Here is a 55,419-nt window from a genome sequence, read left to right as displayed (position 1 = left end):
ACAGGGAGAAAGATTGTTTACTGGGGGTTGTGGCGGGGGACGCTAAAGGGCACGGAACTTGCTGCATTTGCGCAGCCATCCATTCAGCGAGGGAAGACCATGGCGCCGCAGTCGATCACGCCTATTCGCCTGCCCGGGAGGAGGGGATGACGGGGTTCCCGCAACCGCCGTCGCCCGAGCTGCTGGCCGGCCTCACCGACCGCGAGCGGCAGACCCTCGGGCTGATCGCCGAAGGGCTGAGCAACAAGCTGATCGCCCGCCACATGGGCATCAGCGACGGCACCGTGAAGGTCCACGTGCGCCATTTGCTGTGCAAGCTCGGCCTGCACTCGCGGCTGGAGCTGGCCGCCTGGGCGCACCGCGCCGGCGAGCAGGCGGGCCTGCCGCTGCCGGCCGCCCGCCTCCTACCGGTCAGCCCGCTGGATCTCGGCAACCTGCTCGACGACCTGCCGCTGATGATCTACCGATGCCGCAACGACCCGCACTGGAGCATGGCCTACGTCAGCGCCGGCTGTCAGGCGCTGACCGGCTACAGCCCGGCACAACTGGTCGGCAGCCGGCGGCTCAGCTACAGCAGCCTGATCCACCCCGCCGACCGCGACCGCGTGTGGCTGGGCGTGCAGCGTGGCCTGCAGGACGGCCGGCCGTTCAACCTGGCCTACCGCCTGCTGTGCGCCGACGGCAGCGAAAGGGTGGTGCAGGAACGCGGCTGCGGCATCTATTCCGACAGCGGCGAGGTGCTGGAGCTGGAAGGGGTGGTGATGGCGCGTTAGCCCGGTGCCGTCGGCTGGCGCATGAGAAGGGCGAACACTCCCCCTGCGGCGGCGCGCGTCGGCGTGGGGCCCGGTGCCGCGGCAACCTGCAGCGCCTTCATCGAGGTGCCACCCGCTACCTTGGTACTGGCTTTTTCCAGTGCTTTTGTAGTGCGACAAAAAATACGCTACAAATCTGTTGACGAGGGCCCATCCCGCAATGCAGGATGAAGCCACTCCCAGATGCGGGGGCCCTGGCAAGGGGTTCCAGCGTCTCTCCGGCCCACCAGCCGGACTCCCGTGTTTGTACTGCCCACAAGGCAGACTGATGAAGTTGACTGGCAGGCTCGTCCCCCGGATGGAATGTGCTGGTGAAACGTCCTCATGATGCTGGCTGTGGCCGTACGCTGTTCGGTTAGGCCCTCCGCTTCGCATCCTGCAGGCCTCACCGCCACCTTCCGCCCCCGATGAACCGGCCGCAGGCTTCAACGCTCTGCCGCCTGTAGTTCGCTTGGATCAGCGCTACACCAGGCTCAGGTTGAGATTCGACCCCGCGTGCACACGTCGGCCTACCGTCGACGGTATCCGGGTCCACCCAAATTCAGACCGACGTTTTCGATCAACAATTTAAGGGGCTCATACCATGAATCTGAACAACCAACCCACTCCCGAGCAATTGGCCAAGCTGTTCGCCACCCGCAAGGACACCCACGGCAGCCACATCCTGTGGATCAGCGAGTGCGGCGAGGTGCATCTGGACAACCTGGCGCCGGAACTGGGCGAGAAAGAATTCGAGAAGCGCACCCCGAGCATGCGCGCCCGCCTGCGCACCTACCACCGTGGCAAGGGCTACGTGGGCAAGAAAGCCGCCGCCGACAAGGACTTCATCGGCCGCGTCTACCAGACCCTGCAACAGGAATGGCCGGCAGTTCGCAGCAATCCCGAGGTCGCCTACATCGACCGCTACTGCTGATCCCGGCTTAAACGAGCAACAAACCCTCAGTTTCGCCTGACCCTCGCGGGTCAGGCTTTTTTTTGCCTGCACTTTTTTCCGCGGCGGGTGGGCAGGGGCGGACGTGGCGCGTGGAAGGCTTACTATGGATAGCGGATGAGCGCATCGCGCCAGCCCCCTTCCCGCGACGGAGCGTTGCATGTTCACAGTGATTCACGACCACCCCATGATCTTCGCCGTCGGCCTCCTGCTGGCCGACCTCGCCTGCTGGCGGCTGCTGCCGGTGGAGCAAAAGGTCGGGCGGGTGCTCCTGCGGCTGGTGTTCTTCACCGCCTACAGCGTGCTGATCTTCAGGGCCGGCATGAGTCCGATGCAGCCCTCGCCCTGGCCGGACGCCGCCCTGAACATGATGGGGACCGCCCTGGAGATCGCCTGGTGGCTGCTGGGGGCGCGCACCCTCACCGTGGTGCTCGGCCTGCTGTTGATACCGCGCAGCGGGCACGCCGGCCGCCTGCTCAAGGACGTTCTCGGCGCGGCGATCTTCCTGGCCGCCATCGTCGCCGCGGCGGCCTACGTCATGCAGCTGCCGGTCAAGGGCCTGCTCGCGACCTCCGGGGTGGTCGCCATCGTCGTCGGCCTCGCCCTGCAGAACACCCTGAGCGACGTGTTCTCCGGCATCGTGCTGAACACCACCAAGCCGTATCGGCTGGACGACTGGATCGCCATCGACGGCACCGAGGGCAAGGTGGTCGAGATCGACTGGCGCGCCACCCATCTGCTGACCGCCCAGGGCGGCACGCTGGTGATTCCCAACTCGGTCGCGGCCAAGGCCAAGATTCTCAACCTCAACCGCTCGGCCGACGTCCATGCGATCGCCATCAGCGTGACCGTCTCCGCCCAGGTGCGGCCACGCCTGGTGCTCGATGCGCTGCACAAGACCCTGCGGGGCGTCAGTGTCCTGCTGCCGACGCCCAAGGCCAAGGTGGTCATCAAAAGCTCCGACCTCGCCTCGGTGGAGTACGAGGCCAGCGGCTTCGTCGGCGCCGGGACCGACCGGGTCGAAGCACGCAACCTGATGTTCGACCTGGCCTACCGCCATCTGCGCGCGGCCGGCATCGCGACCGGCGAAAACCCCCGCGAAGTACCGGCAAGCCAGGCCCGCCGCCTGCTGGATGACGTGAAGATCTTTCGCTCGCTGGACGCCGAGGAGAAGGACCGTCTCAGCCAGCAGCTGGTCGCGCAGCCGTTTGCCGCCGGCCAGGTGGTGCTGGAGTTCGGTGCGGCCAGCGAGCAACTGTGGGTGATCGGCACGGGTGTGGTCTCCGCGTCGATCCCCGACGGCGAGGGTTTCGTCGAGGCCGGGCGGATGGGGCCGGGGGAAGTCATGGGGGAGGAGGGCGTCACGCTCGGCGCGCCCTCCCAGGCGCGTTTCACCGCGCTGACTTCCAGCGTGATCTATCGCATCGACAAGGACATGCTGCAGGCCTGCCTCGAAGAGCGCACCGAGGTCGGCAGCGCACTGTCGAAACTGCAGGAGTTCCGCCAGCAGGCCAGCGCCTCGCTGCTGGTGCACAAGCCGGTCGCCATCAAGAAAGGCGGCTTCCTCAGCTGGTTGCGGCATTCCTGAGGGCGGTTGCCCCCCGCGCCGGCGCCGGGGGCAAGCGGCTACGCGATCAGCTATCGAGTCCGGTGTGGATGCGAATCTCGCCGCTCAGCAACTTGTGCATCGGGCAGGCGTTGGCGACCTTCAGCAGTTGCTCGCGCTGCTCGTCGCTCAGCTCGCCCTGCACCGTGATCTGGCGAACGATGTCGTTGCCGGATTCGGGCTTGCCGTTGGGGTTGAGCTGCAACTCGACCTCCACGCCGGTCAGCGGCAACTGGCGGCGGGCGGCGACCATCTTCAGGGTGATCGCGGTGCAGGCGCCGAGGCTGGCGAGGATGAGGCGTTCCGGCGTCGGCGCCGTGTTGCCGCCGCCCACCTCGGTGGGTTCGTCGGCGCTCCAGGCGTGGCCGAGATCGTCGGTGAAGGACACCCGATAGAGCGTGTCTTCGAGAACGGCTTTGACAGTCGGGATAGCGGACATGGCGACTCCTGCGGGTGGGATGGTTGGAGCCTACCCTCAGGCGGTGATCCGGGCCAGCTCGCCATGGGCGGTGCCCGTCTTCCTTGTCCGGCCCTCGGCAGGGGCGAGCCCGACGGCGGCGCTGGTGATCGAGGCGCGGCCCTGTCCGCCGCCGCGCGCGCAGCCGGGGCCGGAGCCGGAGCCGGAGCCGGAGCCGGGATGGTGGATCGTCGGGAAGGAAAGAGTGAAATGAAGAGAAGGGCGGTCGTCCCTGACCGCGCGGGCCGTCGCGCTCAGTGCGCGGCGCCCTTGACCTCGCCCTGCTGGCGCCATTGCCGCGGGCTGACGCCGAACCAGCGGCGGAAGGCGCGCGAGAAGGCGCTGGTTTCCGAGTAGCCGAGCAGCGGCGCCAGCTCGGAGATCGGCAGCTGCTGCTGGCGCAGGTAGTGGGTGGCCATCTCGCAGCGCACCTTGTCGACCAGCTGGCTGAAGGTCAGGCCCTGCTCGCGCAGGCGGCGCTGCAGCGACCAGCTGGCCAGGCCCATCTGCTCGGCGATGTCCTCCAAAGTCGGTTCGCCGGCGAGCAGCTGCTGGCGCACCTGGGCGCGGGTGTCGTCGACGATGTTGGGCGCCTCGCGGCCGGCCAGGCTGAGCTGGCGCAGCGAGTCCTGCATCACCAGCAGCAGGGTCGGATTGCTCTCGGGCATCGCGCGGCCGAGGTCGCGCTTGGGGATCAGCAGCGAATTGCACGGCTGCTCGAAGTACACCGGGGCGTCGAACACCTTGCAGTGCTCGTGCCAGTGCTCCGGGCGCGGGTGCTCGAAGTGCACGGCGCGCGGCGCCCACTGGCTGCCCAGGACGTGGCGGATCAGGTTGAGGGCCATGCCCAGGGTCAGCTCGGCGTCCTGGCGGCGGACCAGGATGGCGCCGTGGCGCACCTGGTAGTCGAAACGGTAGTGATCGCCGCCATCGACCAGGCGGATCAGGCTGTTGCGCTGGTGCAGCGGGAAGGCGCGGGCGAAGTTGATCAGCGCCTGCTCGAGGGTCGCCGAGCACAGGCCGATGTAGCCGAGCAGGCCGAGCGCCTGCGGCTTGAACTGCTGGCCGTAGTAGAGGCCGAAGTTGTCGCAGCCGGATTGCCGCGCCGCCTCCTCCAGCACCTGGCAGTAGTTGGGCAGCGCCAGGCTCAGGGTCGGGTGCTGCAGCTGCTCGGGATCGATGCCGGAGACGCCGAGGATGCGGTCGGGGTCGCCGCCCTGCCTCTCGATGAAGGTGCACAGGCCGCTGGCGGCCGCCGCCAGCACGCCGGTGTGGCGTTGGCTGGCCGACAGGTCCGGCACACCGGGCAGGCCGGCAGGGGAGACGGGAAACGGGGGCATGGAAGACATCTCCAGGAAACAACCGGTAATACAAAGCAATTTTCGCGCCTGGCCCGCTGACGCCGGTCGGCAGGCCGCCAGCCCGCCGCTGGCGCGGCTCTCCCGACGCCGCCCGCGCCGCGCCGCACCACGCTGGTGCAGCAAACGGGTGGTTTGGAAACACGCGAACCGCGCCGGTGCCCGCGAGTTGACCGCAGGTGACAGCTCGCCCCACGAGCGGAAAAGTTGACTTCAGACGACAGCGCCTGGTCCTCCCGGTCAAGTCGGGGAGGCGGCTGCGGTGCATGATCGATCCCAGGCCGCAGCGAAACGCGACGGGCGAGGGAAAGTCCCGCGAGCCGTTCGCGCACCGCCACAACTACAAGAATCGTTTCGGAGAACCAGCATGATCTACGCACAACCGGGTACTGCCGGCGCCATCGTTTCCTTCAAGCCGCGCTACGGCAACTACATCGGCGGCGAGTTCGTCGCGCCGGTCAAGGGCCAGTACTTCACCAACACCACGCCGGTCACCGGCGAGGTGATCGCCGAATTCCCCCGCTCCACCGCCGAAGACATCGAGCTGGCGCTGGACGCCGCCCACGCCGCCGCCGACGGCTGGGCCCGCACCTCCGTGCAGGACCGTGCGCTGATCCTCTTGAAGATCGCCGACCGCATCGAGCAGAACCTGGAAGTGCTCGCCGTCGCCGAGACCTGGGACAACGGCAAGGCCGTGCGCGAGACCCTCAACGCCGACGTACCGCTGGCCGCCGACCACTTCCGCTACTTCGCCGGCTGCATCCGCGCCCAGGAAGGCAGCGCCGCCGAGATTAACGACACCACCGCCGCCTACCACTTCCACGAGCCGCTGGGCGTGGTCGGCCAGATCATCCCGTGGAACTTCCCGCTGCTGATGGCCGCCTGGAAGCTGGCCCCGGCGCTGGCCGCCGGCAACTGCATCGTGCTCAAGCCCGCCGAGCAGACCCCGCTGTCGATCATGGTGCTGATCGAGCTGATCGGCGACCTGCTGCCGGCCGGCGTGCTCAACATCGTCCAGGGCTTCGGCCGCGAAGCCGGCCAGGCGCTGGCCACCAGCACCCGCATCGCCAAGATCGCCTTCACCGGCTCCACCCCGGTCGGCTCGCACATCATGCGTTGCGCCGCCGAGAACATCATTCCGAGCACCGTCGAGCTGGGCGGCAAGAGCCCGAACATCTTCTTCGAAGACATCATGCGCGCGGAGCCCGAGTTCATCGAGAAGGCCGCCGAAGGCCTGGTGCTGGCCTTCTTCAACCAGGGCGAGGTGTGCACCTGCCCGTCGCGCGCGCTGATCCAGGAGTCGATCTACGAAGACTTCATGGCCGTGGTGATGAAGAAGATCGGCCAGATCAAGCGCGGCAACCCGCTGGACACCACCACCATGGTGGGCGCCCAGGCCTCCGACCAGCAGTTCGAGAAGATCCTCTCCTACTTCGAGGTGGCCCGCACCGAGGGTGCGCAGATCCTCACCGGCGGCGCCGCCGAGAAGCTCGAGGGCAGCCTGGCCAGCGGCTACTACATCCAGCCGACCCTGATCAAGGGCACCAACGACATGCGCGTGTTCCAGGAGGAGATCTTCGGCCCGGTGGTCGGCGTGACCACCTTCAAGGACGAGGCCGAGGCGCTGGCGATCGCCAACGACACCGAGTTCGGCCTGGGCGCCGGCGTGTGGACCCGCGACATCAACCGTGCCTACCGCATGGGTCGCGGCATCAAGGCCGGTCGCGTGTGGACCAACTGCTACCACCTGTACCCGGCGCACGCCGCGTTCGGTGGCTACAAGAAATCCGGCGTGGGCCGCGAGACCCACAAGATGATGCTCGACCACTACCAGCAGACCAAGAACCTGCTGGTCAGCTATGACATCAAGCCTTTGGGTTTCTTCTGATCGCCTGTCCACGATCAGCTGCGCGTCGGTCATGCTGCGTTGAAATCGGTTTCGGAATGCTCATTTGCAGCGAGCAAACTCCGCTTCCTCAACCGATTTCGCCTTGCCTGACCCTAGCTCGCAAGACCGTGAACAGGCGATGGATATCCCCCGGCGCGCGGCCCAGGTCGCGCGCCGGCGGGCGCCTGCCATCTGCGCCCGTGACAGTGCCGCCAAACCGGAAAGAAAGACAACTACACGGGAACTGTCCATCATGCCGGGAATATCCCGGCACATGACTGCATCGATGGGAGATCAGCATGACCGCTAACCAACTCAAACCCACCCTGGGCACCCTGCATCTGTGGGGCATCGCCGTCGGCCTGGTGATTTCCGGCGAGTACTTCGGCTGGAGCTACGGCTGGGGCACCGCCGGCACCCTGGGCTTTCTGGTCACCGCCCTGCTGGTGGCGACCATGTATACCTGCTTCATCTTCAGCTTCACCGAGCTGACCACCGCTATCCCCCACGCCGGCGGCCCGTTCGCCTACAGCCGGCGCGCCTTCGGCGAGAAGGGCGGACTGATCGCCGGGATCGCCACGCTGATCGAGTTCGTCTTCGCCCCGCCGGCCATCGCCATGGCCATCGGCGCCTACCTCAACGTGCAGTACCCGGATCTCGATCCCAAGCACGCCGCGGTTGGGGCCTACTTCGTGTTCATGGGCCTGAACATCGTCGGCGTCAGTATCGCCGCCGCCTTCGAGCTGGTGGTCACCGTGCTGGCGGTGGCCGAGCTGCTGGTGTTCATGGGCGTGGTGGCGCCGGGCTTCAGCTTCAGCAACTTCGTGCTCAACGGCTGGGCCGGCTCCAACGAGTTCGGCGGCCAGGCCATCTCCGGCATCTTCGCCGCCATTCCCTTCGCCATCTGGTTCTTCCTCGCCATCGAGGGCGCGGCCATGGCCGCCGAGGAGGCCAAGGACCCGAAACGCACCATTCCGCGCGCCTACATCGCCGGCATCCTCACCCTGGTGTTCCTCGCCATCGGCGTGATGATCATGGCCGGCGGCGTCGGCGACTGGCGCCAGCTGTCCAACATCAACGACCCGCTGCCGCAGGCGATGAAGGCGGTGGTCGGCAACGACTCGACCTGGATGCACATGCTGGTGTGGATCGGCCTGTTCGGCCTGGTGGCCAGCTTCCACGGCATCATTCTCGGCTACTCGCGGCAGTTCTTCGCCCTGGCCCGCGCCGGCTACCTGCCGCGCGGCCTGGCCAAGCTGTCGCGCTTCCAGACCCCGCACCGGGCGATCCTCGCCGGCGGCGTGGTCGGCATCGCGGCGATCTACAGCGACGGCCTGGTCAGCCTGCAGGGCATGAGCCTGACCGCGGCGATGATCACCATGTCGGTGTTCGGGGCTATCGTCATGTACATCATCAGCATGCTCAGCCTGTTCAAGCTGCGCCGCACCGAACCGCACCTGGAGCGCAGCTTCCGCGCCCCGGGCTATCCGGTGGTGCCGGCGATCGCCCTGGTCCTGGCGGTGGTCTGCCTGCTGGCGATGGTCTGGTTCAACACCCTGATCAGCCTGGTGTTCCTGGGCTTCATGGTGGCCGGCTTCGTCTGGTTCCAGTTCACCGCCCACCACCGCGCCAGCGCGCCGGTCGATGCGCTGCTGAACCGCGCCTGAGCGCCGCCGGGCCCGCCGCGGGCGGGTCCGGCGCACGGAATCGGTCGACGCGCCCACGGCGGCGTCGACCCCGCGAACGGAGACTGAGATGGCAAGCTTTTCCCACACCGTCGGCGGCCAGACCTGGCGCTTCGACAGCCTGCGCGAGCTGATGGCCAAGGCCACCCCGGCGCGCTCCGGCGACTACCTGGCCGGCGTCGCCGCCGCCAGCGCCGCCGAGCGGGTTGCCGCGCAGATGGCGCTGGCCGAGGTGCCGCTCAAGCACTTTTTGATCGAGGCGGTGATCCCCTACGAGGTGGACGAGGTCACCCGGCTGATCATCGACACCCATGACGCCCTGGCCTTCGCGCCGGTCAGCCACCTCACCGTCGGCGGCCTGCGCGACTGGCTGCTGGGCGATGCGGCCAACGAGGCCGCGCTGGCCGCCCTGGCGCCGGGCCTGACCCCGGAGATGGCCGCCGCGGTATCGAAGATCATGCGCGTGCAGGACCTGATCCTGGTGGCGCAGAAGATCCGCGTGGTCACCCGTTTCCGCAACACCCAGGGCCTGCGCGGGCGGATGTCCACCCGTCTGCAGCCCAACCATCCGACCGACGATCCGGCCGGCATCGCCGCCAGCACCCTCGACGGCCTGCTCTACGGCAACGGCGACGCGATGATCGGCATCAACCCGGCCACCGACAGCATGGGCTCGATCTGCACCTTGCTGGAGATGCTCGACGCGGTGATCCAGCGCTACGAGATCCCCACCCAGTCCTGCGTGCTGACCCACGTCACCAGCTCGATCGCCGCCATCGAGCGCGGCGCGCCGCTCGACCTGGTGTTCCAGTCGATCGCCGGCACCCAGGCGGCCAACGCCAGCTTCGGCATCGATCTGAAGGTGCTGCAGGAAGGCTACGAGGCCGGCCTGTCCCTCAAGCGCGGCACCGTCGGCAACAACCTGATGTACTTCGAGACCGGCCAGGGCAGCGCGCTGTCGGCCAACGCCCACCACGGCTGCGACCAGCAGACCTGCGAGACCCGCGCCTACGCGGTGGCCCGCCACTTCAAGCCGTTCCTGGTCAACACCGTGGTCGGCTTCATCGGCCCGGAGTATTTGTACAACGGCAAGCAGATCATCCGCGCCGGCCTCGAGGACCACTTCTGCGCCAAGCTGCTCGGCGTGCCGATGGGCTGCGACATCTGCTACACCAACCATGCCGAGGCCGACCAGGACGACATGGACATGCTGCTGACCCTGCTCGGCGCGGCGGGGATCAACTTCATCATGGGCATCCCCGGCTCCGACGACGTGATGCTCAACTACCAGACCACCTCGTTCCACGACGCGCTGTACGCCCGCCAGGTGCTCGGCCTGCGCGCCGCGCCGGAGTTCGAGGCCTGGCTGGCGCGCATGGGCATCCTGCACCAGCAGGGCGGCCGCGTGCGCCTGGGTGACGAGCTGCCGCCGGCGTTCCGCCAGGCGCTGGCGCAGCTCGGTCCATGACATTCGCCGTGCGCGGCCCACGCCTGTAGGGGCGAATTCATTCGCCCCTACACGCAAAGCTCAGTCGCAGCCTGGGGCGCTGGCGGTCATCCGCCTTGTGTAACGCCAAGATCCGATGAGGTACCCGATGTCCGACAAGTCCCCCGCCACCGAGAACCCCTGGCAGCAGCTGCGCAACCTGACGCCGGCACGCATCGCCCTCGGTCGCGCCGGCACCAGCCTGCCGAGCCGCGCGCAGCTCGACTTCCAGTTCGCCCACGCGCAGGCGCGCGACGCCGTGCATACCCCGCTCGACCTCGCGGCGCTGGGTGAATCGCTCGGTTCGCTCGGTCTCGACTGCCTGCGCCTGCACAGCGCGGCGAAGGACCGCGACACCTACCTGCAGCGTCCCGACCTCGGCCGCCGCCTGCACGCCGACTCCGCGCAGCTCCTGCGCGAGCACGCCGCGACGCAGGGCGGCGGCTGCGACCTGGCCATCGTCGTCGCCGACGGCCTGTCGGCGCTGGCGGTGCAGCGCCACAGCCTGCCATTCCTCGACCGTCTGCTCGAACAGGTGCGCGCCGAAGGCTGGTCGCTGGCGCCGGTGAGCCTGGTCGAGCAGGGCCGGGTGGCGGTGGCCGACGAGGTCGGCGAGCTGCTCGGCGCGAAGATGACGGTGATCCTGATCGGCGAGCGCCCTGGCCTCAGCTCGCCGGACAGCCTGGGCCTGTACTTCACCTACGGGCCCAAGGTCGGCCTCACCGATGCCTATCGCAACTGCATCTCCAACGTGCGCCTGGAAGGCCTCAGCTACGGCATGGCCGCATTCCGCCTGATGTACCTGATGCGCGAGGCCTGCCGCCGCCAGCTGTCGGGGGTCGATCTCAAGGACGAGGCCGAGGTGCCGAGCCTGGCCGGCAGCGGCCAGGGCAATTTCCTGCTGGAAGGGCGCTGAACGCGGGGTGCGGCGCCCGGTCGCAGGCGCGGGCGCCGGCCAGCCCGGATAATCGCGCGCCGCTTCGTCGTGCCCGCCGGATCATCCCGCACTCCATGAGCTTCTCGTCGACCGACCGCATGCTGACCGCCTGGGTGCTGTACTGCAGCCTCCTGCTGGCGCTGTTCGCCTGCAGCCTGGGTCACGGGCAGATGGCCGGTCTGCAGCTCAATGGTGTCGGCGGCGCCTTCTGCTCCCTGCAGGACAACCCCGGTCCGGTGCTGGACAGCGGCTTCGACGAACCCGCCCCCGGCGACGCGCTCGACCTGTTCGGCTGCTCCTGCTGCAGCTCCTTCGTGCTCCTCGCGCTGCCCCTGCTGCTGGCCCTCGGCCCGTGGCTGCGCCCGCAACGGCGCTGGCGCAGCACCGCGCTGCAGCGCGGCGGCACGCCGCCGCGCCACGCCTGGCCGCCGGCCAATCCCCGCGCCCCCTGATCTCCCCGCGCCGCCGTGACCGTGGCGGGTCGGCTTCCGGCTGATCCGTTGCGGCCGTCTGCGCGCGTGCCCCTGTCCCCCGACCGTCTTGCCTGCCCGCCATGCCCCGCGGCTGTTGCCGGTGCGCGCCCGCTCCGCCGCCGCCTCCCGTGGCATCGCCGGCAGGTCCATGGAAGCGAACAAAGCATCTGGAGATCACCATGCGTCACCTGCCCATTCCGAGCCTGCTCGCCCTCGCCATCGCGCTGGCCTCGACCGCCCACGCCGAGGAGGCCCGGCCCGAAGTCGTCGAGCTGCAGCCCATCGTCGTCAGCAAGGGCCAGCCGAGCGACCCGACCGCGCCGACGCTGGCCGAGAAGCGCGCCGAGTTCGCGCAGATTCCCGGCGCCGCCGCCGTGGTCGACGCCGAGACCTACAAGAGCGGGCGCAGCAGCACCCTGCAGGACGCCTTGGGCCTCGCGCCCGGGGTGTTCGTCCAGCCGCGCTTCGGCGCCGAGGAGGCGCGCCTGTCGATCCGCGGTTCCGGCCTGCAGCGCACCTTCCACGGCCGCGGCCTGCTGCTGATGCAGGACGGCGCGCCGCTCAACCTGGCCGACGGCAGCTTCGACTTCCAGGCCGTCGAGCCGCTGGCGGTCGATCACATCGAGGTGCTGCGCGGCGCCAACGCCTGGCGCTACGGCGCGGCCAACCTGGGCGGGGCGATCAACTTCGTCGCCCCCACCGGCCGCACGGCGGCGCCGGTCGACCTGCGCGTCGAGGCCGGCAGCTTTGCCTACCAGCGGCTGTACGGCGCGGTGGCCGAGGAGTTTGGCGACTGGGATGGCTACCTGAGCTTCTCCGACTCGTCCCAGGACGGCTTCCGCGACCACGCCCGCCAGGACAACCAGCGCTACTTCGCCAATCTGGGCGGCACGCTCAACGAGGATCTGGCCACCCGCTTCTACCTGACTCACGTGGAAACCGACTCCGAACTGCCCGGCAACCTGACCAAGGCCCAGCTGCGCAATAACCCGGAGCAGGCCGCGGCGGGCAATATCAGCGGCGACCAGCGCCGCGACTTCACCCTCGACCGCATCGGCAACCTCACCCACCTGCAGCTGGGCGGCGGCCACCGTCTGGAGCTGGCCAGCTACTACAGCGAGAAGTCGCTGCTGCACCCGATCTACCAGGTGCTCGACGTCAACAGCGAGGACTACGGCCTGCGCCTCTCCCACAAGTGGGACAGCGGCGACGGCTGGCGCTGGAGCGGCGGCGTCGAGACCAGCCACGGGCGCAACCGGGACTCGCGCTATCGCAACGTCGGCGGCCACAAGGGCGCCAAGCTCAACGAACTGCAGCAGACCGCGCGCAACCTGAACGCCTTCGCCGAGCTGGAGGTGCCGCTGGCCGAGCGCTGGGCGCTGGTCGCCGGCGCCGCCTGGCTGCACCAGCAGCGCGAGGTCGACGACCGCCTGGTCAGCGGCCGCGACGAGTCGTTCGACGCCACCTACAGCGGGCGCATCGGCCGCCTCGGCCTGCGCCACGACCTGGCCGCGGACGTCCAGCTGTTCGCCAACTTCAGCCAGAGCATGGAACCGCCGACCTTCAGCGAGCTGACCGGCGGCCAGGTGATCACCCAGAACGACGAACAGCGCGCCAACACCTGGGAGGCCGGCCTGCGCTGGGCGCGCGGCGATCTCGACCTGGACCTGGCGGTGTACCGCAGCGCGATCCGCGACGAGTTGCTGGCGCTCAACGACGCCAACGGCGATCCGCTGGGCACGGTCAACGCCGAGCGCACCGTCCACCAGGGCGTCGAGCTGGGCGGCGCCTGGACCCTCGGCCGGCTGGTGCTGCGCGGCCAGTACCTGTTCAACGACTTCCGCTTCGACGACGACGCGGTGTACGGCGACAACCGCCTGGGCGGCGTGCCGCGCCAGTTCGTCAAGGGCGAGGCGCTGTGGCAGCAGGACGGCTGGTACGCCGGGCCGACCTTCGAGTGGGTGCCCAGCCACTACGCGGTCGACCACGCGCAGAGCCTGTACGCCGACGGCTACGCGATCTGGGGCCTGAAGGGCGGCTACCGGCCGGGCGAGGGCTGGGGCTTCTTCGTCGAGGGGCGCAACCTGGCCGACCGCAACTATGTCGCCACCACCGGGGTGATCGCCGACGCCAAGGGCCTGGACAGCGCCCAGTTCCTCCCCGGCGACGGGCGCAGCCTGTACCTCGGCCTGGAGTGGCGGATGTAACAGCCTTGCCGGCGCTGGCGGGGGGAAACCCTCGCCAGCGCCGGCGCGGTCAGATTTCCACCTGGGTGCCCAGCTCGATCACCCGGTTCACCGGCAGCTTGAAGTAACGCATGCTGCTGTTGGAGTTGCGCTGCTGGAAGGCGAACAGCTTCTCGCGCCAGTTGGCCATGCCGATGCGCTTGCTGGGGATCACGGTTTCCCGGCTGAGGAAGTAGGTGGTGCGCATCGGGGTGAAGTCCAGGCCGTCGTGGCGCAGCTGGCGCAGCGTGGCCGGCACGTCGGGTTCTTCCATGAAGCCGAAGTGCAGGATGATGCGGAAGAAGCCCTCGCCGTAGCTGTCCACCTCGAAGCGGCGGTTGTCGGGCAGGCGCGGGCTGTCCTCGGTCACCACGGTGAGCAGCACCACCTGATTGTGCAGCACCTGGTTGTGCAGCAGGTTGTGCAGCAGGGCGTGCGGCACGGCGTCCGGCCTGGCGGTGAGGAACACCGCGGTGCCGTCGACGCGGTGCGGCGGCTGCAGGCAGATACTGTCGATGAACACCGGCAGCGGCAGCGCGGTTTCGTCCAGGCGCGCGAACAGCAACTGCTTGCCGCTCTTCCAGGTGGTCATCAGGGTGAACAGGACGATACCGGCCACCACCGGGAAGGCGCCGCCCTGGAAGATCTTCGGCACGTTGGCGGCGAAGAACAGGCTGTCGACGAACAGGAAGCACAGCAGCAAGGGGATCGCCAGGATGCGCGGGAATTTCCACATCATCAGCATCACCGAGGCCACCAGCAGGGTGTCGATCAGCATGGTGGTGGTCACCGCCACGCCGTAGGCCGCGGCCAGCGCGCCGGACGAGCCGAAGCCGAGCACCAGCAGCAACACGCCGGCCATCAGCGCCCAGTTGATCACGCCGATGTAGATCTGCCCCTGCTCGGCGCTGGAGGTGTGCTGGATCTGCATGCGCGGCACGTAGCCGAGCTGGATCGCCTGCTGGGTCAGCGAGAAGGCGCCGGAAATCACCGCCTGCGAGGCGATGATGGTGGCCAGCGAGGCCAGCACCACCATCGGCAGCAGCGCCCACTCCGGCGCCAGCAGGTAGAAGGGGTTGCGCGCCGCCTCGGCGTCTTCCAGCAGCAGGGCGCCCTGGCCGAAGTAGTTGAGCACCAGCCCCGGCAGCACCAGCGAGAACCAGGCGCGGGCGATCGGCTTGCGGCCGAAGTGGCCCATGTCGGCGTACAGCGCCTCGGCGCCGGTCAGCGCCAGCACCACGGCGCCGAGGATGGCCACGCCCAGGCCCGGATGGGCGACGAAGAAGTTCAGCGCCCACCACGGATTGAGCGCCAGCAGCACCTCGGGGTTGTGGCGGATGCCGTACACGCCGAGGGCGCCGAGCACCACGAACCAGGTCACCATGATCGGCCCGAACAGGATGCCGATGCGCGCGGTGCCGTGCTTCTGGATCAGGAACAGGCCGATCAGCAATATCACGGTGACCGGCAGCACCCAGTGGGACAGCCCCGGCAGCGCCACGTCCAGGCCCTCGACCGCTGACAGCACCGAGATCGCCGGGGTGATCATGCTGTCGCCGTAGAACAGCGCGGCGCCGAGCAGGCCGAGCAGCACCAGCACCGACGCCAGGCGCGGATGGCCCGCCGCGGCGCGGCGGGCGAGGGCGGTCAGCGCCATCACCCCGCCTTCGCCCTCGTTGTCGGCGCGCAGGATGAACAGCACGTACTTGAGCGAGACGATCCAGATCAGCGACCAGAAGATCAGCGAGAGGATGCCGAGCACGCCGTCGTGGTTGACCTGCACCCCGTACTGCCCGGAGAACACCTCCTTGAGGGTGTACAGCGGGCTGGTGCCGATGTCGCCGTAGACCACGCCGGTGGCGGCGACCAGCAGGCTCAGCGCCGAGGAGGGTGGATGCGGTTGCTCGTGGTTGGCGGGCAGCGCGGTGTCAGTCATGGCCTTGCTCCTGAGATTGTTCGCGCAACCGGTAGCCGATGCCGGCCTCGGTCGCGATGTACTGCGGCTCGGCGGGGTCGTCGCCGAGCTTCTGGCGCAGGTGGCCGACCACCACGCGCAGGTAGTGACTGTCTTCCACGTGGGTCGGCCCCCAGATGTCCTTGAGCAGCTGCTGCTGGGTGACCACCCGTCCCGGCTGGCGGGCCAGGGCGGCCAGCACGGCGTACTCCTTGGGGGTCAGGGCGATGTCGCCGTTGTTCAGGCTGACCCGCCGGGCGGCGAGGTCGACCTGCAGCGCGCCACAGCGCACCGGGCCGTCCACCTGGCCGGCGGCCAGCGGCGCGCGCAGCAGCACGCGCACCCGGGCGAGGAACTCGGGGATGCTGAACGGCTTGGTCACGTAGTCGTTGGCGCCGCCGTCCAGGCACAGCACCTTCTCGGTGTCGCCGGCGCGTACCGAGAGCACCAGCACCGGCATCGGCGACCAGCGGCGCAGCTCGTCCAGCACGTCCTTGCCGTCCATGTCCGGCAGGCCGAGGTCGAGCACCAGGAGGTCGGGGCGCGCCTGGGCGGCCAGCGCCAGGCCCTCGCGGCCGCTGCCGGCCTCCAGCACCCGGTAGCCGTGGGCGGTGAGGCTGATGCGCAGGATCATGCGGATCTGCGCCTCGTCGTCGATGACCAGCACGCTCTGGGGTCTGTCGCTCATGCTTCGCGCTCCGCCTCGCCGAGCTGGGGCTGGGTCTGCAGCGGCAGGTGCAGGCACAGGGTCGCGCCGCGCCCGCCCAGGCCGTCGTCCACCGTCACCGCGCCGCCGTGGGCGCCGAGGATGCCCTGGCAGATCGCCAGGCCCAGCCCGGTGCCCTTGCCGCCGCGGTCGCCGCGCGCCGCGGTGTAGAACATGTCGAAGATCTTCTCGCGCTCGGCCGGCGGGATACCCGGCCCCTCGTCGCCGACCGCGATGCGCAGCTCGTCCGCGTCGGCCTCCACCGCGACGCGCAGGCGGCCGCCCGGCGGCGAGAAGCGCACGGCGTTCTCCACCACGTTGACCAGCGCCTGCTCGATCAGCGCGGCGTGCACGTAGAGCAGCGGCAGTTCGTCGGCGAGCGCGGTCTCCAGGCGCAGCGGCGTCAGCACCGGGTGCAGGCGCTGCAGCGCGCTGGCGACGATATCCGCCGGCGCCACCCAGTCGCGCTCCAGCTTGAGGCCGCCGTGGCCCAGGCGGGTCATGTCGAGCAGGTTCTGGATGTAGCGATCGAGCCGCTCGGCCTCGTTGCGGGTGCTTTCCAAGAGTTCGTGGCGGTCGGCGGGGCCGATCCGCTCGCCCAGGGTCAGCAGGCTGTCGATGGCGCCGTGCATCACCGTCAGCGGGGTGCGCAGGTCGTGGGACACCGAGGCGAGCAGGGCGCTGCGCAGCTGCTCGGTTTCCGTCTGCAGGCGCGCGCCCTCCAGTTCCCGGGCCAGCTGCGCGCGGGCCAGCGCCTGCGCCAGCGGCTGGCCGAGCGCGGCGAGCAGGCGGCGGCGCGCGGCCGACAGCGTGCCGCCGGCCTTGCGGTGCACGCCGAGCAGGGCCAGCGGGGCTTCGCCGCCGGCCAGCGGCAGCCACCACCAGCGGCCGTCGGCCAGGGTCTGGGTGCCGCGGCCGCTGGGCTGGCCGTGTTGCCAGGCCCATTCGGCGGCGGCGCGCTCGCCCTCGTCGTCGAGCACGGCCGTCGCGCCGGCCTCGACCTGCAGCGCGCCACCGTTGCGGCCCAGCAGGCAGAAGTCGAGGTCGCGCCAGGCGGCGAGCTGCTGCAGGGCGGCGTCGAGCACCGCCTGGCGGTCGGTGGCGGCGCCGAGCTTGCGCGACAGCTCGAACAGCGTGGCGGTTTCCGCCTGGGCGTCGCGCAGGGCGTCCATCTGCCGGCGCTGGCGGGCGGCCAGGTTGCCGGTGAACACCGCCATCGCCAGGAAGAACAGCAGGGTGAGGATGTCCTCCTGGTGGTGCACGTCCAGCGAGAAGGTCGGCGAGACGAACAGCAGGTCGTAGGCGAGGAACGACAGCGCCGCGCACAGCAGCGCCGGCCCGAGGCTGCTGCGCACGCCGACCAGCAGCACGGCGAGGAGGAACACCAGGGAGATGTTGGGCAGCTCCAGGAAGTGCGAGATGCTCCAGGCCGCCGCCGTGGCCAGCAGGGTGGCCAGCACCGCCAGCAGGTAGTCGGCCAGGCGCCCGGTGCGCGGCGCGGCGGCGCTCGGCGACGGCTCGCCCGGCGTATTGAGGACGCTGATCTCCAGGCCCTGGCCGTGGCGCAGCAGGCGACCGACCACGCCGCGGGCGAGGCCGGGGCGCAGCAGCCAGGGGCGGCTGGGGCCGATCAGCAGGACGTTGGCGCGGCGCTCGGCGGCGTGCTGCAGCAGGGTGGTGACGACGTCGCCGGCGCGCAGGTTGACCACCTCACCGCCGAGCTGCTCGGCCAGCCGCTGGGCGGCCTGCAGCTGGCGGCGCGCCGCCTCGTCGAGCACCGCGCCGGTGTCCACGTGGACCAGGCTCCAGGGCAACTGGCGGCGCTGCGCCAGGCGGCTGGCGTGACGCACCAGCTGCTCGGCCTGGGCGTTGCCGTCAACGGCGACCAGGAGGCGCCCGAGCACCGCCGGGGCGTCCGCGCCGTGCTGGCGGTAGCAGCGCTGCAGGTCGGCGTCGACGCGCGCCGCGGCGAACTGCAGGGCCATCTCGCGCAGCGCGGTCAGCCGCTCCAGGCTGGCCAGCGCCTCCGGCAGGCGGGCCTCGCCGCTGTGGTGGCGCGCCAGCAGCTCGCGCGGCGGACGGTCGACCAGCAGCAGCTCGTCGGCCTCCAGCAGCAGCCAGTCGGGCACCGTCTCGTGCACGCGCTGGCCGGTCAGCTCGCGCACCTGGTCGTTGAGGCTTTCCAGGTGCTGCACGTCGAGGCTGGCGTAGACGTCGATGCCGGCGGCGAGCAGTTCCTGCACGTCCTGCCAGCGCCGGGCATGGCGGCTGCCGGCGGGATTGTCGTGGGCCAGGTCGGCGATCAGGGTCAGCGCCGGCGGGTCGGCGAGCAGGCCGTCGAGATCCAGCTCGGCGCGCTGGGCGGCGTCGCGGCGCGGCGCCTGTTGCGGCAGGCCGGCGAGCAGCGCCGCGCTCTCGGCGTCGCGCGCCTCGACCAGGCCGACGCGCAGGGCGACGCCGGCGTTCGCCTGGCCCTGCGCGGCGCGCAGCATGGCCAGGATCTTGCCCGCCCCGGGGGCGGCGCCGAGAAACACCGTGAGCTGGCCGCGCCGGCGTCGTTCGCGGCTGGTCTCCGCGTCGCGCACGCTGCTCATCATCGCCACGCCTTGGTTGGGAGTCATGGATAAGTCCGCTACTGGCACAAGCATGAAGTATGCAGGGCGAATTCTCCTCCGCCGCGGGATCGGTCGGGCGTAAAGAATCAGTAAAAACGCAACCGGGCGCGTGGGTGGGGGCGTCGCCCTGGCCGGGGCGGTGGGCCGATCGACTCAAGTGTGGCCGACCGCGCTGGCACGGCAAGGCGCCGCGCCGAGTCACGGCACGGTGCGCAACGGCAAGGCCGCAGCGCGTCTGGCCGGCGAGCGCGGACCCGGCAGAGCCGCCGCCGACTCAGCCGCCCAGCACCTGGCGCAGGGTGAGCAGGTCGCGGCGCACCCAGTCGCAATCGGCGGCGAAACTCTCGGCGTCCATGTCCGGCCGGTGGAACAGGGTCAGCGCCACCGTGCTGCCGTCGCCGTTGGCCACCACGCGCAGTGGCACGTAGATGACCCGGCCATCCTCCAGCTCGACCCAGTGATCGGCCACGCCGTAGGGGTTGGCCGGGCTGAAGCGGATGCGCAGGCAGCCGTGGGGCGTGCTGGCCAGCCACTCGCTGCCGGCCTGCGGGAGCAGGGAGCTGTCCGCCGCGGGTTCCAGGCCGTCGGCCAGGCCGCTGGCCCAGCTCGGGAAATTGCGCGGCTCGGCGAGGAAGGCCGCCACCTCCGACAGCGGCCGGTCGATGCCGATGGTCAGGATTCGTGCCGACTGGAGCATGGTGACGACCTCGGGGGGCGGAAGGCTCCCCATCCAGTCTTGCAGAGCCCCCGCTCCGGCGCCAACGGCGCAACGGCATGGCCCGCACCGCCGGTCGCCCGGCCGGCTACGCTGATGCCAAGCAGGGCCACCGTGCCTGTCATGCTGGGAGGTCCGGGCCATGGCCGCATCCCCATCGCTGCCGCGCATCCCGCGTACCGTCTGGGCGCTGGGCTTGGTCAGCCTGCTCATGGATGCCTCGTCCGAGCTGGTGTACAGCCTGCTGCCGCTGTACCTGGTCGGCACCCTGGGCGTCGGCGTGCTCACCGTCGGTCTGATCGAGGGGGTGGCCGAGGCCACCGCGCTGATCGTCAAGGTGTTCTCCGGCGCGCTCAGCGACTACCTCGGCAAGCGCAAGGGCCTGCTGCTGCTCGGCTATGGCCTGGCCGCGCTGAGCAAGCCGCTGTTCCCGCTGGCGCAGTCGGCCGGCGTGGTGTTCGGCGCGCGCGTGCTCGACCGCATCGGCAAGGGCATTCGCGGGGCGCCGCGCGATGCGCTGATCGCCGACGTGGCGCCGGAAGAGATTCGCGGCGCCTGCTTCGGCCTGCGCCAGTCGATGGATACCGCCGGCGCCTTCGTCGGCCCGCTGCTGGCCATCGGGCTGATGCTCTGGCTGGACGACGACATCGCCCTGGTGCTGTGGTTCGCCGTGCTGCCGGCGCTGCTGTGCGTCGTCCTGCTGGCCGTGGGCGTCGAGGAGCCGGCGCCCGCGGGCGGCGCGCGGCGCTTCCGCTCGCCGATCCGGCGCGACGCCCTGCGCCAGTTTTCCTCGGCCTACTGGCGGGTGGTGGCGATCGGCGCGGTGTTCACCCTGGCGCGCTTCAGCGAGGCCTTCCTGGTGCTGCGCGCCCAGCAGCTCGGCTTCGCGGCCAGCTGGGTGCCGCTGGTGATGGTGGTGATGGCGGCCTTCTATATGCTGTCGGCCTACCCGGCGGGCAAGCTGTCGGATCGCATCGGCCGCCAGCGCCTGCTCGGTGGCGGGCTGATCCTGCTGGTGCTCGCCGACCTGGTGCTGGCGCAGGCCGGCTCGGTCGTCCCGGTGCTGCTCGGCGTCGCCCTGTGGGGCCTGCACATGGGCTGCAGCCAGGGCATCCTCGCCAGCCTGGTGGCCGACACCACTCCGGCCGAACTCAAGGGCACCGCCTTCGGCCTGTTCAACCTGGTCAGCGGCGTCGCCCTGCTGCTGGCCAGTGGCATCGCCGGCTGGCTGTGGCAGACGTATGATGCCGCCACGACCTTTTTTGCCGGCGCGCTGTTCGCGGCGCTGGCGCTGATATTGCTGCTGTGGCGGCGAGCGGGGTGACGATGGAGCTGAACGCGGATTTCGCCAGGCGCGTGGTGATCGACACCCGCGCGCAAGCCTGGCAGGACTCGCCGCAGGCAGGCGTGCAGCGCATCCCGCTGGATCGCCAGGGCGAGGAGGTGGCGCGTGCCACCAGCCTGGTGCGCTTCGCGCCCGGCAGCCATTTCCCCGCCCACGATCACGGCGGCGGCGAGGAGATCTTCGTGCTGGACGGCGTGTTCAGCGACGAGAGCGGCGACTACCCGGCCGGCAGTTACCTGCGCAACCCGCCGGGCAGCCGGCACACCCCGGCATCGCTACCCGGCTGCACCCTGCTGGTCAAACTCTGGCAGTTCGCCCCCGACGACCACGCCCAGCTGCGCCTGAACAGCCGCGCGCTGCCCTGGCAGGCGGACGAGGCCCAGGGCGTCGCCGTGCTGCCGCTGCACGAACATGGCGGGGTGCGCACGCGGCTGCTGCGTCTGGCGCCCGGCAGCGCGCTGCCGGCGCAGTGCTGGCCGGGTGGCGAGGAACTGCTGGTGCTGGAGGGCGCGCTGGCCGACGAGACCGCCGACTATCCCGCCGGCAGCTGGCTGCGCAATCCGCCGGACAGCGTCTGGCCCCGTCATTCGTCGACGGGCGCGGTGCTCTTCGTGAAGACCGGGCACATAGGCGCGCCCACCTGCTGGGACGCGCGCTGAGGCTCAGGCCAGCGCCGCCAGCAGGCGCGCCCAGAGGAGCAGGAGGACGACGTTGCTGGCCGCGAACAGCAGGAAGCGGTGCACGATGGCGTTGTAGGTGAGATGCACCAGGCTGTGCAGCACGCGCAGGGCGACGTAGCCCCAGGCCAGGGCGAGCGCCGTGGCGTCGATCTGCGCGCTCAGGTAGCCGACCAGGCAGACCACGTAGAACAGCAGCGGCACTTCCAGGAGGTTCTGGAAGTTGCGATTGGGCAGGCGCACCTCCGGCGGCACCTGCTCCGACTCGCCGAGCCGGAAGTCGTGGCTGGTCACCCGTCCGGCGAAGACCGCCTTGAAGCGCTGGTAGGGAATGAGCAGCAGCACGCACAGCGTCCAGCCGACCAGGGCCATCAGCGGCCGGAAGATCTCTGTCTGTTCCAAGGCGGTTCCTTCCTGTGTATGTATCCGTGTTCAGAACACCATGACGTGGTCGACCAGGTAGCGGCCATCCTGCTCGACCAGCAGCAGCTCGGCCACGTACTCGCCGGGCTCGCGGGTGAACCATTGCTTCCAGACCACCACCACCGAGTCGGGGCGGCGAAAGATCGCCACCGGCTTGCGGCGGGCGAAGAAGCCCTTCTCGGCCTGGTAGCGCTCGCAGACCTGGCGCAGGTGTTCGGGGGTGACTTGCGCCCTGGCCCGCTCGGTGAAGTCGCGGACGTGGCGCGCGTGGTCGATGGCGGTCGAGGCCGCCATCAGATTGTCCATGATGGGGTCGGCGACGGCGAGGATTTCCTCGTCGCTCAACAGGGCGAGTTCCATGCTCTTCTTTCTCCTATGCGGCGGCGGGCAGGCGCACTCAGTGTAGTGGCCCTCCACCTGCACGCCCGCCGGCCGCCACGATTGCTGGCGCCGAACAGCATAAAGCCCGCGCGTGGCGGGCTTCATGCTTCGTGCTTGCTAGGGGTGCTGATCCATCAGCAAGGTCATAGTGCCGCAACGAATGTCAACAAAGTGTGAAGGGGAATGGTGCCGTCCATCGGGAACGCGGCGCCGGCTCGACTATTCTCGAAACAGGACAACGGGCAGAGCCGGAGCCGAGGAGCACCATCGTGACCTTGCAACCCCTGGAAACCCTGCTGGTGGCGGCGCTGGCGCTGCTCCTCGGCCGTCTGGTCAATCGTCTGGTCCCGCTGCTCTCGCACTACAACATTCCCGACCCGGTCACCGGTGGCCTGCTGTTCGCCGTCGGCCTGACCCTGCTCGGCCGTTTCGCCGACTTCCAGCTGGGCTTCGACACGGTGATGAAGCCCGGCCTGCTGCTGGCCTTCTTCGCCGCCGTGGGTCTGTCGGCCAACCTCGGCATGCTCAAGCAGGGCGGCCGGCGTCTGGTGCTGTTCGTCCTCGCCATGATTCCCTTCCTGTTCCTGCAGAACATCCTCGGCATCCTGGTCGCCTGGGGCCTGGACATGCACCCGCTGATGGGCCTGGTCGGCGGCACCATCACCCTGGTCGGCGGCCACGGCACCGGCGCGGCCTACGCCGAGCGCTTCGCCGAGGTGGTCAACCTGCAGTCGATCATGGAGCTGTCGATGACCTCGGCGACCCTCGGCCTGGTGCTGGGCGGCATCATCGGCGGACCGCTGGCGCAGTGGCTGATCCGTCGCCACCGGCTGTCCGCGGACGCCGGGCAGGCGGATGCGGACGAGACGGCCGCCGCCACCGGCGAGGCGCCGGTGAATTTCGCCAACTTCCTCATGGTGCTGGCCGCCGCGCTGGTCGCCCTGGTGGCCGGCCAGCAGCTGACCGCGCATCTGGACACCGGGCCGGTGACCCTGCCGAGCTTCATCTGGTGCCTGCTGCTGGGCGTGGCGATCCGCAACAGCCTGCCGCTGGTGGGCATCCGTCTCAACGACGGGGCGATCGAGCTGCTGGCGTCGCTGACCCTGTCGCTGTTCCTGGTGATGACCATGATGGCCCTGGATCTCGCCCAGGTGGCCGGCCTGGCCGGCCCGCTGCTGCTGATGCTGGTCGCCCAGGCCGCGCTGGCCATGCTCTACGGCGCCTGGGTGGTGTATCGCTTCACCGGCCGCGACTACGAGAGCGCGGTGCTCTCGGCGGCGTTCTGCGGTTTCGGCATCGGCTCCACCGCCACCGCGATGGCCAACATGCAGGCCATCACCCGCAAGTACGGGCCGGCGCCGCAGGCCATGGTGGTCGCCCCGCTGGTCGGCGCCTTCCTCATCGACCTGCTCAACGCCCTGGCGCTGACCCTGTTCCTGCTGCTGCCCTGGATGGGAGGCTGATCATGTTGCGTGCCCTTGTCTTCGGCGTGCTGGCCCTGCTGCTGGGCGCCTGTTCGCGCGGTCCCGACCAGGCCACCCTGCAGGCCGACCTGCAGCAGCGCCTGGACCAGACCTTCGGCAGCCAGGTGCTGCACGTCGCCGCGCTGCAGCGACGCGGTTCGGCCAGCGATGCCAAGGCGCCGGCCGGGGAGAAGCGGGTGGTGGTGTATTTCGACAGCGAGCTGGAGATGCTGCGCGACCAGGACTTCGGCGCCTGGGACTCGCCCGGCGTGGCCAGCCTGGTCAGCGCGCTCGGCGCCGGGCCGCGCGGGCTGAGCGGTGTGCAGAACGGCGGCAACCGCCAGGGCGACCGGCTCGAGGCGCACGGCAGCCTGATCTACCGGCAGGTCGCGGACGGCTGGCAGGCGGTGGTGCCGCAGGGCTTCAGCGCGCCGCGCGCGCCCAAACCCGGCGAAGGCGGCGCCGGCTCGCCCGACGAGATCCTCATCGCCGCGGTCGGCACCGCGCTGAAGCTCACGCCCGGCGGCACGGGCGAGCCGGAGCGGGCGATCATCAGCGACGAGCTGCAGCGCTCGCTGGTCAATATCCAGGGGCGGCTGGGCCGTCTGCATCAGGGCTATCCGCTGGCCGGCGGCGCCGCCGGCGGGCAGTACGCGCGTTTTGCCGTGGCGCTGGCCAGCCTGCTCAAGGACAAGGGCATTCAGCTGCTCCCGCTGACCACCGCGGGCGGGGTGGTCAACCTGCAGATGCTGCGCCGCGGCGATGCGGTGCTGGCGTTGTCGCAGAGCGATGCCGCGTACCTGGCCAGCACCGGCGGCGGTCCCTTCGCGGCGCAGGGGCCCTATCCGCAACTGCGCGCGCTGGCCAGCCTGTATCCAGAGCCGGTGCACGTGCTGGTCCGCGGCGCCGCGCCGATCCGCGCGGTCGCCGACCTGCGCGGCCAGCGCGTCAACCTCGGCCAGCCGGGCTCCGCCTCGCGGGACACCGCGCTGGCGGTGCTGGCAGCCCACGGCCTGCAGCCGGCGGATCTCGGCGAGGCGGCCAGCCTCGACCTCGCGCAGGCGCTGGCGGCGATGCGCGACGGCCGACTGGATGCACTGATGCAGGTGATCGGCGCGCCGGCCGACCAGATCCGCGCCGCCAGCGAGACGCTCGACCTGCGCCTGCTGCCCCTCGACGAGCAGGCCGTGCGCCAGCTGGTGGCCAGCCGGCCGGGCACCTTCGCCATGCCGCTGGCCGCCGGCAGCTATCCGCGCCAGGAGGCCGCGGTCGCCACCCTGGCGGTGAGCAGCCTGCTGCTTTGCGAGCAGCAGTTCAGCGCCGCCGAGGCCGAGCAGCTGGTGCAGCGGCTGTTCGCCCCCGGCAATCGCTGGCTGGAGGCCGGCAGCATTCAGGGCGAGCAGTTGTCGCCGGCCAATGCGCGGCGCGGCCTCACCGTACCGCTGCACGAGGGCGCGCTGCGCGCGCTGGACGCCGCGGCGAACGGGGAAGGCGGGAAAGGCTAGGCGGGACGTGGGATGGGGCGCGAAAAGGCGCCGACCAGACAGCAAAAAGCCCGCACAGGGGCGGGCTTCTTACCTAGGGGGCTGGTCCATCAGCAAGGTCGATGGTGCCGGGACGGGCGTGAAGAAAGCGTGAAGAATCGCCCCGACCCGGGCACACCGACGAACGGCATCCTCACAGCACGCCGAACACCTTCTTGGCCAGGCTGGTGGCGGCGCCGGCTGGGTTCTCGCGGATGCTCGCTTCCTGGGTGGCGATCACCTCGAACAGGCCGTTGAGCGCCTGCTCGGTCACGTAGCCCTCCAGATTGGCGCTCTTGGCGTCGACCACGCCGAAGTTGGCCGCGGTGCCGGCGAAGGCGTTGTACTGCTGGGCCAGGCCGACCTTGTCGGTGGCCTGTTTGACGATCGGCAGGAACTTGGCGCGGATCTGCTCGCGGCTGCTGCGGTTGAGGTACTGGGTGGCGGCGTCCTGCGGACCGCTGAGGATGCTCTTGGCGTCGCTGATGGTCATCTTCTTCACCGCGTCCAGTAGCAGCGCCTGGGCCTGCGGCACTGCCGCCTCGGCGGCCTTGTTCATGGTCAGCTCGAGCTGCTCGACCTGGGCGCCCATGCCCATCATCTTCATGGTGCTGGCGACCTTGCCGAGGTTGCCGGGCAGGCCGATGCGCACCTCGGGATCGTTGCTGAAGCCGCCGGGCTTGCCGAGCTGCTGCACGGCGATCTGCGCGCCCTGGCTGAGGGCGTCCTTGAGACCGCCGCTGGCGTCCTGCTGGCTGAGATCGGCGAGCGAGAAGGCGAGGGCGTGGGCGCTGAGGGCTAGGCCGGCGAACAGGGTGGCGAGACGGCGCATGGGGCGATCCTTGTCTGTAGAAGGTCTGGAGGGAAAGCGCCCATCTTAGCAGTGCGCCGGCCGCCGGGCTGCGACGACCGGCGCTCCGCTCGTTAGGTTCCGTTCGTCACAGCGCCGGCGGCCGGAAGCGCTTGAGGCGCAGGGCGTTGCCGAGCACGAACACGCTGGACAAGGCCATGGCGCCGGCGGCGAAGATCGGCGACAGCAGCATGCCGTTGAACGGATAGAGCGCCCCGGCGGCCAGCGGGATCAGCGCGGTGTTGTAGGCGAAGGCCCAGAACAGGTTCTGGCGGATGTTGCCGAGCGTCGCCCGCGACAGCGCGATGGCGCTCGGCACGCCGCGCAGGTCGCCGGACATCAGCACCACGTCGGCGGCCTCGATGGCCACGTCGGTGCCGCTGCCGATCGCCAGGCCGACGTCGGCGGCGGCCAGCGCCGGGGCGTCGTTGATGCCGTCACCGACGTAGGCCAGACGGCCGTGGGCGGCCTTGAGGCGCTCGACCGCGGCGACCTTGCCGTCCGGCAGCACCTCGGCGACCACCTCGTCGATGCCCAGCTGACGGGCGATGGCCTCGGCGGTGCGGCGGTTGTCGCCGGTGATCATCGCCACCTTGAGGCCCAGCTCGTGCAGGGCGCGGATCGCCTCGGGGGTGCCGTCCTTGATCGGGTCGGCCACCGCCAGCATGGCCGCCAGGCGGCCGTCGAGGGCGGCGTACAGCGGCGTCTTGGCCTCGTCGCCCAGGCGCTGGGCCTCAGCGGCGAACACCCCGACGTCGAGGCCGAGCTGGGCCATGAAGCGGTCGGCGCCGATCTCCACACGCACGCCGTCCACGGTGGCGCGCACGCCGTAGCCGGTGACCGACTCGAAGCTGTCCACGCGGCCGAGGGCGAGGTTTTCCGCCTGCGCCGCGGCGACGATGGCGCGGGCGATGGGGTGCTCGGACTTGTCCTCGACGGCGGCGACCTTGTCCAGCACGGCCGCGCGGTCGAAGCCCTCGGCGAGCACCAGGTCGGTCAGCGCCGGCTTGCCGCGGGTCAGCGTGCCGGTCTTGTCCAGCGCGACCACGCGGGCGCCCTTCAGCGACTGCAGGGCCAGGCCCTGGCGGAACAGCACGCCCAGCTCGGCGGCGCGGCCGGTGCCGACCATGATCGAGGTCGGCGTGGCCAGGCCCATGGCGCACGGGCAGGCGATGATCAGCACGGCCACCGCGTTGACCAGGGCGAAGGTCAGCGCAGGCTGAGGGCCGAAGAGCATCCAGGCGGCGAAGGTGAGCAGCGCGGCGAGCATCACCGCCGGCACGAACCACAGGGTGACGCGGTCGACCAGCGCCTGGATCGGCAGCTTGGCGCCCTGGGCCTGTTCGACCAGGCGGATGATCTGCGCCAGCACGGTATCGCCACCGATGCGGCTGACGCGCAGACTCAGTGCGCCGTTCTGGTTGACCGTGCCGCCGACCAGCGCGGCGCCGGGCGCCTTGGCCACCGGCAGCGGCTCGCCGGTGATCATCGACTCGTCGACGAAGCTGTCGCCCTCGACCACCTCGCCGTCCACCGGCACCCGCTCGCCGGGACGCACTTCCACCAGGTCGCCGACGCGCACCGCGTCGATGGGCACCTCGACCAGCTGGCCGTCGCGGCGCACCCGGGCGGTGCGCGCCTGCAGGCCGACCAGCCGGCGGATCGCGGCCGAGGTGCGGCCCTTGGCGCGCGCCTCGAGGAAGCGGCCGAGCAGGATCAGCGCGACGATCACCGCTGCCGCCTCGTAGTAGACGTGCACGGTGCCGGCCGGCAGCAGGCCGGGGGCGAGGGTGGCGACCAGCGAGAACAGCCAGGCGGCGCTGGTGCCGACCGCCACCAGCGAGTTCATGTCCGGTGCGCCGCGTACGAGCGCCGGCACGCCGAGGCGGAAGAAGCGCAGGCCGGGGCCGAACAGCACGGCGGTGGTCAGCACGCCCTGGACGATCCAGTTGGTCTGCTGGCCGAGGGTGGCGAGGATCCAGTGGTGCAGGGCGGGGATCAGGTGCGCGCCCATCTCCAGCGCGAATACCGGCAGGGCGAGCAGCGCGGCCCACAGCAGCGAGCGCCGCAGTTCGGCCAGCTCGGCCGCGCGGCGCGCCTCCTCGGCATCGGCCTGGGCGCCGGCGGCGGCCAGTGGTTCGGCGCCGTAGCCGGCGCGTTCGACGGCGGCGATCAGGCTGCTCGTCGGTACGCCGCGCAGCACGCGGACCTGGGCGCGCTCGCTGGCCAGGTTGACGTGCGCCGCGCTGACCCCGGGCACCTTGCCCAGCACGCGCTCGACCCGCGCCACGCAGGAGGCGCAGGTCATGCCGGTCACGCTCAGCTCGACGGTTTCCTCGCCGACCTGGTAGCCGGCCTGCTCGACGGCGGCGATGGCGGCGGCGACGTCGGGGCTGCCGGCGAAGCTGACCTCGGCGCGCGAGGCGGCGAGATTGACGCTGGCGGCGGTGACGCCGGGCACCTTGCGCAGCGCGCGCTCGACGCGGCCAACGCAGGAGGCGCAGCTCATGCCGTCGATGCTCAGGTGCAGAGGCGGGCTGGCGGCCGACTGGGGAGTGGCGGTGCTGTTCATGGCTGTTCCTTGTCCGTTACAGGCATGTCCCACCTTAGAGCTTCCAACGGTGGCAAGGTCAAGCGGCAAGCGCTTGGCCGTGCGGCGGTCGCGGATGGCGGTCAGTCAGGAAGCAGGCGGAGCTGGATGCCTGGGCTTTTTACATCAATAAAAATGAACTGGTGCTTCATTATTATTAGTTTGAGTCGTTGGAGCGGGGACGACAGACTGTTGGCCGATCTTGCCGGTCGAGCCATGTCGGCGCGAGCACTCCCCATTCAAGAGGGAGGCCGTGGCGGCGGGTGAGGCGGGGTCGACGAGCGTGTTTTCCTGTCCCTTTGCGGAACTGCCCATGATTCCTGTCTATCGCCTGGACACCCGCGTGTCCCGTCCCGGCGTCGGCGTGCGCCGACGCGTCCCCATTCCCATCCTCCGTTGCGCGCCGGGCCCTTGGCGCCGGCCGGCCTCCGCCGGCCCGCTAGTTGGGCCCGGACCTCGTCCCGCCGCTGGCGACGAGCGCTGCGGAGGTGGCCATGCGGGGATCCGGTGACGGCCTGGCGAGCCTGCTCGGGCGCGTGCTGCCGCCCGCCCTGCATACCCGGCCCGGCGAGTGGGCGCGCGCTGCCCTGGGTGCCGCCCTCGGCGTGGTCGCCTCGCTGTGGCTGTGCGGCGGGCTGTTCGGCGAGGAGGTAGCGCGCGCCCTGCTCAATCCGCTCGGCGCTTCGGCGGTGTTGCTGTTCGCGGTGGCCTCGGGCGCGCTGTCGCAGCCCTGGTCGATCCTGGGCAGCTACCTGTGCGCCGCCCTGGTGGCCACCGCCGTGGGCCTTTTGCATCTGCCGCTGCTGGCCACCCTGGCGCTGGCGCTGGGCGGCGCGCTGCTGGCGATGTGCGCGCTGCGCTGTCTGCATCCGCCCGCCGCGGCGGTGGCGCTGGGCCTGGCGCAGGGGCATCCGGCGCTGACCGCGATGGGCTTCGCCGTGCTGGCGCCGGTGCTGCTGTGCGCCGGCGGGCTGCTCGGCAGCGCGCTGCTGTTCAACAACCTGACCGGCGTGCGCTATCCGAAGGCGCCGCTGGCCGAGCCGCCGCAGCCGGCGCGCCCCGACGTGTGGGTCGGCATCACCGCGGCCGACCTGCAGCAGGCCCTGGAGGAATTCGGCGAGTTCGTCGACGTGACGCCCGAGGACCTCGAGGAGATCGTCCTGCGCAGCGAGCGGCTGGCCCTGCAGCGCAGCCTCGGCGAGGTGTTCGCGGCCGAGGCGCCGGCGGGCGACGCCCAGCTTGTGCAGTCCCAGGTAAGTTAGTGGCCTGTCTGGTTGGTTGTGTCGGTCGATCTCGGCGCCCATGGCCCCGATACGGCGTTGCCACTCCTCGCCATAGCCCTGCTATGACGCGTCGCAGCGCCTTGTCTCGGAACCATTAGTTGGTTGAGTAAAGGGTCATCCGCACTCGAGTTAACAAACCAACCGCACAGGCCACTAGATGAGGGGGTCCCAGCGCTGCGACCAGTCGTGGTCGCGGCGGATCACCTCGCGCAGCACGGCGAAGGCCTGCTGCAGGTCCGCGCTGTCGCGCTCGCGGGAATACACCAGGTAGGTGGGATAGCTGAACTCGGGCACCCTGGGCACCCGTTCGAGGATGCCGAGTTCCAGGTAGCGCTGCACCACCCGGCTGCGGAAGTAGCCGGCGCCCCCGCTGTCGAGGATGTACTGCAGGGCCAGCGGGCCGAGGTTGAAGCTCAGGCCGGCGCGCGCCCGTTCCGGCAGGGCGGCGTCGTGCTGGCGGCGGAACGCCTCGCCCCAGTCGATGTACACGTAGGGCTCGGGGTTGGCGACCGAGCGGATCATCACCAGCTTCTCTTCCAGCAGCTCCTCGACCTGCAGGCCGGCCTGGTAGGCCGGAAGGTAGACCAGCGCGGCGTCCAGCACCCCCAGTTCGACCTGCTCGACCAGTTGGCGGGCGTCGCCGACCTGGGCGCGGATGGCGTGGTCGGGCAACTCTGCGCGCAGCTGGCGAACCCAACTGAGCATCAGCGGGTTGCACAGGCTGACCTCGCCGCCCAGATGCAGCACGTGATGCAGGCCCTGCGGCAGCGGCAGGTCGCGGCGCGCCGCCTCCCAGGTCTGCACCAGCTGGGTGGCATAGCTGACGAAGGCCTCGCCGTTGGCGGTGAGCCGGGCACCGGCGCGGTTGCGCACGAACAGCCGGCAGTCGAGCTGGCTCTCGAGGTTCTGCACGCGGGCGGTGATGGCGGTCTGGGTGACGTGCAGGCGCTCGGCGGCGGCGATGAAGCTGCCGCTGCGGGCGATTTCCAGGAAGGTGCGGGCGAGCTCGATGTCCATGGGGCTGGGCGTTCCGGTCCAGGCTGATCGGCAGGCATTGTCCCGCTGCGGGCCGAGGAGAGCCAGTGCTGCGGAGCCGTCCCCTGCGGGGGCTCTTCTCCGTGCCCTTGGCCCTGATACCATCGGACTGCACGGCGTGCAGCTGCTCGCCGTGTACCTGATCCGCGGCCTGGCGTTCTTCTTCACCCCGGATGCGAGCAGCCGAGCGCGGGCACAAAAAAACCGGCTGCAAGGGCCGGTTTCTCTGGGTTTCATCGCCACGCCGCGGCGTAGGGAAACAATTGTCTGGAGCGGGCGATGGGAATCGAACCCACGGCTCTAGCTTGGGAAGCTAGGGTATTACCATTATACGACGCCCGCTTTTGCAGGCCGTCTTTTTACCAGAAGATGGGCCGCGGGTGAAGTGCGTTTTATGCCCCAGTGCAATGAGCCGCGGGGTTTTCCAGGGTGCAGGCGAGTTCCGCGGCGCTGAGCGGGCGATATTCGCCGGGCTGCAGAGTCGGGTCGAGGCGGATCGGCCCGATGCTCTCGCGGTGCAGGCGGGTCACCCGGTTGCGGAAGTGGCCGAACATGCGCTTGACCTGGTGGTAACGGCCCTCGACCAGGGTGAGGCGGGCGCTGTTGCTGCCGAGCAGCTCCAGGTGCGCGGGCTGGGTGACCAGATCCTCGAAGGCGAAGTAGATGCCGCGCGCGAAGGTCGCGACGTATTCGGCGCCGAGCGGCTCGGCGGTCTCCACCTGGTAGACCTTGGGCAGCTTGCTGCCCGGCAGGGTCAGGCGCCGCGACCACTGGCCGTCGTTGGTCAGCAGGAGCAGGCCGGTGGTGTTGCCGTCCAGCCGTCCGGCGATGTGCAGGCCCTCGCGCGCCGCCTCCGGCAGCAGGTCGAGCACGGTGCGGTGCTGCGGGTCATGGGTGGCGCTCACCACCCCGGTGGGCTTGTGCAGCATCAGGTAGCGGGCGGGATGCCCTTCCTGCAGCGCCTGGCCATCCAGTTCGATGCGCTGGAAGGCGTTGATCTCGCGCAGACCGTCGCGCTCGGTCTGGCCGTCGATCGTTACGCGGCCGGCGAGCAGCAACTGGCGGACCTGCTGGCGGTTGAAGTCGGGGCGCTTGCTGAGGAAGCGGTCCAGGCGCATGGCGAAGGCTCGTGGCGAAGAAAGAGAGTGCGCGGCCGCGGGCTGGGTAAGCGCTGCGCGCGCGTCATGCTACCCGATGCTGCAACAAAGCTGCTCGGCGCAGGTCTGATTGATTGCCTATGACTGATTCGCGAGGGCTGACCATGCGCGGACTTTTCGGAGTGTTGCTGGCGCTGTTGATCGTGCTGTCGGGGTGCAGCGTGCATGTCCCGGGCGTGAGTGCCGATGTGGGCGACGATGTGCACGTCGACGTCGGCGGAGGACACCATGACTACGGCGGTGGCGGCTTCTGTCCGCCGGGGCAGGCCAAGAAGGGCAACTGCTGAGTACGCGTGTCGGGATGACGCAACGGGGCGCGGAGGCGCCCCGTTGTGCTTTCTGGCGTCCGGCCTGAACTTGTTCGCGCCCGCCGCCGTCTTATGAGGGGGCCAGTCGGGCCCGTCTGCTGAGGACGTCTTGTTCATGCGTGTTGCCGTGTTGCTGTTGGGAGTGCTGCTCGGGCTGTCCGGGTGCGTGGTCTACGACGATGACCATTACGACGGTCATCGCGACGGTTATCGGCACTGGGATGGCGAGCATCGCCACCGCGATTGGGATGGGCGCGATTATCGCCGTTGGGACGAGCGCGACGCGCACCGCGAACGCTGGGATGGTCGGCGCGAGCGCGAGCGCTATGGCCATCGCGATGATGATCAGGGCGAGGACGATTGATGGCCATAGCGGGAACGGCAGGGATTCGATCACGGGGCGCGCGAGCGCCCCGTGGCGTTCTGGGTAAGCGATGGCCTAGCGGTCGTTGAGTTCGGCCAGGGGATGCTCGCCTTCCCAGGTCGGCGCGAAGTGCGCCTCGACCACGGCCGCCGGCACGGCGGCGACGTCCGGCCAGTGCCAGCGCGGCTGGTTGTCCTTGTCGATCAGACGGGCGCGCACGCCTTCGGCGAATTCCGGGTAGCGACAGCAGTTCAGACTCATCGCGTATTCCATGCGCAGTACCTCGGCCAGCGACAGGCGTGGCGCGCGCTGCCGCTGTTCCCACACCAGGTGCGCGGTGAGCGGACAGCCGCCGCGCAGGGTGGTGGCAGCACGCGCCAGCAGCGGGTCGCTGTCGTCCGCGAGCGCGGTGAGGGCGTGCCAGGCGGCCGGCAGGTCGGCGACATCCAGCAGGCGGTCGATGCGCTCGCGGCGCGGCAATAGCTCGGCGCTGGGCAAGTGGGCGAGGGCATCGCCCTCCAGGGCCTGCAGCAGGCTGTGCAGCTGCTGCGCCGCCTGTTCACCCCAGTTGAGCTGGGCCAGGCCGTGGAGCAGGGCGTGCTGCTGCTCGTCGAGCAGGAAGCGGTCGGCAAGGCCGAGGTCGAGGGCGTCGCGGGCATTGAGCGCACAGCCGCTCAGGCCCAGGAACAGGCCGAGCCGGCCGGGCAGACGGGAGAGGAACCAGCCGGCACCGACGTCGGGGTACAGGCCGATGCCGATTTCCGGCATGGCCAGGCGGCTGGAGGGGGTGACGATGCGCAGGCCGGCGCTCTGCAGCAGGCCCAGGCCGCCGCCCATCACGTAGCCGTGGCCCCAGCACAGCAGCGGCTTGCGGTAGTGGTGCAGGCGGTGCAGCAGGCGGTATTCGTCGGCGAAGAAGCGCCGCGCCAGCGGCGGCACCTCGCCGGGATGGGCGCGGCTGGCCTCGGCCAGCTGGCGCACGTCGCCGCCGGCGCAGAACGCCTTGTCGCCGCTGCCGCGCAGCACCACGCAGGCGATCCCCGCGTCGTCCTGCCAGGCCTGCAGGCGCTGCTCGAGCGCCTCGAGCATCGACAGGCTCAGGGCGTTGAGACTCTTCTCGGCGTTCAGAGTGGCGATGCCCAGGCGCTGGCCGTGGCAGGCTGGCCGCTCTTCGAAGGTCACGTTCATTGCGGCTCTCCCACGCGCCCGGCGTGTCTCAACGGTTGCGCCACTGCGGATCGCGCTTCTCGAGGAAGGCGTTGACGCCTTCGCGGGTGTCCTCGGCGTCGAACAGGTCGACGAAGCGCTCGCGCTCCTCGGCCAGCCAACTGCTCGGTCCGCGCTGGCGCGCGCCCTGGATCAGCGGCTTGATCGCGCGCACCGCCACCGGGCTCTGGCGGCCGACCCGGGCGGCGAGCAGCAGGGCATGGCCGCGCGCCTCGCCGCTGTCCACCACCTGCTCGACCAGACCGATGCGCAGCGCGGTTTCGGCATCGACCCGCTCGCCGCAGAGAATCATGCGCTTGGCCCAGCCTTCGCCGACCAGCCAGGACAGGTGTTGGGTGCCGCCGGCGCAGGGCAGCAGGCCGACGCCGGCCTCGGGCAGGGCCATCTGCGCCTCGCGTTCGGCGATGCGCAGGTCGCAGGCCAGCGCGCATTCCAGGCCGCCGCCCATGGCGTAGCCGTTGATCGCGGCGATGCTCACGCCGCGAAAGTCGCGCAGTGCCTCGAAGGCCTCGCCGAACAGGCGCGCCATGCTGCGCGCGCGGGCCTTGTCGCCGTCGGCGAACAGCTTGAGGTCGGCGCCGGCGCTGAAGAACTTGCCGCCCTGGCCGGTGATCACCAGGGCGTAGATGTCGTCGTCGTGGTTGAGGTGCTCGACCAGCTGGCGCAGACCGATCAGCGAGTCGCGGTCCCAGGTGTTGGCCGGCGGATTGTTGATGGTGACCAGCGCGGTGTGGCCGTGCTTTTCCACGGTCAGCTTGTGGGTCAGGTCGAAGGGGGCGGACTTGTAGGGTTCGACGGCGTTGCTCATGACGGTCCTCGGGCTTCAGGCGGGTGGCCAGCTCTGCCGGAGTTGCCAGGCGTGCCCACCCGGCAGGCGGATGCTCGGTCTGGTGCGTCACTGGAAGCCCGCGCGTCGCTCGCTGGAGCGGCGGCGCGGGCCGCCGGGATGAACTTCTTTTAGCCGTCCCGGCCGCGGCTTGTCCAGCCCCGGCCGGGAGGAGGGGGTTACTGCAGTTGCGGCGGCTGGCCGGCGGCGGTGCGTTCCTGCTTCCATTCGTCCAGGGTCGGGGCGGCCAGGGAGCCGTCCAGACGACCGACGATCTCGAAGTAGTCCTGCTTGGAGCGGTCCTTCATGATCTCGTCGCGGGTCTTCACCTTCACCGCGTACACGGTCTGCACGTTCTGGTGGTCGAAGCTGCGCCACTCCTGCGGGCCCTTGAGCAGCTGGTACTTGTGGCCCTCCAGGCTCTTGATCAGCTTCTCGCTGTCCAGGCTGCCGGCGCGCTCGGCGGCGTCGGCCCACTGGTGGACGATGCTGTAGGCCGAGGCGGCCGAGCTCGACGGCATCAGCTCGTAGCGGGCACCGTAGTTCTTGACGAAGGCCATGCCCGCTTCGGATTTCTCCAGCTCCGGCACGCGCCAGGTCCACGGCTCGGTGCCGATCACGCCTTCCATCAGACCGGGACCGGCCTGTTCGACGATGCTCTGGGTCAGGTTGGGCGCGACGATCTGCATGCGCTTGGTCAGGCCCAGATCCTCGGCGATGCGCATGGCATTCACCAGGTCGTCGCCGAACAGCACCAGCGCCAGCACGTTGGCATCGCTGCTGGCGGCCTGGGTCAGCGCGTCGCGATAGTCGGCCATGCGGGCGCCCGGGAAGGGCACCTTGAGACCGGGGTTGGCCTTGGCGTCGGTGGTGCCGGTGGTCTGGCGCAGCGAGCTTTCGCTGGTGTGGCCCCAGGTGTAGTCGGCGGTCACGTAGAAGTAGCGCTTGTTCGGCAGGGTCTTGGCCAGGTACTGGCCGAGCACACGGGCGCTCATCCACGCGCTGTTGCACTCGCGGAACATGTAGCGGTGGCCGTTCTTGCCGGTGGTGTCGTTGGAGTAGGTGAGGGTGCCGAAGTACAGCACACCGAGTTCCTTGGCTCGCTTGCTGGCGGCGATCGCCACGGCGCTGGAGGCGCCGCCGAACAGCATGGCGGCGCCTTCGTTGACCATGCGCTCGACGTTGTTCACGGCCTTTTCCGGGCGTGACGCGGTGTCGCGGCTGATCAGGCGCAGCGGTCGGCCGAGGACGCCGCCCTGGGCGTTGATCTCGTCGACCGCGAGCAGGGCGCCGCGCATCTGCGCGAGGCCTTCTTCCTTGTAGCTGCCGGTCCGCGGGTAGTTGAGCCCGAGGGTGATGGGGTCGGCAGCACTGACGGTGGTGCAGAATCCGGCCCACAGGGCTAGAGCAGTAAGAGTGCGCTTCATGGGGCCTCCTGGTCGTTGTTATGTTTGCCCAAGCCTGTTGTACGCGGCGGCGTCTAAAACGGGCATTAGCTCTTGGTCTACCGGGAGGTCGGCGGTTTTCGTGATAAGCGTCACATACGTGGCGGGTTGCCTGTGCGGGGTGAAAATCCTGTGCTACGCGCCCCCGGCGGTGGCCGGGGGCGGCGGTCGGTCGGGCTTTACTCGAGGGTCAGGCTGTCGCGCTCCTGTTCCCAGTCGTCCATCGACACCGCGGCCTGCTCGCCCTGCATGCGGTGGATGACCTCGAAGTAGTCCTGTTTCAGCGGGTCCTTCATGATCTCCTCGCGCGGGCGCACACGCACGGCGTAGACGTCCTGCACATTCTGGTGGTCGAAGGCGCGCCACTCCTGCGGGCCCTTGAGCAGCTGGTAGCGGTGGCCTTCGAGCGCGCGGATCACCGCCTCGCTGTCACTGCTGCCGGCGCGCTTCACGGCCTCGGCCCACTCGCGGACGATGGCGTAGGTGGAAGCGGCGGTACTGCCCGGATATTCCTGGTTCTCCGCGACGAACTCGCGGATGAAGTCCTGGCCGGCGGCGCTCTTCTCCAGCTGCGCGCTTTTCAAGGTCCAGGTTTCGGTGCCGATCACCCCGGTCATGATCGACGGGCCGATCTGCTCGACCAGCGGCTTGGAAAGGTGCGGGATGATGATCTGCAGGCGGCGGTTGAGGCCCTGCTGGTCGACCAGGCTCATGATCTGCACCAGGTCGTTGCCGAGCAGGTTGAGCACCAGGACCTCCGCTCCGCTCTTCTCCGCCGCTTCCAGGGCGGCGCGCATGTCGGCCAGACGGGCAGCGCTGGGGGCCAGGCTGCGCCGGCCGTGGCGCGCCTTGTCCTGGGTGGAGGTGCTTTCGCGCAGGGCGCTTTCCATGCTGCGGCCCCAGGCGTCGTCGCGGGTGATGTGGAAGTAGCTGCGGCGCGGCTGGTGGATGGCCAGGTATTCGCCGAGCACCCGTGCGCTCATCCGTGCGCTGCCGGACTCGCGGAACAGGTAGCGATGGCCATACTGTCCGGTGACTTCGTTGGCGTAGGCGAGGGTGGCGAAGTACAGCAGGCCGAGCTCGCGGGCGCGCTGGCTGGCGGCGATCACTTCCTCGCTGGTGGCGCCGCCGAAGACCATCGCCACCCCCTTGGCCTGCAGGCGGTCGACATTGCGCACCGCGGTTTCCGCCCGCGAGGCGCTGTTGGCGGTTTCCAGCTGCAGCGGACGACCGAGCACGCCGCCGTGGGCGTTGATCTGCTCGATGGCCAGCAGGGCGCCGCGCATCTGCTCCAGGCCCTCGGCCTTGTCGTTGCCGGTGCGCGGGTAGTTGAGGCCGATCTTCAGGGGCTCGGCGGCCGGGGCGGCGTGGACGGCGAAGGCTGCGAGCAGCAGGCTGAGGCAGGCGAGTCGGCGCATGGACACCTTTCCTTGTGGCAGGGGGGAGCCGGAGTTGTACCCTTCGCCCGGCGGGGCGCCCATGCGCTTTTGCGGTGGGCCGGGGGCGACTTGGGTCGTCATCCGGGTGGCCTGCTACCCGCATCCTTGGTCGCGCCTTGACTTGCCGGAACGCCCTCTCTAGGGTGCCGCTTTGTTTCGCTCACAGGGGGCTCCATGAGCACCGCGCAGAATCGCATCAAACTCGAACCGGGCTGGAAGGCGGCCCTGCACGCGGAATTCGAGCAGCCCTACATGCAGGCGCTCAGCGAGTTCCTGCGCAGCGAGAAGGCGGCCGGCAAGCAGATCTTTCCGCCCGGCGGGCTGATCTTCCACGCGCTTGACTCCACGCCGCTGGAACGGGTCAAGGTGGTGATCATCGGCCAGGACCCCTACCACGGTCCCGGGCAGGCCCACGGCCTGTGCTTCTCGGTGCAACCGGGCGTGCCGGTGCCGCCGTCGCTGCAGAACATCTTCAAGGAGCTCAAGCGCGACCTGAACATCGATCCGCCCAACCATGGATCCCTGCAACACTGGGCGGACCAGGGCGTGCTGTTGCTCAACACCTCGCTGACCGTCGAGCAGGGCAAGGCCGGCTCGCACGCCGGGGCCGGCTGGCAACAGTTCACCGACCGGGTGATCGAGGTGGTCAGCCAGCAGCGGCCGCACGTGGTGTTCCTGCTGTGGGGCGCTCATGCGCAGAGCAAGGAGCGCCTGATCGATCCGACCAAGCACCTGATCCTGCGTTCCCCGCATCCCTCGCCGCTGTCCGCGCACCGTGGCTTCATCGGCAACGGCCATTTCAGCCGTACCAACCGCTTCCTCGAGCAGCACGGCCTGGCGCCGATCGACTGGCGTCTGCCGACGGTCTGACTCAGTCGCGGCATACCAGTTCGCCGAGGTCTGCGCTCAGGCTGTCCAGCTGCTCCTGCAGATACGCGCGTTGCGTCGGCGTGGCGCTCGCCCACAGCTCGGCGAGCAGTTCGGCCAGCGATTGCTGGCTGCGCTGCAGCGCCTGCCGGTAGTCCCCATCCCAGTGGCGATCCGGGGCGGCCAGCTGCGGCTCCAGGCGCGCGGCGAGTTCTGCCCGCGGGGTCTGCCGCAACTGCGCCAGCAGGCCCGTCTGCCAGCGGGTGCGATTGTCCAGCCAGGGGCGTACGCCGGCTTCCTGGCGTGCCGCCCACAGGCGCAGGTAGGCGCGCTGCTGCGGATGCAACGGACCCAGCCAGAACTCCAGGCGCGGCTGGGCGACCTCGACGCGCCGTTGCAGGCGTTCGGCCAGGCTGCCGCCCAGGTAGCGCTCGGCGAATTCGGCCCGCTCCTCGGCCAGATTTTCGTCCAGTTCGGCGATCTGTTCGGCGCTGAGACCGGCCAGCAGTTGGGCGGCGTCCGGTGCCAGGCGGGCGAAGGTCGGCTGCAGCAAGGTGCGCGCTTCGCCCAAGGCCGCCTCCAGACGGGCGCTGCTCGGGCTGCCGGCGAGCAGCGGGCGCTGGTGGTCGAGCCAGTCGATGTAGCGCGGCAGCTCGCTCTGGCAGTGCCAGCGCAGGTGCGCGTCCAGCCGTGCGTCCAGCCAGGCGCTCTGCTTGGCGTCGAGGCTCAGGTAGTCGTCCACCTTCCAGGGAATCAGGTAGTCGAGGTTGCGGTAGACCAGCTCCATCCGGCTGCAACCGGCCAGTAGCAGCAGCGCGAGCAGCAGGGCGAGCGATCTGGCGGGAAGGAGAAGGCGGGACATGGGCGCTCCGGCGACAGTCCGATCTGGCTTGAGCATAAGCCAGCGGCGCGCGCCCTGCCGGCGCTCAGCCGTGCGGCGAGCGTTTGTCGGCCAGCGGCGGTGCAGAGGCGCGGCGAGCCGGCTGAGCGGCAGCCCCCGCCGCTGCCCCGCGCTCCCGAGAGCTGCCGCGCGGCTTGGAGTGTGTCTCGACGGGCGATTGTCCTGTAGGGGCGAGTTCAGTCGCCCGGCATGGCCGGGGGGCGAATCAATTCGCTCCTACAGGGATGCGCGTGCGGCAACGTCGTATCGAGCTCTCGAGGCCACACCCGGCTGGATGACTCAACGTTTGGCGTCGCGCTCGTTGTCGATCGTGTAGGGCAGCTCGAGCAACTGCAGCGCCGGGCCCTCCAGGCTGCCGAGGTGCAGGCGGCCGTCTTCGGCGGCATTGTTCTGCAGCACGGCGAGCAGCTCGCTGGCCGCGCCGTCGCGGGCGGCCAGCACCACCTCGCCCACCGCACTGCCGTGCACCGGCGAGAACAGCTCGGCACCGGCGATCGGCAGTTCCCCGCCTTCCAGGCGCAGGCGGTACAGGCGGCGCTTGAGCTGGCCGAGGTACTGCATGCGCGCGACTATTTCCTGGCCGCTGTAGCAGCCCTTCTTGAAGCTGACCCCGCCGAGTGCCTGCAGATTGAGCATCTGCGGAATGAACAGCTCGCGGGTGGCGCCGAACACCTGGCCGACGCCGGCGCGCACCTGGGCGAGCAGCCAGTCGTTGATGCTGCCCTCGGCCAGTTGGGCGGCCAGGCGCTGGCGCAGGTTGGCGGCTTCGCCGGCCGGCGCCCACAATTCGGCGCGGCCGTCGCGCAGGCGCACGGCCAGCAGCTCGCCGTTGCGCGCCACACTGCCGTCGGCGTAGGCCAGGTCCAGGCCGAGGGTGAGCAGGACGCCGTCGCCCTGGCTCAGGCCGAAACGCACCCAGGCCTCGCTGTCATCGGCCAACTGGGCCTTGAAGAACGCCGCGAACTTCTTCAGGTCGGCGAGCTGCGCCTCGATCAGTTCGCGGGCCATGGCCAGCAGGAAGCGCTCGCCCAGCGGGACGATGCGGAAGCTGGAGATCATCCGTCCCTTGGGCGTGCAGCGCGCGCCCAGGCTGCTGGTCTCGGCGTTCAGGTAGTTGAGGTTGCAGGTCAGCTGTCCCTGGAGCAGCTTGGCGGCGTCCGCGCCTGCGACGGCGAGGACTCCTTCATGATCGAGCGGGGTGAAAAAAGCGGTTGCGGACATCGGGTCGGTCGCCGGTGCGAAGGTCGGGACGGCCATCATAGAGCCGCCCGCCGGCCCTTGTCAGCCGGCAGGCTGGCGGCTATCCGGGGCATCGTTATAATGCCGCGATTGCCGAGGAGGCCGAGATGACCGAAGAAAATATCGAACTGAAGCGACTGCAGTGGGAGTGCCGGCGCGGCATGCTGGAGCTGGACGTGCTGTTCAAGCCGTTCCTCGAGGAGGCCTATCCGCAGCTGGAGGTGGCCGACCAGGAGCGCTTCCGCAACCTGCTCAAGTGTGAGGACCCCGACCTGTTCAGCTGGTTCATGGGTTACAGCGTGTCGGAAAACGCCGATCACCAGCGCATGGTTCGCATGATCCTGGACCGTGTCCAGCCCAAGTGAACCCTTCGAGTGCCACTGGCGGCCGTCGCGGCGTCTGCTGGCACTCTACCTCTTCTGCTCGGGGCTGGCGCTGCTGGCTCTGACGCTCGCCGCGCTGCCCCTGTGGGCGCGGATTGCCGGTCTGCTGGCCTGCCTGCTCCACGCCGCCTGGCATCTGCCACGCGCCATCCTGCTCCGTCATCCCGCCAGCTTCACCGCCCTGCGCCACGACGAGCGCGGCTGGCAGCTGCGCAATGCCGCCGAAGGCTGGGTGGCGGTGCAGCTGCGGCCGGGCAGCCTGGCCCTGCCGCAGGCGGTGATCCTGCACTTCCGCCGTCCCGGGCAGCGCTTCGACCGCGGCCTGTGCGTCGCCGCCGACAGCCTGACGCGCGACCAGCACCGCCGCCTGCGCGTGCGCCTGAAGTTCGCCCGGCGACGCTGGGCGGCGGTGGATGAGGTGGAGCCGGCTTGAGCGGGATGCTCAGGCCGGGTGATAGCAGGGCGGGATGAGGATGGTGTCCAGCGGCTTTTCCAGCTGGCCGGGGTAGTCGAGGGTGTAATGCAGGCCGCGGCTCTCGCGGCGCAGCATGGCCGAGCGGATCATCAGGTCGGCGACCAGCGCCAGGTTGCGCAGCTCGATCAGGTCGCGACTGACCTTGTAGTTGCTGTAGAACTCGTCGATCTCGCTGAGCAGCAGGCGCACGCGGTGCTGGGCGCGCTGCAGGCGCTTGCTGGTTCGCACGATGCCGACGTAGTCCCACATGAAGCGCCGCAGTTCGTCCCAGTTGTGCGCGATGATCACGTCCTCGTCGGAGTCGGTGACCTGACTGGCGTCCCAGGTCGGCAACTGGCCGGGCATGGCCACCTCCTGCAGCTGGCCGGCGATGTCGGCGGCCGCCGAGAGGGCGTAGACGAAGCATTCGAGCAGCGAGTTGCTGGCCAGGCGGTTGGCGCCGTGCAGACCGGTGAAGCTGGTCTCGCCGATGGCATACAGGCCGGGCACGTCGGTCTGGCCGCGGCTGTCGACCAGTACGCCGCCGCAGGTGTAGTGTGCGGCCGGCACCACCGGGATCGGCTGGTGGGTGATGTCGATGCCGTATGCCAGGCAGCGCTCGTAGACGGTGGGGAAGTGCGCCTTGATGAATTCGGCCGGCTTGTGGCTGATGTCGAGGTACACGCAGTCGATGCCGAGGCGCTTCATCTCGTGGTCGATGGCGCGCGCGACTATGTCGCGCGGCGCCAGTTCGCCGCGCGGGTCGAAGCGGTCCATGAAGCGCTCGCCGCTCGGCAGCCGGAGCAGGCCGCCCTCGCCACGCACCGCCTCGGTGATCAGGAAGTTCTTCGCCTGCGGGTGGTACAGGCAGGTCGGGTGGAACTGGTTGAACTCCAGATTGCCGACCCGGCAGCCGGCACGCCACGCCATGGCGATGCCGTCGCCACAGGCGCCGTCGGGGTTGCTGGTGTACAGATAGACCTTGGCGGCACCGCCGGTGGCCAACACCACGAAGCGCGCGCGGTAGGTGTCGACCTCGCCGCTCTGGCGGTTCAGCACGTAGGCGCCGAGGCAGCGCCGTCCGGGGCCGCCGAGCTTGTGTTCGGTGATCAGGTCGACCGCCACGCGGTCTTCGAGCAGCTCGATGTTCGGGCGCCGCCGGGCATGGTCGAGCAGCGTGGTGAAGATGGCTGCGCCGGTGGCGTCGGCGGCGTGGATGATGCGTCGATGGCTGTGGCCACCCTCGCGGGTCAGGTGGAAGGCGAAACCGCGCTCGCCGTCCTGATGTTCGGCATCGGGGGTGAAGGGCACGCCCTGGTCGATCAGCCACTGGATCGCCGCGCGGCTATGCTCGACGGTGAAGCGCACGGCATCCTCGCGGCACAGGCCGGCACCGGCGACCAGGGTGTCATGCACGTGCGACTCGATGTTGTCGCCATCGTCCAGCACGGCGGCCACGCCGCCTTGGGCGCGCGGGGTCGAACCGCCGTCCAGTGGTCCCTTGCTCAGCACGGCCACACGCAGGTGCGCAGGCAGGTTGAGGGCGAGGGACAGGCCGGCGCCGCCGCTGCCGATGACCAGTACGTCATGCTGATAGTGTTGGCTCATGTACACCGTTCCGCGGTAAACAGCGCCCTAGTATATAGAAGGGCCTGCCGGCACAATACAGCGGAACTTTGACCATCATCTGCGTTCTCACTCGGGTTGCCCAGGAGGCAAGCCGGCCCGCGTGTCACACTCTTCAGTGCCATGCGTCTGTGGCGAAGCAGATCCACCGTCGGCCGCCCAGCGCAGCCGACATGACTTGCAAACCCCGGTCTCGACGACTCGGGGAAAAGCATCCCGCAGAGACGAACTTTAGCGCCGTGCCGAAGTCTATTTAAGCAGACCGGTACTTGGGCGCCTCGTACTCTCCGGGCGTTGGAAGGAGCATGAATGCAAACCCAGGAACCGGATCAGCAGCTGGTTGAGCGGGTCCAGCGTGGCGATAAGCGCGCGTTCGATCTGCTGGTGCTCAAGTATCAGCACAAGATCCTCGGACTGATCGTGCGCTTCGTGCACGATCCCCAGGAAGCTCAGGATGTGGCGCAGGAGGCCTTCATCAAGGCCTATCGTGCATTAACCAATTTCCGCGGTGATAGCGCCTTCTATACCTGGCTCTACCGCATCGCCGTGAACACGGCGAAGAACCATCTGGTGGCCCGTGGTCGGCGTCCGCCGGATATCGATGTCAGTGCCGAGGATGCCGAGTTCGTCGAGGGCGACCATGCCCTCAAGGATATCGAGACACCGGAGCGCGCCTTGCTGCGCGATGAGATCGAGGCCACCGTGCATCGAACCATCCAGCAGCTACCCGACGACCTGCGCACGGCGCTGACCCTGCGCGAGTTCGAGGGACTGAGTTACGAGGACATTGCCACGGCCATGCAATGTCCAGTGGGGACGGTGCGTTCGCGGATCTTCCGCGCGCGTGAAGCGATCGACAAGGCGTTGCAGCCGCTGCTGCAGGAAGCCTGAAACCTGGCGCAAGCCAAGAGAGGAAAACCATGAACCGTGTAGTGCTGGACGAGTCGCTGTCCGCCGTCATGGACGGCGAAGCCGATGAGCTGGAACTGCGTCGCGTGCTCGCGGCGGCCGGCGAGGATCCGGCGCTGCGCGAGCGCTGGGCGCGCTTGCAGCTGGCCCGTGACGTGATGCATAAACAGGCCGTGCTGCCGGGCCTGGACCTGGCTTCCGCCGTGTCCGCCGCCATCGCCGCCGAGGCAGAGCCAGCGCCGGCGCAGCCGGCGGCCTCTTCGGGCTGGCGGCAGCTCGGGCGGCTGGCCGTGGCTGCCTCGGTGACCCTCGCCGTGCTGGCCGGGGTACGCTTCTACAACAGTCAGGACGACGCCGCGCCCCAGCTGGCTCAGCAGCCGGCGGCGGTTCAGCAGCCGCAGCCGACCCTGCCGGCGATGGCGGTGCCGCAGGGACCGGCGGTGCTGGCCAGCTTCCCGGCCGAAGAGGCTCCGACCGAGCCCGCCCAGCCCGCTCAGGCGGACGACCTGCTGCGTGCCGTGCCGGCCGACGCCGCCGCGCCGGCGACCGTTGACGAGGCTCCGGCCCGTTAAGCGCGCATGGTCGAAGAGCAGGGGCGGGTCGTTGCCGTCGAGGAAGGTGCGGTATGGGTGGAAACCCTGCGGCGCAGCACCTGCAACGGCTGCTCGGCAAGTTCCGGCTGCGGCCAGGGACTGATGGAGAAGCTGGGAGTGGGGCAGCGCCGTGGTTACGTGCGCGCCCTGACCGACCTGCAACTGGCAGTGGGCGACGGGGTGACCATCGGCATCCGCGAGGATCTCGTGCTGGGCAGTGCGCTGCGGGTTTATCTGTTGCCCTTGCTGGGGTTGTTCGCCGGCGCAATGCTGGCAGAGTGGTTGGCACTGGATGAGTCTTTTGTCATTCTCGCGGGCCTCAGTGGATTCTTCGCCGCCTGGTGGCTGGTGCGCTGGCGCAGCCGGCGCCACGAGCACGATCCGGGCTGCCAGCCGGTGGTTCTGCGCGCCGAGCTGGTCATGCGCGGCGAGCCGTTGAGGCGCATTGATCTTCATTGAGCACAGAGGGAGTCGGGGTTCCATGTCTATCGTGAAACGCGCAGTGCTATCGCTGGTCGCCGTGCTGGCGCTGGCCCAGACGCTGGTGGCCAATGCCCAGTTGCCGGAGTTCACCGCGCTGGTCGAGCAGGCTTCGCCGGCAGTGGTGAACATCAGTACCCGACAGATCATCGCTACCCCGGCTGCCGGGGTGCAGCAGATGCCGGATCTGGAAGGCCTGCCGCCGATGTTCCGCGAATTCTTCGAGCGCAGCATTCCGCAATTGCCCCAGCAGGCACCGCGCCAGCGCGAGGCGCAGTCGCTGGGGTCGGGATTCATCATTTCCGCCGACGGCTACGTGCTGACCAACAACCACGTGGTCGCCGACGCCGACGAGATCGTCGTGCGCCTGTCCGACCGCAGCGAGCTGCCGGCCAAGCTGGTCGGGGCCGATCCGCGCACCGACGTGGCCCTGCTCAAGGTCGAGGGCAGCAACCTGCCGACCGTCCAGCTCGGCAAGTCCGATGCGCTCAAGGTTGGTGAGTGGGTGGTGGCCATCGGCTCGCCGTTCGGTTTCGATCACTCGGTGACCGCCGGGATCGTCAGCGCCAAGGGGCGCAGCCTGCCGGACGAGAACTATGTGCCGTTCATCCAGACCGACGTGGCGATCAACCCGGGCAACTCCGGTGGCCCGCTGTTCAACCTGGGCGGCGAGGTGGTCGGCATCAACTCGCAGATCTTCACGCGTTCCGGTGGCTTCATGGGCCTGTCGTTCGCGATTCCCATCGACGTGGCGATGAACGTGGCCGAACAGCTCAAGAGCGAGGGCAAGGTCAGCCGCGGCTGGCTCGGCGTGGTGATCCAGGAAGTGAACAAGGATCTGGCCGAGACCTTCGGCCTGGACAAGCCGGCCGGTGCCCTGGTGGCCCAGGTGCTGGAGAACGGCCCTGCGGCCAAGGGCGGTTTGCAGGTGGGCGACGTGATCCTCTCCCTCGATGGTCAGCCGATTCAGGTTTCGGCCGACCTGCCCCACTTGGTCGGTACTCTGAAGCCGGGCACCGAGGTAACCCTGGATGTGGTGCGCAACGGCGAGCGCAAGAAGCTCGAGCTGGCGGTCGGTGCCCTGCCGGAGGACGGCGAGGCGGTCGCCGCCGCTGGCAAAAAAGGCGCGGAGCGCAGCAGCAATCGCCTGGGGGTTACCGTGGTCGACCTCGCTGCGGATCAGAAACAGGCTCTGGAGCTGAATGGCGGCGCACTGATCCGCGAGGTGCAGGACGGGGGGCCGGCGGCGCTCATTGGCCTGCGTCCGGGTGATGTGATCACCCACCTGAACAATGAGTCGATCGATTCGGCCAAGACCTTCAGCAAGGTGGCCGAGGCGCTACCGAAGAATCGCAGCGTATCGATGCGCGTGCTGCGTCAGGGGCGGGCCAGCTTCATCACCTTCAAGCTGGCCGAATAAGGGGCGTAGCGGTGGACGGGGGACGAGCGATTCGTCCCCTTGTCGTTTCTGTTGGGGGAGTTGGCCGAGCCGTGGTGACGCCTGCCCGGGCGATCAGGTAAACTTCCCGGCTATTTTCGGCGGGCCAGGCCCGCGCTCCCTTCGAGTGTTGAGCCCGTGAGTGATCTGAGTCATATCCGCAACTTCTCCATCATCGCCCACATCGACCATGGCAAGTCGACCCTGGCCGACCGCTTCATCCAGATCTGCGGCGGTCTGTCCGACCGCGAGATGGAGGCCCAGGTGCTCGACTCGATGGACCTCGAGCGCGAGCGCGGCATCACCATCAAGGCGCACAGTGTGACCCTGCACTACAAGGCGCAGAACGGCCAGACCTACCAGCTGAATTTCATCGATACCCCCGGCCACGTCGACTTCACCTACGAGGTCAGCCGCTCGCTGGCGGCCTGCGAGGGCGCCCTGCTGGTGGTGGACGCCGGCCAGGGCGTCGAGGCGCAGTCGGTGGCCAACTGCTACACCGCCATCGAGCAGGGTCTCGAGGTGATGCCGGTGCTGAACAAGATGGACCTGCCCCAGGCCGAGCCGGAGCGGGTCAAGGAAGAGATCGAGCACGTCATCGGTATCGACGCCACCGACGCCGTGGCCTGCAGCGCCAAGAGCGGCATGGGCGTGGTCGACGTGCTCGAGCGCCTGGTCTCGGTGATCCCGGCGCCGGAAGGCGAGATCGACGCGCCGCTGCAGGCGCTGATCATCGATTCCTGGTTCGACAACTACCTGGGCGTGGTCTCGCTGGTGCGGGTGCGCCACGGTCGCGTCAAGAAGGGCGACAAGATCCTCGTCAAGTCCACCGGCAAGGTTCACCAGGTCGACAGCGTCGGCGTGTTCACTCCCAAGCACACCGCCACCGAAGACCTCAAGGCGGGTGAGGTGGGCTTCATCGTCGCCGGCATCAAGGACATCCAGGGCGCTCCGGTGGGCGATACCCTGACGCTGTCCAATACCCCCGATGTCGATGTGCTGCCTGGCTTCAAACGGGTCAAGCCGCAGGTCTACGCCGGCCTCTTCCCGGTCAGCTCCGACGACTTCGAGGATTTCCGCGACGCGCTGGAGAAGCTGACGCTCAACGACGCCGCGCTGCAGTACGAGCCGGAAAGCTCCGATGCACTGGGCTTCGGCTTCCGCATCGGCTTCCTCGGCATGCTGCACATGGAGATCATCCAGGAGCGTCTGGAGCGCGAGTACGATCTGGACCTGATCACCACCGCGCCGACCGTGGTGTTCGAGGTGGTGCTGAAGAACGGCGACATCGTCTACGTCGACAACCCCTCCAAGCTGCCGGACATTTCGTCGATCGCCGAAATGCGCGAGCCGATCTGCCGGGCCAACATCCTGGTTCCCCAGGATCATCTGGGCAGCGTGATCACCCTGTGCATCGAGAAACGTGGTGTGCAGCGCGACATGCACTTCCTCGGTAGCCAGGTGCAGGTCAGCTACGACCTGCCGATGAACGAGGTGGTGATGGACTTCTTCGACCGCCTGAAGTCGGCCAGCCGCGGCTACGCCTCGCTGGACTACGGTTTCGACCGTTTCCAGCCCGCCAACCTGGTGCGTCTGGATGTGCTGATCAACGGCGAACGGGTCGACGCGCTGGCGTTGATCGTCCATCGCGACAATGCGGCCTACAAGGGCCGTCAGCTGGTGGAGAAGATGAAGGAACTGATCCCGCGGCAGATGTTCGACGTCGCGATTCAGGCGGCCATCGGTGGGCAGGTGGTGGCCCGCTCGACGGTCAAGGCACTCAGGAAGAACGTGCTGGCCAAGTGCTACGGCGGCGACGTCAGCCGCAAGAAGAAGCTGCTGGAGAAGCAGAAGGCCGGCAAGAAAAGGATGAAGCAGGTCGGCAGCGTGGAGATCCCACAGGAAGCCTTCCTCGCCGTGCTCAAGGTGGACAGCTGAGGACATGACTCTGAACTTCCCGTTGCTGCTGGTGATCGCCGTTGCGGTGTGCGGCGTGCTGGCGCTGATCGATCTCCTGTATCTCGCCCCGCGCCGTCGCGCGGCAATCGCCTCCTACCAGGGCAACGTCAACCAGGCCGATCCGCAGGTGCTGCAGCGGTTGGCGCGCGAGCCGGTGCTGGTGGAGTATGGCAAGTCGTTCTTCCCGGTCCTGGCATTGGTACTGGTGCTGCGCTCCTTCCTGGTCGAGCCGTTCCAGATTCCCTCCGGGTCGATGAAGCCGACCCTCGAGGTGGGCGACTTCATCCTGGTCAACAAGTTTTCCTACGGTATCCGTCTCCCGGTGGTGGACAGCAAGGTCATCGAGATTGGCGACCCGCAGCGCGGCGATGTGATGGTGTTCCGCTATCCGAGCGAGCCCAGCGTGAACTACATCAAGCGGGTGGTTGGCCTGCCGGGCGATCATGTGCGCTACAGCAGCGACAAGCGTCTGTTCGTCAACGGCCAGCCGGTGGCCGAGCAACTGCTCGGCGACGAACCGGGCAGCCTCGGCAGTGCGCGCCTGTTCAGCGAGAAGCTGGGCGAGGTCGAGCACTTGATCCGCAAGGAAATGCACCGCTACCGTATCGAACCGAACCGCGAGTGGGTGGTGCCCGCCGGGCACTACTTCATGATGGGCGACAACCGCGACAACTCCAACGACAGCCGTTATTGGGACGATCCGGCGATTCCCGTCGAGCTGCATGGCATGGTTCCTGACCGCAACATCGTCGGCAAGGCATTCGCCGTGTGGATGAGCTGGCCTGCGCCCAAGCTCGGCCACCTGCCGACCTTCGAGCGTGTCGGGCTGATCCATTGATGCGCTGAACAGTCCACGGAGACGAGGTCGATCATGAAATTTGCACGTTCGCAGCAAGGGTTGTCGATGCTGAGCTGGCTGGTGGTACTGGCCGTGGTGGCCTTCCTGGCCAGTACTGCGTTCAAGGTCCTCCCGCACTACTTCGACTTCTTCGCGTTGCAGAAGAGCATTACGGGCGTCGAAAATGAAAAAGCCCTGGACCTTCGCACGCCCGGCGAATTCTTCTCGCACATTGAGCGTGCAACTCAGGTTAACAACATCCGTGATCTCGACCTGCGCAAGGTGATGGACGTGCGCATGGAGAGCAACGAGTTCCTTGTCCATCTCAGCTACGAGAAGCGCGAGCCGCTGATCGAGAACCTTGACCTGGTCGTGCACTTCGACCGCGAATACCGTGTCAGAGCCCCGTGAGCAATCCGCTTGATCGACTCGAGCGTCAGCTCGGCTACAAATTCCAGGACCAGGGTCTGATGATCCTGGCCCTGACCCACAGAAGCTTCGCCGGCCGCAACAACGAGCGGCTGGAATTCCTCGGTGATGCCATCCTCAACTTCGTGGTCGGCGAGGCGCTGTTCAAGCGCTTTCCCCAGGCCCGCGAAGGTCAGCTGTCGCGCTTGCGCGCGCGGCTGGTGAAGGGCGAGACCCTGGCCCGGCTGGCCCGCGTGTTCGACCTCGGCGAATACCTGCGGCTGGGCTCCGGCGAGCTGAAGAGCGGCGGTTTCCGTCGCGAATCCATCCTCGCCGATGCCACCGAGGCGCTCATCGGCGCCATCTACCTCGACGCCGGCATGGATACCGCGCGCGACCGCGTGCTCGCCTGGCTGGATCCGTACTTCGACGAGCTGACGCTGGTCGACACCAACAAGGATCCGAAAACCCGCCTGCAGGAGTTCCTGCAATCGCGCGCCTGCGAACTGCCGCGCTACGATGTGGTGGACATCCAGGGCGAGCCGCATTGCCGGACTTTCTTCGTCGAATGCGAGATTGCCCTGCTCAATGAAAAGACCCGGGGTCAGGGTGCCAGCCGGCGCATCGCCGAACAGGTGGCGGCCGCAGCGGCACTGGTGGCTCTGGGCGTGGAGAATGGCAATGACTGAATCCCAGGTGAGCCGCTGTGGCTATGTGGCCATCGTCGGCCGGCCGAACGTCGGCAAGTCGACCCTGCTCAACCACATCCTCGGCCAGAAGCTGGCGATCACCTCGCGCAAGCCGCAGACCACCCGGCACACCCTGCTCGGCATCAAGACCGAGGGGGCGGTACAGGCGATCTACGTCGATACCCCCGGCATGCACAAGGACAACGACAAGGCACTCAACCGCTACATGAACCGCAGCGCCAGCGCGGCGCTCAAGGACGTCGACGTGGTGCTCTTCGTCGTCGACCGCACGCGCTGGACCGACGAGGACCAGATGGTGCTCGACCGGGTCAAGTTCGTGACCTGTCCGGTGCTGCTGGTGGTGAACAAAATCGACCGCCTGGAGGACAAGGGCGAGCTGCTGCCGCATTTCCAGTGGTTGACCGAGCAATTGCCCAACGCGGAGATCGTGCCGATCTCCGCCCAGCATGGGCAGAACCTGGAAACCCTCGAGCGCCTGGTCGGCGAGCGCCTGCCCGAGGGCGAACACTTCTTCGAGGAAGACCAACTCACCGACCGCAGCTCGCGCTTCCTGGCCGCCGAACTGGTGCGCGAGAAGGTGATGCGTCAGCTCGGCGCCGAGGTGCCCTATCAGGTCACCGTGGAGATCGAGCAGTTCCAGCAACAGGGCCGCATCCTGCATATCCACGCGCTGATTCTGGTCGAGCGGGACGGGCAAAAGAAGATCATCATCGGCGACAAGGGCGAGCGCATCAAACGTATCGGCCAGGACGCCCGCCGCGACATGGAAGAGCTGTTCGGCAGCAAGGTGATGCTCAATCTTTGGGTCAAGGTGAAGAGCGGCTGGTCCGACGACGAGCGCGCCCTGCGCTCGCTCGGTTATGGCGATAGCTGACTGATCGCGCGCTGGCCGGATCTCAGGTCCGCCCGGCGCACGTCGGTGATCGGCCATGTCGCTCCACGGTTGGCCCCTTCCGCTTCCCGCGAGCGTCTCTGCAGGTGTCCAACCCATGTCTTCCCGCCAGGCCTTCGTCCTGCATTCCCGTCCCTACAAGGAAACCAGCGCTCTGGTGGATTTCCTCACCGCCGAGGGGCGCCTGCGCGCGGTGCTACGGGCGGCGCGCGGCAAGGCGGGCAGTCTGGCGCGCCCGTTCCTGCCCCTGGAGCTGGAGCTGCGTGGGCATGGCGAGCTGAAGACCGTCGCCCGTCTGGAGGCGCTCGGCATTCCCCATCTGCTGACCGGCGAGGCCCTGTTCAGCGGCCTTTATCTCAACGAGCTGCTGGTTCGCCTGCTGCCGGCCGAGGTCCCGCATCCCGCCCTGTTCGATCACTATGCCGCCACCCTGGCCGCGCTGGCGGCCGGCTGCCCGCTGGAGCCGCTGCTGCGTGCCTTTGAATGGCGGCTGCTGGACGATCTGGGCTATGGTTTCGCTCTCGATCGCGACTGCCAGGGGCAGCCGGTCGATCCCGCGGCGCTGTACCAGTGGTTGCCCGAGGATGGTTTCCAGCCGGTTGGCCAGTTGCAACCCGGGTTGTTCCACGGCCGCGAGCTGCTCGCCCTGGCCCAGGCCGACTGGGCGGCGCCCGGTGCCCTGGCTGCCGCCAAGCGGCTGATGCGCCAGGCGCTGGCGCCACATCTGGGCGGCCGGCCGCTGGTCAGCCGCGAGCTGTTCATCAATCGCAAGGAGTCCCGTCGTGACTGAAGCCAACCGCATCCTGCTGGGTGTCAACATCGACCATATCGCCACCCTGCGCCAGGCCCGCGGCACCCGTTATCCGGACCCGGTGAAGGCGGCGCTGGACGCGGAGGAGGCCGGTGCCGACGGCATCACCGTGCACCTGCGCGAGGACCGCCGGCACATCCAGGATCGCGACGTGCGCCTGCTCGCCGAAGTGCTGCAGACGCGGATGAACTTCGAGATGGGCGTCACCGAGGAAATGCTGGCCTTCGCCGAGCAGATCCGTCCCGCGCACGCCTGCTTCGTGCCCGAGACTCGCCAGGAGCTGACCACCGAGGGCGGCCTCGACGTGCTCGGCCAGGAGTCGCGCATCCGCGCTGCGGTGGAGCGCCTGGCCGCGGTCGGCTGCGAGGTGTCGCTGTTCATCGACGCCGACCCGCGGCAGATCGAAGCCGCCGCGCGTATCGGCGCACCGGCCATCGAGCTGCACACCGGTCGTTATGCCGACGCCCATGGCCCGGCGGAGATGGCCTGCGAGCTGGCGCGCATCCGCGACGGCGTCGAGTGCGGCCTGAGCCATGGCCTGATCGTCAATGCCGGCCACGGGCTGCACTACCACAACGCCGAAGCCGTGGCGGCGATTCGCGGCATCAACGAGCTGAACATCGGCCATGCCATCGTCGCCCACGCGCTGTTCGTCGGCTTCAAGCAGGCGGTGGCGGAGATGAAGGCGCTGATCGTCGCTGCGGCGGCGCGCTGAAGGCTGTCGGTCGGGGTAGGGTGGATGGTCACCCGGTGGAAAGCCGCGGAGTGTTTTCCACCGCGCCCTGATTGGTGGAAAAGAGCTTCGCCCGTTTTCCACCCTACGCTCGCCTTCAACGCCGGAACAGGCTGAGCAGCAGGCTGGCCACGATGCTGATCAGCAGCATCGAGGTAATCGGGATGAATACTTTGTTGCGTTCCGACTCGATGCGGATATCGCCGGGCAGGCGGCCGAACCAGGCGAACAGCCAGGGCGCGAAGTGCAAGGCGATGCCGAGAAGCAGCAGCGTCACACCGAAAATCATCAGCCAGCGGGCCATGTGTCCGCCTCCAGGTTACCGAGCGGGCCAGCGCTCGCCCGGCCCGTGAGTCAGGATGAGCGCTTCACGGCTTGCGTGCCAGCAGTACGGCGCGCTTCGGTGCCGGCAGGCCTTCCACGGTGCGGCCGTGGTTCTGCGGGTCGAGGAACTCCGGCAGCGACTGATACTTCATCCACTCGGTGGAGCGCTGCTCCGCGGTGGTGGTGATGCTGACGTCTACGCAGCGCACGTCGACGAAACCGGCGCGGCGCAGCCACAGCTCCAGGGCCGGCACCGAAGGCAGGAACCACACGTTGCGCATCTGTGCGTAGCGGTCCTCGGGAACCAGCACGGTGCTCGCGTCACCATCCACCACCAGGGTCTCCAGCACCAGTTCGCCGCCGCGCAGCAGGCAATCCTTGAGCGCCAGCAGGTGGTCGATGGGCGAGCGGCGATGGTAGAGCACGCCCATGGAGAACACGGTGTCGAAGCCTTCCAGCTTTTCCGGCAGCTCCTCCAGCGCCAGCGGCAGGTGCCAGGTGGGCAGCTCGGGCAGATAGTTCTTCATCGCCAGGAACTGGCAGAAGAACAACCAGTTCGGATCGACGCCGAGCACGCAGTCGGCGCCGGCGCCGAGCATGCGCCACTGGTAGTAGCCGTTGCCGCAGCCGACATCCAGCACGCGCTTGCCGGCCAGATCCAGATGCGGCGCGACCCGCGCCCATTTCCAGTCCGAGTGCCACTCGGTGTCGACGTGCACGCCGAACAGCTCGAACGGCCCCTTGCGCCACGGCATCAGGCCCTTGAGCGCCTGCTCCAGCGTCGCCCGTTGGGCGGCGGTGCTGGTGCCGTCGAGGAAGAACGCCTCGGCCAGCTCGCGGCGCGCGACCGCCAGCGCCGGCAGGGCGTCCACCGCCGCCTGCCAGCGCGGCAGGTCGCCGTGGCCCTCGGCCAGCTTGGTGGCCAGCAGCTCCGGCAGCGTTTGAGCCCAGGCGGCCAGGGGTGTGGCGTGCAGTTTGTCGATCAGGGCGGGGAGGGCGGCGCGGGTGGCGAGGTCGGTCATGGCAGGGCGATCAGCGAGGCGAAGTTCAGGCACTGGAACCAGGGGATGACTTTCGAGAAGCCGGCCGCCGCGAGGCGTTCGCGGTGCTCGCCGAGGCTGTCCGGCTTCATCACGTTTTCGATGGCGCTGCGCTTCTGGGCGATTTCCAGCTCGCTGTAGCCATTGGCCCGTTTGAAGGCGACGTGCAGGTCGGTGAGCAATTCGTGCTCCTCGGCGTCGGCGAAGCGCAACTTCTCGGAGAGGATCAGCGCTCCGCCCGGCAGCAGCGCCTGGCGGATGCGGGTCAGCAGGTCCAGGCGCTGGGCGTGGGGAATGAACTGCAGGGTGAAGTTGAGCGCCACCACCGAGGCCGGGCGGAGGGCGAGCTGGCAGATGTTGGCCTCGAGCACCTCCACTGGCAGTAACTCCTGGAACATCGAGTCCTGAGCATGCAGGTACTCGCGGCAGCGCTCAACCATGGCGGGCGAATTGTCCACCGCGATCACCCGGCAGCCTTCGATCTGCACATGGCGGCGCAGCGCCTGACTGACCGCGCCGAGCGAGCAGCCCAGGTCGTACAGGGCGCTGTTCGGCTGGGCGAACTGGCCGGCGATCACCCCAATGTTCTCGACGATGGTGGGATAGCCCGGCACCGAACGCTTGATCATG

The 55,419-nt window shown here is 69.0% G+C and carries 52 protein-coding genes and 1 tRNA gene (1 of these 53 only partly in view); 30 read left to right on the top strand and 23 right to left on the bottom strand.

Annotated elements, in window-relative coordinates:
- Positions 1-146: 146 nt before the first annotated feature.
- The 3 genes from LMJ29_RS20995 (at position 147) to LMJ29_RS00510 (ending at position 3,331) form a co-directional block, all read left to right on the top strand.
- The gene (locus tag LMJ29_RS20995) at positions 147-773 is read left to right on the top strand and encodes a LuxR C-terminal-related transcriptional regulator (protein ID WP_319942204.1); all 627 of its coding nucleotides are present in this window, start codon (positions 147-149) and stop codon (positions 771-773) included.
- Between the two features lie 622 nt (positions 774-1,395).
- Entirely contained in the window at positions 1,396-1,725 is a 330-nt protein-coding gene (locus tag LMJ29_RS00515) for a hypothetical protein (protein ID WP_229602831.1), read from the top strand.
- A 178-nt stretch (positions 1,726-1,903) separates the two neighbouring features.
- Positions 1,904-3,331, top strand: a complete 1,428-nt coding sequence (locus tag LMJ29_RS00510; RefSeq protein ID WP_229602830.1) for a mechanosensitive ion channel family protein — start codon at positions 1,904-1,906, stop codon at positions 3,329-3,331.
- A 46-nt stretch (positions 3,332-3,377) separates the two neighbouring features.
- Here the strand turns inward: LMJ29_RS00510 and LMJ29_RS00505 are convergent, their stop codons facing one another.
- Complete coding sequence (locus LMJ29_RS00505) at positions 3,378-3,788, bottom strand: OsmC family protein (RefSeq protein ID WP_229602829.1); 411 nt, start codon at positions 3,786-3,788, stop codon at positions 3,378-3,380.
- Between the two features lie 272 nt (positions 3,789-4,060).
- Positions 4,061-5,155: an AraC-like transcriptional regulator QhpR gene (qhpR, locus tag LMJ29_RS00500; RefSeq protein ID WP_229602828.1), complete on the bottom strand. Its 1,095-nt coding sequence runs from the start codon at positions 5,153-5,155 to the stop codon at positions 4,061-4,063.
- A gap of 376 nt (positions 5,156-5,531) precedes the next feature.
- Here qhpR and exaC point away from each other — a divergent pair, with 376 nt between their 5' ends.
- The 6 genes from exaC (at position 5,532) to LMJ29_RS00470 (ending at position 13,840) form a co-directional block, all read left to right on the top strand.
- Positions 5,532-7,052, top strand: coding sequence for an acetaldehyde dehydrogenase ExaC (gene exaC / locus LMJ29_RS00495; protein ID WP_229602827.1), 1,521 nt, complete (start codon positions 5,532-5,534; stop codon positions 7,050-7,052).
- 299 nt (positions 7,053-7,351) lie between these two features.
- On the top strand, positions 7,352-8,719 hold the full coding sequence (eat, locus tag LMJ29_RS00490) for an ethanolamine permease (RefSeq protein WP_229602826.1): 1,368 nt from the start codon (positions 7,352-7,354) through the stop codon (positions 8,717-8,719).
- Positions 8,720-8,807: 88 nt separating this feature from the next.
- A complete protein-coding gene (locus LMJ29_RS00485; protein WP_229602825.1) occupies positions 8,808-10,205 on the top strand; it encodes an ethanolamine ammonia-lyase subunit EutB in 1,398 nt (465 codons plus the stop codon).
- A 127-nt stretch (positions 10,206-10,332) separates the two neighbouring features.
- Entirely contained in the window at positions 10,333-11,139 is an 807-nt protein-coding gene (eutC, locus tag LMJ29_RS00480) for an ethanolamine ammonia-lyase subunit EutC (RefSeq protein ID WP_229602823.1), read from the top strand.
- Between the two features lie 95 nt (positions 11,140-11,234).
- The gene (locus LMJ29_RS00475) at positions 11,235-11,612 is read left to right on the top strand and encodes a DUF2946 family protein (RefSeq protein ID WP_229602821.1); all 378 of its coding nucleotides are present in this window, start codon (positions 11,235-11,237) and stop codon (positions 11,610-11,612) included.
- A gap of 200 nt (positions 11,613-11,812) precedes the next feature.
- Positions 11,813-13,840, top strand: a complete 2,028-nt coding sequence (locus LMJ29_RS00470) for a TonB-dependent receptor family protein (protein WP_229602820.1) — start codon at positions 11,813-11,815, stop codon at positions 13,838-13,840.
- 49 nt (positions 13,841-13,889) lie between these two features.
- Here LMJ29_RS00470 and LMJ29_RS00465 read toward each other — a convergent pair whose 3' ends face one another.
- The 4 genes from LMJ29_RS00465 to LMJ29_RS00450 form a co-directional block, all read right to left on the bottom strand.
- Positions 13,890-15,794, bottom strand: a complete 1,905-nt coding sequence (locus LMJ29_RS00465; RefSeq protein ID WP_229602818.1) for a potassium transporter Kup — start codon at positions 15,792-15,794, stop codon at positions 13,890-13,892.
- Positions 15,787-16,500: a response regulator gene (locus tag LMJ29_RS00460; RefSeq protein ID WP_229602816.1), complete on the bottom strand. Its 714-nt coding sequence runs from the start codon at positions 16,498-16,500 to the stop codon at positions 15,787-15,789. The genes LMJ29_RS00465 and LMJ29_RS00460 overlap by 8 nt, the downstream gene beginning before the upstream one ends.
- Positions 16,497-19,115 (bottom strand): sensor histidine kinase, encoded by a 2,619-nt coding sequence (locus tag LMJ29_RS00455; protein ID WP_229602949.1) that lies wholly within the window; start codon positions 19,113-19,115, stop codon positions 16,497-16,499. Before LMJ29_RS00455 ends, LMJ29_RS00460 begins: the two co-directional genes overlap by 4 nt.
- A gap of 292 nt (positions 19,116-19,407) precedes the next feature.
- Positions 19,408-19,830, bottom strand: coding sequence for an SRPBCC family protein (locus LMJ29_RS00450; protein WP_229602815.1), 423 nt, complete (start codon positions 19,828-19,830; stop codon positions 19,408-19,410).
- A 160-nt stretch (positions 19,831-19,990) separates the two neighbouring features.
- On the opposite strand from LMJ29_RS00450, the gene LMJ29_RS00445 reads away from it, so the two are divergent.
- Together LMJ29_RS00445 and LMJ29_RS00440 are read left to right on the top strand one after the other, a co-directional pair.
- Positions 19,991-21,172: an MFS transporter gene (locus LMJ29_RS00445; protein WP_229602814.1), complete on the top strand. Its 1,182-nt coding sequence runs from the start codon at positions 19,991-19,993 to the stop codon at positions 21,170-21,172.
- A gap of 2 nt (positions 21,173-21,174) precedes the next feature.
- On the top strand, positions 21,175-21,852 hold the full coding sequence (locus LMJ29_RS00440; protein ID WP_229602813.1) for a cupin domain-containing protein: 678 nt from the start codon (positions 21,175-21,177) through the stop codon (positions 21,850-21,852).
- 3 nt (positions 21,853-21,855) lie between these two features.
- Here LMJ29_RS00440 and LMJ29_RS00435 read toward each other — a convergent pair whose 3' ends face one another.
- Together LMJ29_RS00435 and LMJ29_RS00430 are read right to left on the bottom strand one after the other, a co-directional pair.
- Positions 21,856-22,272: an MAPEG family protein gene (locus LMJ29_RS00435; RefSeq protein ID WP_229602812.1), complete on the bottom strand. Its 417-nt coding sequence runs from the start codon at positions 22,270-22,272 to the stop codon at positions 21,856-21,858.
- Between the two features lie 30 nt (positions 22,273-22,302).
- On the bottom strand, positions 22,303-22,653 hold the full coding sequence (locus LMJ29_RS00430; protein WP_229602811.1) for a hypothetical protein: 351 nt from the start codon (positions 22,651-22,653) through the stop codon (positions 22,303-22,305).
- 290 nt (positions 22,654-22,943) lie between these two features.
- On the opposite strand from LMJ29_RS00430, the gene gltS reads away from it, so the two are divergent.
- Both gltS and LMJ29_RS00420 read left to right on the top strand, forming a co-directional pair.
- Positions 22,944-24,137, top strand: a complete 1,194-nt coding sequence (gene gltS / locus LMJ29_RS00425) for a sodium/glutamate symporter (protein WP_229602810.1) — start codon at positions 22,944-22,946, stop codon at positions 24,135-24,137.
- 2 nt (positions 24,138-24,139) lie between these two features.
- Positions 24,140-25,642, top strand: coding sequence for a TAXI family TRAP transporter solute-binding subunit (locus LMJ29_RS00420; RefSeq protein WP_229602809.1), 1,503 nt, complete (start codon positions 24,140-24,142; stop codon positions 25,640-25,642).
- Positions 25,643-25,814: 172 nt separating this feature from the next.
- On the opposite strand, the gene LMJ29_RS00415 is transcribed toward LMJ29_RS00420, so the two are convergent.
- Entirely contained in the window at positions 25,815-26,492 is a 678-nt protein-coding gene (locus LMJ29_RS00415) for a DUF4197 domain-containing protein (RefSeq protein WP_229602808.1), read from the bottom strand.
- A 106-nt stretch (positions 26,493-26,598) separates the two neighbouring features.
- Entirely contained in the window at positions 26,599-29,082 is a 2,484-nt protein-coding gene (locus LMJ29_RS00410) for a heavy metal translocating P-type ATPase (protein WP_229602807.1), read from the bottom strand.
- Positions 29,083-29,594: 512 nt separating this feature from the next.
- Here LMJ29_RS00410 and LMJ29_RS00405 point away from each other — a divergent pair.
- Positions 29,595-30,362 (top strand): HPP family protein, encoded by a 768-nt coding sequence (locus LMJ29_RS00405; protein ID WP_229602805.1) that lies wholly within the window; start codon positions 29,595-29,597, stop codon positions 30,360-30,362.
- Positions 30,363-30,536: 174 nt separating this feature from the next.
- Here the strand turns inward: LMJ29_RS00405 and LMJ29_RS00400 are convergent, their stop codons facing one another.
- The 3 genes from LMJ29_RS00400 to LMJ29_RS00390 all read right to left on the bottom strand — a co-directional run bounded on the left by LMJ29_RS00400 (position 30,537) and on the right by LMJ29_RS00390 (position 32,536).
- Entirely contained in the window at positions 30,537-31,400 is an 864-nt protein-coding gene (locus tag LMJ29_RS00400; RefSeq protein WP_229602803.1) for a LysR family transcriptional regulator, read from the bottom strand.
- Positions 31,401-31,686: 286 nt separating this feature from the next.
- Positions 31,687-31,760 (bottom strand) — tRNA-Gly (locus LMJ29_RS00395).
- A 50-nt stretch (positions 31,761-31,810) separates the two neighbouring features.
- Entirely contained in the window at positions 31,811-32,536 is a 726-nt protein-coding gene (locus LMJ29_RS00390; RefSeq protein ID WP_229602801.1) for a pseudouridine synthase, read from the bottom strand.
- Positions 32,537-32,655: 119 nt separating this feature from the next.
- Between LMJ29_RS00390 and LMJ29_RS00385 the strand changes: the two genes are divergently transcribed.
- Positions 32,656-32,862, top strand: coding sequence for a hypothetical protein (locus LMJ29_RS00385; RefSeq protein WP_229602799.1), 207 nt, complete (start codon positions 32,656-32,658; stop codon positions 32,860-32,862).
- A gap of 136 nt (positions 32,863-32,998) precedes the next feature.
- Positions 32,999-33,247, top strand: a complete 249-nt coding sequence (locus tag LMJ29_RS00380; RefSeq protein WP_229602797.1) for a hypothetical protein — start codon at positions 32,999-33,001, stop codon at positions 33,245-33,247.
- A gap of 75 nt (positions 33,248-33,322) precedes the next feature.
- On the opposite strand, the gene LMJ29_RS00375 is transcribed toward LMJ29_RS00380, so the two are convergent.
- From LMJ29_RS00375 to LMJ29_RS00360, 4 genes are all read right to left on the bottom strand, one after another.
- The gene (locus LMJ29_RS00375; protein ID WP_229602795.1) at positions 33,323-34,435 is read right to left on the bottom strand and encodes an enoyl-CoA hydratase/isomerase family protein; all 1,113 of its coding nucleotides are present in this window, start codon (positions 34,433-34,435) and stop codon (positions 33,323-33,325) included.
- Positions 34,436-34,463: 28 nt separating this feature from the next.
- The gene (locus tag LMJ29_RS00370; RefSeq protein ID WP_229602794.1) at positions 34,464-35,282 is read right to left on the bottom strand and encodes an enoyl-CoA hydratase; all 819 of its coding nucleotides are present in this window, start codon (positions 35,280-35,282) and stop codon (positions 34,464-34,466) included.
- Between the two features lie 197 nt (positions 35,283-35,479).
- Positions 35,480-36,727: an ABC transporter substrate-binding protein gene (locus tag LMJ29_RS00365; RefSeq protein WP_229602793.1), complete on the bottom strand. Its 1,248-nt coding sequence runs from the start codon at positions 36,725-36,727 to the stop codon at positions 35,480-35,482.
- Positions 36,728-36,924: 197 nt separating this feature from the next.
- Positions 36,925-38,163, bottom strand: a complete 1,239-nt coding sequence (locus tag LMJ29_RS00360) for an ABC transporter substrate-binding protein (RefSeq protein WP_229602791.1) — start codon at positions 38,161-38,163, stop codon at positions 36,925-36,927.
- A 195-nt stretch (positions 38,164-38,358) separates the two neighbouring features.
- Here LMJ29_RS00360 and ung point away from each other — a divergent pair, with 195 nt between their 5' ends.
- Positions 38,359-39,054 (top strand): uracil-DNA glycosylase, encoded by a 696-nt coding sequence (gene ung, locus LMJ29_RS00355; RefSeq protein ID WP_229602790.1) that lies wholly within the window; start codon positions 38,359-38,361, stop codon positions 39,052-39,054.
- A 1-nt stretch (position 39,055) separates the two neighbouring features.
- Here ung and LMJ29_RS00350 read toward each other — a convergent pair whose 3' ends face one another.
- Positions 39,056-39,913, bottom strand: coding sequence for a DUF6279 family lipoprotein (locus LMJ29_RS00350; protein WP_229602789.1), 858 nt, complete (start codon positions 39,911-39,913; stop codon positions 39,056-39,058).
- Positions 39,914-40,231: 318 nt separating this feature from the next.
- The gene (gene ygfZ, locus LMJ29_RS00345; RefSeq protein WP_229602788.1) at positions 40,232-41,173 is read right to left on the bottom strand and encodes a CAF17-like 4Fe-4S cluster assembly/insertion protein YgfZ; all 942 of its coding nucleotides are present in this window, start codon (positions 41,171-41,173) and stop codon (positions 40,232-40,234) included.
- A 125-nt stretch (positions 41,174-41,298) separates the two neighbouring features.
- Here ygfZ and LMJ29_RS00340 point away from each other — a divergent pair, with 125 nt between their 5' ends.
- Together LMJ29_RS00340 and LMJ29_RS00335 are read left to right on the top strand one after the other, a co-directional pair.
- A complete protein-coding gene (locus tag LMJ29_RS00340; protein ID WP_229602787.1) occupies positions 41,299-41,556 on the top strand; it encodes an FAD assembly factor SdhE in 258 nt (85 codons plus the stop codon).
- Positions 41,540-42,007, top strand: a complete 468-nt coding sequence (locus LMJ29_RS00335) for a protein YgfX (protein WP_229602786.1) — start codon at positions 41,540-41,542, stop codon at positions 42,005-42,007. Before LMJ29_RS00340 ends, LMJ29_RS00335 begins: the two co-directional genes overlap by 17 nt.
- 9 nt (positions 42,008-42,016) lie before the next feature.
- Here the strand turns inward: LMJ29_RS00335 and nadB are convergent, their stop codons facing one another.
- A complete protein-coding gene (gene nadB, locus LMJ29_RS00330; protein WP_229602785.1) occupies positions 42,017-43,636 on the bottom strand; it encodes an L-aspartate oxidase in 1,620 nt (539 codons plus the stop codon).
- Positions 43,637-43,963: 327 nt separating this feature from the next.
- Here nadB and rpoE point away from each other — a divergent pair, with 327 nt between their 5' ends.
- The 11 genes from rpoE to pdxJ all read left to right on the top strand — a co-directional run bounded on the left by rpoE (position 43,964) and on the right by pdxJ (position 53,407).
- Positions 43,964-44,545, top strand: a complete 582-nt coding sequence (gene rpoE, locus LMJ29_RS00325; RefSeq protein ID WP_229602784.1) for an RNA polymerase sigma factor RpoE — start codon at positions 43,964-43,966, stop codon at positions 44,543-44,545.
- A gap of 29 nt (positions 44,546-44,574) precedes the next feature.
- Positions 44,575-45,135 (top strand): sigma-E factor negative regulatory protein, encoded by a 561-nt coding sequence (locus LMJ29_RS00320; protein ID WP_319942203.1) that lies wholly within the window; start codon positions 44,575-44,577, stop codon positions 45,133-45,135.
- A 6-nt stretch (positions 45,136-45,141) separates the two neighbouring features.
- The gene (locus LMJ29_RS00315) at positions 45,142-45,615 is read left to right on the top strand and encodes a SoxR reducing system RseC family protein (protein WP_229602783.1); all 474 of its coding nucleotides are present in this window, start codon (positions 45,142-45,144) and stop codon (positions 45,613-45,615) included.
- A 22-nt stretch (positions 45,616-45,637) separates the two neighbouring features.
- On the top strand, positions 45,638-47,056 hold the full coding sequence (locus LMJ29_RS00310) for a DegQ family serine endoprotease (protein WP_229602781.1): 1,419 nt from the start codon (positions 45,638-45,640) through the stop codon (positions 47,054-47,056).
- Between the two features lie 156 nt (positions 47,057-47,212).
- The gene (gene lepA, locus LMJ29_RS00305; RefSeq protein WP_229602779.1) at positions 47,213-49,012 is read left to right on the top strand and encodes a translation elongation factor 4; all 1,800 of its coding nucleotides are present in this window, start codon (positions 47,213-47,215) and stop codon (positions 49,010-49,012) included.
- A gap of 4 nt (positions 49,013-49,016) precedes the next feature.
- Positions 49,017-49,871, top strand: a complete 855-nt coding sequence (lepB, locus tag LMJ29_RS00300; RefSeq protein WP_229602777.1) for a signal peptidase I — start codon at positions 49,017-49,019, stop codon at positions 49,869-49,871.
- 33 nt (positions 49,872-49,904) lie between these two features.
- Positions 49,905-50,282 (top strand): DUF4845 domain-containing protein, encoded by a 378-nt coding sequence (locus LMJ29_RS00295; protein ID WP_229602775.1) that lies wholly within the window; start codon positions 49,905-49,907, stop codon positions 50,280-50,282.
- Positions 50,279-50,968, top strand: a complete 690-nt coding sequence (gene rnc, locus LMJ29_RS00290; RefSeq protein ID WP_229602774.1) for a ribonuclease III — start codon at positions 50,279-50,281, stop codon at positions 50,966-50,968. The genes LMJ29_RS00295 and rnc overlap by 4 nt, the downstream gene beginning before the upstream one ends.
- Positions 50,955-51,863, top strand: coding sequence for a GTPase Era (gene era, locus LMJ29_RS00285; RefSeq protein WP_229602773.1), 909 nt, complete (start codon positions 50,955-50,957; stop codon positions 51,861-51,863). The genes rnc and era overlap by 14 nt, the downstream gene beginning before the upstream one ends.
- Before the next feature lie 115 nt (positions 51,864-51,978).
- Positions 51,979-52,671: a DNA repair protein RecO gene (recO, locus tag LMJ29_RS00280; protein WP_229602771.1), complete on the top strand. Its 693-nt coding sequence runs from the start codon at positions 51,979-51,981 to the stop codon at positions 52,669-52,671.
- Positions 52,664-53,407, top strand: coding sequence for a pyridoxine 5'-phosphate synthase (gene pdxJ, locus LMJ29_RS00275; protein WP_229602769.1), 744 nt, complete (start codon positions 52,664-52,666; stop codon positions 53,405-53,407). Before recO ends, pdxJ begins: the two co-directional genes overlap by 8 nt.
- A 115-nt stretch (positions 53,408-53,522) precedes the next feature.
- Here pdxJ and LMJ29_RS00270 read toward each other — a convergent pair whose 3' ends face one another.
- From LMJ29_RS00270 to cmoA, 3 genes are all read right to left on the bottom strand, one after another.
- On the bottom strand, positions 53,523-53,729 hold the full coding sequence (locus tag LMJ29_RS00270) for a DUF2905 domain-containing protein (RefSeq protein WP_229602767.1): 207 nt from the start codon (positions 53,727-53,729) through the stop codon (positions 53,523-53,525).
- A 64-nt stretch (positions 53,730-53,793) separates the two neighbouring features.
- Positions 53,794-54,771: a tRNA 5-methoxyuridine(34)/uridine 5-oxyacetic acid(34) synthase CmoB gene (gene cmoB, locus LMJ29_RS00265; RefSeq protein ID WP_229602765.1), complete on the bottom strand. Its 978-nt coding sequence runs from the start codon at positions 54,769-54,771 to the stop codon at positions 53,794-53,796.
- Positions 54,768-55,419 carry the 3' portion of a carboxy-S-adenosyl-L-methionine synthase CmoA gene (gene cmoA / locus LMJ29_RS00260; protein WP_229602763.1) on the bottom strand. Its footprint extends 122 nt past the window's final position, so only the last 652 of its 774 coding nucleotides appear in the window; its start codon lies off the right edge, out of view; it ends in the stop codon at positions 54,768-54,770. Before cmoA ends, cmoB begins: the two co-directional genes overlap by 4 nt.

Origin of the sequence: Pseudomonas oryzagri (assembly GCF_020831405.1) — a bacterium.
In the GTDB taxonomy this organism is placed as follows: Bacteria; Pseudomonadota; Gammaproteobacteria; order Pseudomonadales; family Pseudomonadaceae; genus Geopseudomonas; species Geopseudomonas oryzagri.
The sequence above is the reverse complement of the archived record's forward strand: the minus strand, read 5'-3'. Positions and strand labels throughout refer to the sequence as shown.

Coding starts and splice junctions, on each gene's coding strand:
- LMJ29_RS20995 (WP_319942204.1), top strand. CDS start 147: ATGACGGGGTTCCCGCAACCGCCGTCGCCCGAGCTGCTGGCCGGCCTC.
- LMJ29_RS00515 (WP_229602831.1), top strand. CDS start 1,396: ATGAATCTGAACAACCAACCCACTCCCGAGCAATTGGCCAAGCTGTTC.
- LMJ29_RS00510 (WP_229602830.1), top strand. CDS start 1,904: ATGTTCACAGTGATTCACGACCACCCCATGATCTTCGCCGTCGGCCTC.
- LMJ29_RS00505 (WP_229602829.1), bottom strand. CDS start 3,788: ATGTCCGCTATCCCGACTGTCAAAGCCGTTCTCGAAGACACGCTCTAT.
- qhpR (WP_229602828.1), bottom strand. CDS start 5,155: ATGTCTTCCATGCCCCCGTTTCCCGTCTCCCCTGCCGGCCTGCCCGGT.
- exaC (WP_229602827.1), top strand. CDS start 5,532: ATGATCTACGCACAACCGGGTACTGCCGGCGCCATCGTTTCCTTCAAG.
- eat (WP_229602826.1), top strand. CDS start 7,352: ATGACCGCTAACCAACTCAAACCCACCCTGGGCACCCTGCATCTGTGG.
- LMJ29_RS00485 (WP_229602825.1), top strand. CDS start 8,808: ATGGCAAGCTTTTCCCACACCGTCGGCGGCCAGACCTGGCGCTTCGAC.
- eutC (WP_229602823.1), top strand. CDS start 10,333: ATGTCCGACAAGTCCCCCGCCACCGAGAACCCCTGGCAGCAGCTGCGC.
- LMJ29_RS00475 (WP_229602821.1), top strand. CDS start 11,235: ATGAGCTTCTCGTCGACCGACCGCATGCTGACCGCCTGGGTGCTGTAC.
- LMJ29_RS00470 (WP_229602820.1), top strand. CDS start 11,813: ATGCGTCACCTGCCCATTCCGAGCCTGCTCGCCCTCGCCATCGCGCTG.
- LMJ29_RS00465 (WP_229602818.1), bottom strand. CDS start 15,794: ATGACTGACACCGCGCTGCCCGCCAACCACGAGCAACCGCATCCACCC.
- LMJ29_RS00460 (WP_229602816.1), bottom strand. CDS start 16,500: ATGAGCGACAGACCCCAGAGCGTGCTGGTCATCGACGACGAGGCGCAG.
- LMJ29_RS00455 (WP_229602949.1), bottom strand. CDS start 19,115: ATGATGAGCAGCGTGCGCGACGCGGAGACCAGCCGCGAACGACGCCGG.
- LMJ29_RS00450 (WP_229602815.1), bottom strand. CDS start 19,830: ATGCTCCAGTCGGCACGAATCCTGACCATCGGCATCGACCGGCCGCTG.
- LMJ29_RS00445 (WP_229602814.1), top strand. CDS start 19,991: ATGGCCGCATCCCCATCGCTGCCGCGCATCCCGCGTACCGTCTGGGCG.
- LMJ29_RS00440 (WP_229602813.1), top strand. CDS start 21,175: ATGGAGCTGAACGCGGATTTCGCCAGGCGCGTGGTGATCGACACCCGC.
- LMJ29_RS00430 (WP_229602811.1), bottom strand. CDS start 22,653: ATGGAACTCGCCCTGTTGAGCGACGAGGAAATCCTCGCCGTCGCCGAC.
- LMJ29_RS00420 (WP_229602809.1), top strand. CDS start 24,140: ATGTTGCGTGCCCTTGTCTTCGGCGTGCTGGCCCTGCTGCTGGGCGCC.
- LMJ29_RS00415 (WP_229602808.1), bottom strand. CDS start 26,492: ATGCGCCGTCTCGCCACCCTGTTCGCCGGCCTAGCCCTCAGCGCCCAC.
- LMJ29_RS00410 (WP_229602807.1), bottom strand. CDS start 29,082: ATGAACAGCACCGCCACTCCCCAGTCGGCCGCCAGCCCGCCTCTGCAC.
- LMJ29_RS00405 (WP_229602805.1), top strand. CDS start 29,595: ATGCGGGGATCCGGTGACGGCCTGGCGAGCCTGCTCGGGCGCGTGCTG.
- LMJ29_RS00400 (WP_229602803.1), bottom strand. CDS start 31,400: ATGGACATCGAGCTCGCCCGCACCTTCCTGGAAATCGCCCGCAGCGGC.
- LMJ29_RS00390 (WP_229602801.1), bottom strand. CDS start 32,536: ATGCGCCTGGACCGCTTCCTCAGCAAGCGCCCCGACTTCAACCGCCAG.
- LMJ29_RS00385 (WP_229602799.1), top strand. CDS start 32,656: ATGACTGATTCGCGAGGGCTGACCATGCGCGGACTTTTCGGAGTGTTG.
- LMJ29_RS00380 (WP_229602797.1), top strand. CDS start 32,999: ATGCGTGTTGCCGTGTTGCTGTTGGGAGTGCTGCTCGGGCTGTCCGGG.
- LMJ29_RS00375 (WP_229602795.1), bottom strand. CDS start 34,435: ATGAACGTGACCTTCGAAGAGCGGCCAGCCTGCCACGGCCAGCGCCTG.
- LMJ29_RS00370 (WP_229602794.1), bottom strand. CDS start 35,282: ATGAGCAACGCCGTCGAACCCTACAAGTCCGCCCCCTTCGACCTGACC.
- LMJ29_RS00365 (WP_229602793.1), bottom strand. CDS start 36,727: ATGAAGCGCACTCTTACTGCTCTAGCCCTGTGGGCCGGATTCTGCACC.
- LMJ29_RS00360 (WP_229602791.1), bottom strand. CDS start 38,163: ATGCGCCGACTCGCCTGCCTCAGCCTGCTGCTCGCAGCCTTCGCCGTC.
- ung (WP_229602790.1), top strand. CDS start 38,359: ATGAGCACCGCGCAGAATCGCATCAAACTCGAACCGGGCTGGAAGGCG.
- LMJ29_RS00350 (WP_229602789.1), bottom strand. CDS start 39,913: ATGTCCCGCCTTCTCCTTCCCGCCAGATCGCTCGCCCTGCTGCTCGCG.
- ygfZ (WP_229602788.1), bottom strand. CDS start 41,173: ATGTCCGCAACCGCTTTTTTCACCCCGCTCGATCATGAAGGAGTCCTC.
- LMJ29_RS00340 (WP_229602787.1), top strand. CDS start 41,299: ATGACCGAAGAAAATATCGAACTGAAGCGACTGCAGTGGGAGTGCCGG.
- nadB (WP_229602785.1), bottom strand. CDS start 43,636: ATGAGCCAACACTATCAGCATGACGTACTGGTCATCGGCAGCGGCGGC.
- rpoE (WP_229602784.1), top strand. CDS start 43,964: ATGCAAACCCAGGAACCGGATCAGCAGCTGGTTGAGCGGGTCCAGCGT.
- LMJ29_RS00320 (WP_319942203.1), top strand. CDS start 44,575: ATGAACCGTGTAGTGCTGGACGAGTCGCTGTCCGCCGTCATGGACGGC.
- LMJ29_RS00315 (WP_229602783.1), top strand. CDS start 45,142: ATGGTCGAAGAGCAGGGGCGGGTCGTTGCCGTCGAGGAAGGTGCGGTA.
- LMJ29_RS00310 (WP_229602781.1), top strand. CDS start 45,638: ATGTCTATCGTGAAACGCGCAGTGCTATCGCTGGTCGCCGTGCTGGCG.
- lepB (WP_229602777.1), top strand. CDS start 49,017: ATGACTCTGAACTTCCCGTTGCTGCTGGTGATCGCCGTTGCGGTGTGC.
- LMJ29_RS00295 (WP_229602775.1), top strand. CDS start 49,905: ATGAAATTTGCACGTTCGCAGCAAGGGTTGTCGATGCTGAGCTGGCTG.
- era (WP_229602773.1), top strand. CDS start 50,955: ATGGCAATGACTGAATCCCAGGTGAGCCGCTGTGGCTATGTGGCCATC.
- recO (WP_229602771.1), top strand. CDS start 51,979: ATGTCTTCCCGCCAGGCCTTCGTCCTGCATTCCCGTCCCTACAAGGAA.
- LMJ29_RS00270 (WP_229602767.1), bottom strand. CDS start 53,729: ATGGCCCGCTGGCTGATGATTTTCGGTGTGACGCTGCTGCTTCTCGGC.
- cmoB (WP_229602765.1), bottom strand. CDS start 54,771: ATGACCGACCTCGCCACCCGCGCCGCCCTCCCCGCCCTGATCGACAAA.